61 protein-coding genes and 1 tRNA gene (2 of these 62 cut by a window edge) are annotated in these 53,141 nt (G+C 71.3%); 19 read left to right on the top strand and 43 right to left on the bottom strand.

The window, feature by feature from the left end; genetic code table 11:
• Nucleotides 1-282: the 3' end of a metalloprotease TldD gene (gene tldD, locus ACSBPG_RS21515; RefSeq protein ID WP_435539266.1), read on the top strand. Its footprint begins 1,152 nt before the window's first position; the window shows 282 of its 1,434 coding nt (coding positions 1,153-1,434); its start codon lies beyond the left edge, outside the window; it ends in the stop codon at nt 280-282.
• Nucleotides 283-289: 7 nt separating this feature from the next.
• Here tldD and ACSBPG_RS21510 read toward each other — a convergent pair whose 3' ends face one another.
• On the bottom strand, nt 290-967 hold the full coding sequence (locus tag ACSBPG_RS21510) for an MlaA family lipoprotein (RefSeq protein WP_435539265.1): 678 nt from the start codon (nt 965-967) through the stop codon (nt 290-292).
• A 276-nt stretch (nt 968-1,243) separates the two neighbouring features.
• On the opposite strand from ACSBPG_RS21510, the gene ACSBPG_RS21505 reads away from it, so the two are divergent.
• On the top strand, nt 1,244-1,507 hold the full coding sequence (locus ACSBPG_RS21505; protein WP_435539264.1) for a rubredoxin: 264 nt from the start codon (nt 1,244-1,246) through the stop codon (nt 1,505-1,507).
• 99 nt (nt 1,508-1,606) lie between these two features.
• Nucleotides 1,607-2,131 carry a glycine cleavage system protein R gene (locus ACSBPG_RS21500; protein WP_435539263.1) on the top strand — a complete coding sequence of 175 codons (525 nt, stop codon included), beginning with the start codon at nt 1,607-1,609 and terminating at the stop codon, nt 2,129-2,131.
• A gap of 13 nt (nt 2,132-2,144) precedes the next feature.
• On the opposite strand, the gene ACSBPG_RS21495 is transcribed toward ACSBPG_RS21500, so the two are convergent.
• From ACSBPG_RS21495 to ACSBPG_RS21485, 3 genes are all read right to left on the bottom strand, one after another.
• Nucleotides 2,145-2,372 carry a hypothetical protein gene (locus tag ACSBPG_RS21495; protein WP_435539262.1) on the bottom strand — a complete coding sequence of 76 codons (228 nt, stop codon included), beginning with the start codon at nt 2,370-2,372 and terminating at the stop codon, nt 2,145-2,147.
• Between the two features lie 23 nt (nt 2,373-2,395).
• Nucleotides 2,396-2,569 (bottom strand): hypothetical protein, encoded by a 174-nt coding sequence (locus ACSBPG_RS21490; protein ID WP_435539261.1) that lies wholly within the window; start codon nt 2,567-2,569, stop codon nt 2,396-2,398.
• 87 nt (nt 2,570-2,656) lie between these two features.
• Nucleotides 2,657-2,866 (bottom strand): cold-shock protein, encoded by a 210-nt coding sequence (locus tag ACSBPG_RS21485; protein ID WP_435539260.1) that lies wholly within the window; start codon nt 2,864-2,866, stop codon nt 2,657-2,659.
• Between the two features lie 282 nt (nt 2,867-3,148).
• Between ACSBPG_RS21485 and ACSBPG_RS21480 the strand changes: the two genes are divergently transcribed.
• Both ACSBPG_RS21480 and ACSBPG_RS21475 read left to right on the top strand, forming a co-directional pair.
• Nucleotides 3,149-3,598: an Lrp/AsnC family transcriptional regulator gene (locus tag ACSBPG_RS21480; RefSeq protein ID WP_435539259.1), complete on the top strand. Its 450-nt coding sequence runs from the start codon at nt 3,149-3,151 to the stop codon at nt 3,596-3,598.
• A 2-nt stretch (nt 3,599-3,600) separates the two neighbouring features.
• On the top strand, nt 3,601-4,230 hold the full coding sequence (locus ACSBPG_RS21475) for a LysE/ArgO family amino acid transporter (protein ID WP_435539258.1): 630 nt from the start codon (nt 3,601-3,603) through the stop codon (nt 4,228-4,230).
• Nucleotides 4,231-4,242: 12 nt separating this feature from the next.
• Here the strand turns inward: ACSBPG_RS21475 and ACSBPG_RS21470 are convergent, their stop codons facing one another.
• Nucleotides 4,243-4,374, bottom strand: a complete 132-nt coding sequence (locus tag ACSBPG_RS21470) for a hypothetical protein (protein WP_435539257.1) — start codon at nt 4,372-4,374, stop codon at nt 4,243-4,245.
• A 283-nt stretch (nt 4,375-4,657) separates the two neighbouring features.
• Here ACSBPG_RS21470 and rssA point away from each other — a divergent pair, with 283 nt between their 5' ends.
• Nucleotides 4,658-5,587 carry a patatin-like phospholipase RssA gene (rssA, locus tag ACSBPG_RS21465; RefSeq protein ID WP_435539256.1) on the top strand — a complete coding sequence of 310 codons (930 nt, stop codon included), beginning with the start codon at nt 4,658-4,660 and terminating at the stop codon, nt 5,585-5,587.
• An 18-nt stretch (nt 5,588-5,605) separates the two neighbouring features.
• Here the strand turns inward: rssA and ACSBPG_RS21460 are convergent, their stop codons facing one another.
• Both ACSBPG_RS21460 and ACSBPG_RS21455 read right to left on the bottom strand, forming a co-directional pair.
• On the bottom strand, nt 5,606-6,538 hold the full coding sequence (locus ACSBPG_RS21460) for an SAM-dependent methyltransferase (protein WP_435539255.1): 933 nt from the start codon (nt 6,536-6,538) through the stop codon (nt 5,606-5,608).
• Nucleotides 6,539-6,577: 39 nt separating this feature from the next.
• On the bottom strand, nt 6,578-8,188 hold the full coding sequence (locus tag ACSBPG_RS21455; RefSeq protein WP_435539254.1) for an alpha-amylase family glycosyl hydrolase: 1,611 nt from the start codon (nt 8,186-8,188) through the stop codon (nt 6,578-6,580).
• Between the two features lie 160 nt (nt 8,189-8,348).
• On the opposite strand from ACSBPG_RS21455, the gene ACSBPG_RS21450 reads away from it, so the two are divergent.
• Nucleotides 8,349-8,615 (top strand): (2Fe-2S)-binding protein, encoded by a 267-nt coding sequence (locus tag ACSBPG_RS21450; protein ID WP_435539253.1) that lies wholly within the window; start codon nt 8,349-8,351, stop codon nt 8,613-8,615.
• A 31-nt stretch (nt 8,616-8,646) separates the two neighbouring features.
• Here the strand turns inward: ACSBPG_RS21450 and ACSBPG_RS21445 are convergent, their stop codons facing one another.
• Complete coding sequence (locus ACSBPG_RS21445) at nt 8,647-9,168, bottom strand: MarR family winged helix-turn-helix transcriptional regulator (RefSeq protein WP_435539252.1); 522 nt, start codon at nt 9,166-9,168, stop codon at nt 8,647-8,649.
• A gap of 141 nt (nt 9,169-9,309) precedes the next feature.
• Here ACSBPG_RS21445 and ACSBPG_RS21440 point away from each other — a divergent pair, with 141 nt between their 5' ends.
• Entirely contained in the window at nt 9,310-10,620 is a 1,311-nt protein-coding gene (locus ACSBPG_RS21440) for a tetratricopeptide repeat protein (RefSeq protein WP_435539251.1), read from the top strand.
• A 32-nt stretch (nt 10,621-10,652) separates the two neighbouring features.
• Here ACSBPG_RS21440 and ACSBPG_RS21435 read toward each other — a convergent pair whose 3' ends face one another.
• The 12 genes from ACSBPG_RS21435 to ACSBPG_RS21380 form a co-directional block, all read right to left on the bottom strand.
• The gene (locus ACSBPG_RS21435) at nt 10,653-13,613 is read right to left on the bottom strand and encodes a PAS domain S-box protein (RefSeq protein ID WP_435539250.1); all 2,961 of its coding nucleotides are present in this window, start codon (nt 13,611-13,613) and stop codon (nt 10,653-10,655) included.
• 67 nt (nt 13,614-13,680) lie between these two features.
• A complete protein-coding gene (locus ACSBPG_RS21430) occupies nt 13,681-13,953 on the bottom strand; it encodes a hypothetical protein (RefSeq protein ID WP_435539249.1) in 273 nt (90 codons plus the stop codon).
• A gap of 128 nt (nt 13,954-14,081) precedes the next feature.
• A complete protein-coding gene (locus ACSBPG_RS21425) occupies nt 14,082-14,393 on the bottom strand; it encodes a hypothetical protein (protein WP_435539248.1) in 312 nt (103 codons plus the stop codon).
• A 295-nt stretch (nt 14,394-14,688) separates the two neighbouring features.
• A complete protein-coding gene (locus ACSBPG_RS21420; RefSeq protein ID WP_435539247.1) occupies nt 14,689-16,107 on the bottom strand; it encodes a sensor histidine kinase in 1,419 nt (472 codons plus the stop codon).
• Entirely contained in the window at nt 16,104-16,847 is a 744-nt protein-coding gene (locus tag ACSBPG_RS21415; RefSeq protein ID WP_435539246.1) for a response regulator, read from the bottom strand. The genes ACSBPG_RS21420 and ACSBPG_RS21415 overlap by 4 nt, the downstream gene beginning before the upstream one ends.
• 319 nt (nt 16,848-17,166) lie before the next feature.
• Entirely contained in the window at nt 17,167-18,441 is a 1,275-nt protein-coding gene (locus ACSBPG_RS21410; protein WP_435539245.1) for an FCSD flavin-binding domain-containing protein, read from the bottom strand.
• Between the two features lie 12 nt (nt 18,442-18,453).
• The gene (soxA, locus tag ACSBPG_RS21405; protein ID WP_435539244.1) at nt 18,454-19,215 is read right to left on the bottom strand and encodes a sulfur oxidation c-type cytochrome SoxA; all 762 of its coding nucleotides are present in this window, start codon (nt 19,213-19,215) and stop codon (nt 18,454-18,456) included.
• Nucleotides 19,212-19,541 carry a thiosulfate oxidation carrier complex protein SoxZ gene (gene soxZ, locus ACSBPG_RS21400; RefSeq protein WP_435539243.1) on the bottom strand — a complete coding sequence of 110 codons (330 nt, stop codon included), beginning with the start codon at nt 19,539-19,541 and terminating at the stop codon, nt 19,212-19,214. Before soxZ ends, soxA begins: the two co-directional genes overlap by 4 nt.
• Before the next feature lie 9 nt (nt 19,542-19,550).
• Nucleotides 19,551-20,000 carry a thiosulfate oxidation carrier protein SoxY gene (locus ACSBPG_RS21395; RefSeq protein ID WP_435539242.1) on the bottom strand — a complete coding sequence of 150 codons (450 nt, stop codon included), beginning with the start codon at nt 19,998-20,000 and terminating at the stop codon, nt 19,551-19,553.
• Entirely contained in the window at nt 20,000-20,437 is a 438-nt protein-coding gene (soxX, locus tag ACSBPG_RS21390; RefSeq protein WP_435539241.1) for a sulfur oxidation c-type cytochrome SoxX, read from the bottom strand. The genes ACSBPG_RS21395 and soxX overlap by 1 nt, the downstream gene beginning before the upstream one ends.
• Before the next feature lie 17 nt (nt 20,438-20,454).
• Nucleotides 20,455-22,626, bottom strand: a complete 2,172-nt coding sequence (locus ACSBPG_RS21385) for a molybdopterin cofactor-binding domain-containing protein (RefSeq protein ID WP_435539240.1) — start codon at nt 22,624-22,626, stop codon at nt 20,455-20,457.
• Nucleotides 22,627-22,640: 14 nt separating this feature from the next.
• On the bottom strand, nt 22,641-23,096 hold the full coding sequence (locus ACSBPG_RS21380; RefSeq protein WP_435539239.1) for a (2Fe-2S)-binding protein: 456 nt from the start codon (nt 23,094-23,096) through the stop codon (nt 22,641-22,643).
• A 366-nt stretch (nt 23,097-23,462) separates the two neighbouring features.
• Here ACSBPG_RS21380 and ACSBPG_RS21375 point away from each other — a divergent pair, with 366 nt between their 5' ends.
• The 3 genes from ACSBPG_RS21375 (at nt 23,463) to ACSBPG_RS21365 (ending at nt 24,312) form a co-directional block, all read left to right on the top strand.
• On the top strand, nt 23,463-23,669 hold the full coding sequence (locus ACSBPG_RS21375; protein WP_435539238.1) for a hypothetical protein: 207 nt from the start codon (nt 23,463-23,465) through the stop codon (nt 23,667-23,669).
• Nucleotides 23,669-24,061, top strand: coding sequence for a c-type cytochrome (locus ACSBPG_RS21370; protein ID WP_435539237.1), 393 nt, complete (start codon nt 23,669-23,671; stop codon nt 24,059-24,061). The genes ACSBPG_RS21375 and ACSBPG_RS21370 overlap by 1 nt, the downstream gene beginning before the upstream one ends.
• A gap of 128 nt (nt 24,062-24,189) precedes the next feature.
• Nucleotides 24,190-24,312: a hypothetical protein gene (locus ACSBPG_RS21365; RefSeq protein ID WP_435539236.1), complete on the top strand. Its 123-nt coding sequence runs from the start codon at nt 24,190-24,192 to the stop codon at nt 24,310-24,312.
• Nucleotides 24,313-24,327: 15 nt separating this feature from the next.
• On the opposite strand, the gene ACSBPG_RS21360 is transcribed toward ACSBPG_RS21365, so the two are convergent.
• The 12 genes from ACSBPG_RS21360 to ACSBPG_RS21305 form a co-directional block, all read right to left on the bottom strand.
• A complete protein-coding gene (locus ACSBPG_RS21360) occupies nt 24,328-26,181 on the bottom strand; it encodes an AI-2E family transporter (RefSeq protein WP_435539235.1) in 1,854 nt (617 codons plus the stop codon).
• Nucleotides 26,182-26,284: 103 nt separating this feature from the next.
• Nucleotides 26,285-26,434: a hypothetical protein gene (locus tag ACSBPG_RS21355; protein WP_435539234.1), complete on the bottom strand. Its 150-nt coding sequence runs from the start codon at nt 26,432-26,434 to the stop codon at nt 26,285-26,287.
• Nucleotides 26,435-26,544: 110 nt separating this feature from the next.
• A complete protein-coding gene (locus tag ACSBPG_RS21350; protein ID WP_435539233.1) occupies nt 26,545-28,737 on the bottom strand; it encodes an amylo-alpha-1,6-glucosidase in 2,193 nt (730 codons plus the stop codon).
• Nucleotides 28,738-28,767: 30 nt separating this feature from the next.
• Complete coding sequence (locus ACSBPG_RS21345) at nt 28,768-29,820, bottom strand: glycosyltransferase family 4 protein (protein WP_435539232.1); 1,053 nt, start codon at nt 29,818-29,820, stop codon at nt 28,768-28,770.
• A gap of 1,197 nt (nt 29,821-31,017) precedes the next feature.
• A tRNA-Pro gene (locus ACSBPG_RS21340) sits at nt 31,018-31,094 on the bottom strand.
• 74 nt (nt 31,095-31,168) lie between these two features.
• Nucleotides 31,169-31,627 carry a MerR family transcriptional regulator gene (locus tag ACSBPG_RS21335; RefSeq protein WP_435539231.1) on the bottom strand — a complete coding sequence of 153 codons (459 nt, stop codon included), beginning with the start codon at nt 31,625-31,627 and terminating at the stop codon, nt 31,169-31,171.
• A 23-nt stretch (nt 31,628-31,650) separates the two neighbouring features.
• Complete coding sequence (locus tag ACSBPG_RS21330; protein ID WP_435539230.1) at nt 31,651-31,983, bottom strand: integration host factor subunit alpha; 333 nt, start codon at nt 31,981-31,983, stop codon at nt 31,651-31,653.
• Nucleotides 31,984-32,084: 101 nt separating this feature from the next.
• Complete coding sequence (locus ACSBPG_RS21325) at nt 32,085-33,059, bottom strand: beta-ketoacyl-ACP synthase III (RefSeq protein ID WP_435539229.1); 975 nt, start codon at nt 33,057-33,059, stop codon at nt 32,085-32,087.
• 5 nt (nt 33,060-33,064) lie between these two features.
• Nucleotides 33,065-34,117, bottom strand: coding sequence for a phosphate acyltransferase PlsX (gene plsX / locus ACSBPG_RS21320; RefSeq protein WP_435539228.1), 1,053 nt, complete (start codon nt 34,115-34,117; stop codon nt 33,065-33,067).
• Between the two features lie 82 nt (nt 34,118-34,199).
• Nucleotides 34,200-34,382: a 50S ribosomal protein L32 gene (gene rpmF, locus ACSBPG_RS21315; RefSeq protein WP_435539227.1), complete on the bottom strand. Its 183-nt coding sequence runs from the start codon at nt 34,380-34,382 to the stop codon at nt 34,200-34,202.
• 110 nt (nt 34,383-34,492) lie between these two features.
• On the bottom strand, nt 34,493-35,071 hold the full coding sequence (locus tag ACSBPG_RS21310; protein WP_435539226.1) for a YceD family protein: 579 nt from the start codon (nt 35,069-35,071) through the stop codon (nt 34,493-34,495).
• 96 nt (nt 35,072-35,167) lie between these two features.
• Entirely contained in the window at nt 35,168-35,722 is a 555-nt protein-coding gene (locus tag ACSBPG_RS21305) for a ubiquinol-cytochrome C chaperone family protein (protein WP_435539225.1), read from the bottom strand.
• Nucleotides 35,723-35,900: 178 nt separating this feature from the next.
• Here ACSBPG_RS21305 and ACSBPG_RS21300 point away from each other — a divergent pair, with 178 nt between their 5' ends.
• Nucleotides 35,901-36,365: an outer membrane protein assembly factor BamE gene (locus ACSBPG_RS21300; RefSeq protein WP_435539224.1), complete on the top strand. Its 465-nt coding sequence runs from the start codon at nt 35,901-35,903 to the stop codon at nt 36,363-36,365.
• Between the two features lie 78 nt (nt 36,366-36,443).
• Here ACSBPG_RS21300 and ACSBPG_RS21295 read toward each other — a convergent pair whose 3' ends face one another.
• A complete protein-coding gene (locus ACSBPG_RS21295) occupies nt 36,444-37,175 on the bottom strand; it encodes a GntR family transcriptional regulator (protein WP_435539223.1) in 732 nt (243 codons plus the stop codon).
• A gap of 506 nt (nt 37,176-37,681) precedes the next feature.
• Between ACSBPG_RS21295 and ACSBPG_RS21290 the strand changes: the two genes are divergently transcribed.
• The 5 genes from ACSBPG_RS21290 (at nt 37,682) to ACSBPG_RS21270 (ending at nt 42,516) form a co-directional block, all read left to right on the top strand.
• Nucleotides 37,682-38,446, top strand: a complete 765-nt coding sequence (locus ACSBPG_RS21290; RefSeq protein ID WP_435539222.1) for an ATP-binding cassette domain-containing protein — start codon at nt 37,682-37,684, stop codon at nt 38,444-38,446.
• Nucleotides 38,443-39,552: an ABC transporter permease gene (locus tag ACSBPG_RS21285; RefSeq protein WP_435539221.1), complete on the top strand. Its 1,110-nt coding sequence runs from the start codon at nt 38,443-38,445 to the stop codon at nt 39,550-39,552. The genes ACSBPG_RS21290 and ACSBPG_RS21285 overlap by 4 nt, the downstream gene beginning before the upstream one ends.
• A gap of 35 nt (nt 39,553-39,587) precedes the next feature.
• Nucleotides 39,588-40,559 carry a substrate-binding domain-containing protein gene (locus tag ACSBPG_RS21280; RefSeq protein WP_435539220.1) on the top strand — a complete coding sequence of 324 codons (972 nt, stop codon included), beginning with the start codon at nt 39,588-39,590 and terminating at the stop codon, nt 40,557-40,559.
• A gap of 70 nt (nt 40,560-40,629) precedes the next feature.
• Nucleotides 40,630-41,643, top strand: coding sequence for an SIS domain-containing protein (locus tag ACSBPG_RS21275; RefSeq protein ID WP_435539219.1), 1,014 nt, complete (start codon nt 40,630-40,632; stop codon nt 41,641-41,643).
• Between the two features lie 42 nt (nt 41,644-41,685).
• Nucleotides 41,686-42,516: a PfkB family carbohydrate kinase gene (locus ACSBPG_RS21270; protein WP_435539218.1), complete on the top strand. Its 831-nt coding sequence runs from the start codon at nt 41,686-41,688 to the stop codon at nt 42,514-42,516.
• A gap of 94 nt (nt 42,517-42,610) precedes the next feature.
• On the opposite strand, the gene ACSBPG_RS21265 is transcribed toward ACSBPG_RS21270, so the two are convergent.
• The 8 genes from ACSBPG_RS21265 to ACSBPG_RS21230 form a co-directional block, all read right to left on the bottom strand.
• A complete protein-coding gene (locus ACSBPG_RS21265; RefSeq protein WP_435539217.1) occupies nt 42,611-44,722 on the bottom strand; it encodes a sodium-translocating pyrophosphatase in 2,112 nt (703 codons plus the stop codon).
• Nucleotides 44,723-45,040: 318 nt separating this feature from the next.
• Entirely contained in the window at nt 45,041-45,496 is a 456-nt protein-coding gene (locus ACSBPG_RS21260) for a hypothetical protein (RefSeq protein WP_435539216.1), read from the bottom strand.
• 99 nt (nt 45,497-45,595) lie between these two features.
• Nucleotides 45,596-46,612: a thiamine-phosphate kinase gene (thiL, locus tag ACSBPG_RS21255; protein ID WP_435539215.1), complete on the bottom strand. Its 1,017-nt coding sequence runs from the start codon at nt 46,610-46,612 to the stop codon at nt 45,596-45,598.
• On the bottom strand, nt 46,590-47,159 hold the full coding sequence (gene nusB, locus ACSBPG_RS21250) for a transcription antitermination factor NusB (RefSeq protein ID WP_435539214.1): 570 nt from the start codon (nt 47,157-47,159) through the stop codon (nt 46,590-46,592). The genes thiL and nusB overlap by 23 nt, the downstream gene beginning before the upstream one ends.
• Before the next feature lie 51 nt (nt 47,160-47,210).
• Nucleotides 47,211-47,675 (bottom strand): 6,7-dimethyl-8-ribityllumazine synthase, encoded by a 465-nt coding sequence (ribH, locus tag ACSBPG_RS21245; protein ID WP_435539213.1) that lies wholly within the window; start codon nt 47,673-47,675, stop codon nt 47,211-47,213.
• 6 nt (nt 47,676-47,681) lie between these two features.
• Nucleotides 47,682-48,818 carry a 3,4-dihydroxy-2-butanone-4-phosphate synthase gene (ribB, locus tag ACSBPG_RS21240; RefSeq protein ID WP_435539212.1) on the bottom strand — a complete coding sequence of 379 codons (1,137 nt, stop codon included), beginning with the start codon at nt 48,816-48,818 and terminating at the stop codon, nt 47,682-47,684.
• Nucleotides 48,815-49,402 carry a riboflavin synthase gene (locus tag ACSBPG_RS21235; RefSeq protein WP_435539211.1) on the bottom strand — a complete coding sequence of 196 codons (588 nt, stop codon included), beginning with the start codon at nt 49,400-49,402 and terminating at the stop codon, nt 48,815-48,817. Before ACSBPG_RS21235 ends, ribB begins: the two co-directional genes overlap by 4 nt.
• 100 nt (nt 49,403-49,502) lie before the next feature.
• Complete coding sequence (locus tag ACSBPG_RS21230; protein ID WP_435539210.1) at nt 49,503-50,462, bottom strand: esterase-like activity of phytase family protein; 960 nt, start codon at nt 50,460-50,462, stop codon at nt 49,503-49,505.
• A gap of 347 nt (nt 50,463-50,809) precedes the next feature.
• On the opposite strand from ACSBPG_RS21230, the gene ACSBPG_RS21225 reads away from it, so the two are divergent.
• Nucleotides 50,810-51,505, top strand: coding sequence for a sensor histidine kinase (locus ACSBPG_RS21225; RefSeq protein WP_435539209.1), 696 nt, complete (start codon nt 50,810-50,812; stop codon nt 51,503-51,505).
• Between the two features lie 7 nt (nt 51,506-51,512).
• Nucleotides 51,513-52,076, top strand: coding sequence for a hypothetical protein (locus tag ACSBPG_RS21220; protein ID WP_435539208.1), 564 nt, complete (start codon nt 51,513-51,515; stop codon nt 52,074-52,076).
• A gap of 186 nt (nt 52,077-52,262) precedes the next feature.
• Here the strand turns inward: ACSBPG_RS21220 and ACSBPG_RS21215 are convergent, their stop codons facing one another.
• Together ACSBPG_RS21215 and ACSBPG_RS21210 are read right to left on the bottom strand one after the other, a co-directional pair.
• Nucleotides 52,263-52,649, bottom strand: coding sequence for a DUF6285 domain-containing protein (locus ACSBPG_RS21215; RefSeq protein WP_435539207.1), 387 nt, complete (start codon nt 52,647-52,649; stop codon nt 52,263-52,265).
• Nucleotides 52,646-53,141, bottom strand: partial view of a phosphotransferase family protein gene (locus ACSBPG_RS21210; RefSeq protein ID WP_435539206.1) — the end only. 536 nt of this gene lie beyond the right edge of the window; only the last 496 of its 1,032 coding nucleotides appear in the window; the start codon falls outside the window, past its right edge; its stop codon occupies nt 52,646-52,648. The genes ACSBPG_RS21215 and ACSBPG_RS21210 overlap by 4 nt, the downstream gene beginning before the upstream one ends.

The following is a 53,141-nucleotide window of genomic DNA, read 5'->3' as shown; positions in this document are numbered from 1 at the left end:
AACTTCGGCGGCGGCCAGGTGGACATCACCTCGGGCAAGTTCGTCTTCTCGGCGTCCGAGGCCTACCTGATCGAGGACGGCAAGCTGGGCCCGGCGGTGAAGGGGGCGACCCTGATCGGCAACGGTCCCGACTCGCTCACCCGCGTCGCCATGATCGGCAACGACAGCCGGCTCGACCCCGGCATCGGCACCTGTGGCAAGGACGGCCAGGGCGTGCCGGTCGGCGTCGGCCAGCCGACGTTGCGCCTCGACGGGCTGACGGTGGGCGGCACCGCCGCCTGAGCGGGGGCTACGGGCCGGCCGCCGCCTCGACGGCGCAGCCGGCCCGCTCCAGATGGGCGAGGAAGCCGCGGCGCTCGACGTCGCCCCAGTCGGGCCGCGCTTCCGACGAGGCCAGGCTCTCCAGGGCCGCCGCCGAGGCGACGAGGTCGAGGCCGACGCTGGCGAGCGCCAGTTCCAGCGACACGAAGCTCAGCGCGTAGGTGGACCCCACCATGAGCGCCGCCGCCGAGGCGGCGATCGTCGCCGTCGACGGGCCGACCCCCGGGACCACCAGATAGGGCCCGGCCGGCGCGCCGAGCGCGCACACCCCTTCCGAGAAATAGCGTTTGCGGCGCTCGACGCCCATGGCGTCGGCGACGTCGAAGGCGCCGAGCAGCCCGACCGTGGAGTTGACGGAAAAGCGCAGGAGCGCGCGACCGGCGTTCCCGGCGTCGCCCCCCAGCCCCCAGCTCAGGGCGCTGACCGGCTCCGTCAGGTTGCCGTGGACATTGGCGGCCACCGTGCGGGCGACCGGCGGCAGGCTGCGCACCGCCCCCAGGGTCGGCGCGACCACGGCGGTGCCGAGGAACTGGTTGAACTCGTCGGCCCACACGTTGAAGCCGCGCAGCGGGTCCGCCGCCAGCGCCGTGCCCGGCGCCAGCCACAGCAGCATCCCCACCCACGCACCGGCCATCCGCCGTCCCATGCCGACCTCCCGTCGCCGCCCCGCGATGGTGCCCCCCTTTCCCGCTCAGGACAAGCGCCGCGTTCCACGTCGGCCGGCCGCAAAGTGAAGTTCCCGTGAATATTCAATGACGCCACCCTCAGGTGAAAGCGACATCAAGACGCATCATGACGTCACACGCCGGGACGGCCAGCAACACTACAATGAAATCACCTGGACAACATCGCCATGGGGTGCACGATGCTGACGTCGTTCAAGGGAAATCAGGATCGGACTGTGGCCCTGCCGGGGCGGCGTATGGTTCTGCGCCTCGCGCTGGGCCTCGCCGCCTTCGGCGTGCTGACGCCGCTGGCCCGCGCCGCCGCCGTGGCCGCCGATCCGCGACTCGCCGAAATCTGGCGCTGCCGGTCCGGCGACTGTCCCGGCTACCAGTACGACCCCTTGGCCGGCGACCCGGACAGTGGCGTCGCGCCGGGCACGGCCTTCCAGGACCTGCCGGAGGATTGGTACTGCCCGCGCTGCGGCGCCGCCAAGCCCGAGTTCAGCCGTCTCGGCGGGTAGGTCCGGGTCCGCCCCGGCCACGGGCATCCGTTCGGAGGGGTTGGCCGGGACCGCCGCGGGGCGTAGGCTCGCGCGGCAACGGGACGATGGGAGGGGACGGTGGCGGTTCTGGCGCTGGTTTCGACAGTCGGGTCCGACCGGGTCGGCTTGGTCTCGGCGATCACCGGGGCTTTGTTCGACGAGGGCGTCAATCTGCGCGACGCCACCTTCGCGGTGATGGGGCACGGGGCCGAGTTCTCGGCGGTGTGCGAATTGCCGGAGACGGCGGACCTCGGCGCGCTCGAAGCGGTCCTGACGGGGTTGCCGGAACTGGCGGGCGCCCAGGTGCGGGTGGCGCCGTTCGCGTTCGACCCGACGCCGGGACCGCTCGGCCGCATCACCCACCGGGTCGAGGTCAGCGGCGGCGACCAGCCCGGCCTGATCGCCCGCATGTCGGAGATCTTCACGCAGTTCGACGCCAACATCGTGCGCCTGGAAGCGCAGACGCTGCCGGAACCGCAGGGGGAGCGCTACGTCATCCGCTTCGCCGTGTCGATTCCCGAGGAGCGCCGTTCCCCCTGTCTGGCGGCGGTGAGCAACACCGCCGAGAGCCTCGGCCTCACCTGCCGGGCCGAGGCCCTGTAGGGCACGGCCCCGGTCACTGGCCGGGGGAACGGGCGATCGACTTGATCGGTCCCCGCGGGTTGCCGGACATGGCGGCGATCTTGCGGTCCTGCTCCTCGATGATGGCGCGGGCCGGCTCGTCGCCGTCGAGACCGCCCACCTCCGATGCCGGGACCCGCCGGTTGGAGGTGCGCGCGCCGTCCTCGTAGAGGACGTCGAACAGGATGAAGGCGGGTGCGGTGGTCGGTTTCTTGCGTGCCATGACTGGCTCCACTGGTTCGTTCGTCACTCGGCGTCGGGCAGGGTCTCGGCGTCGCCGGGTTCACCAGTGCCGTCGTCTTGGCCCGCCTTGCGCTTGGCGGCCTCTTCCTCGCGGCGGAGCTGCTTTTCCTTCTTCTTCTGCTCCTTGGCGCGCGTCCGCTCGGCGCGCTGCTGGTTGTAGTTGGGTTTGAAAGCCATCGGCGATCTCCAGGATGCGGCGTGCGGGCAAAGGAAAAAAGGGCATCGGTTGCCCGATGCCCTTTGTTCGATCCGGTGATCGGCCGATCAGACGGACTTCAGGTTCTCCGCCGAGGTCTTGCCGCGACGAGGATCGCGAACCTCCTCGTAGGAAACCTTCTGGCCCTCGTTGAGGCCGCTCAGCCCGGCACGCTCGACGGCCGAGATGTGCACGAAGATGTCCGGGCCGCCGCTTTCCGGCTGGATGAAGCCATAGCCCTTGGTGCTGTTGAACCATTTCACGGTGCCGACGGGCATCGTAACCCTCCATAGTGCGGGTGGCGCCGATCCATATGAACCGGTGCGATGACTGTGTCCAGGAGTAGCGTCGATCTGGGCACCCGAAGAGGGAGCAGGCCGGCAATCCGAATCACAAGTTCCCCCTGAACATGGGACCCGTCCCGCGCATTGCAAGGCGCCGCCCCCCCGGCGGCCGCAAAGATTTTTTGCCGCAGGGCACGGTCGCAGGGCACGGGCACGCGCGACACGCTCCCGCACAAACCGCTTTCATCGGTCGAGATTTCAGGATAAATTCTCGTCATGGACGACATAGACAGGATGATCATAGCGCACATTCAGGCCGAGGGCCGCGCTTCGTACGCCGAGATCGGGGCGGTGGCCGGCCTCTCGGTGTCGGCGGTCAACGAGCGGCTGAAGAAGCTGCAGGCGGCCGGCATCGTCACCGGCTGGGGAGCGCGGGTGGCGCCGCGCCCGCTGGGGCTGGACGTGCTCGCCTTCGTGCAGGTCCTCCTGGACCGTCCGGAGCGCGACGCGCCGTTCCGGGAGGCCATGCTGGCGGCGCCGGCGGTGCAGGAATGCCATCACGTGACGGGGGAATGGTCCTACCTGCTCAAGGTGCGCGTGAGGGACACGGCGGCGCTGGAGCGTTTCCTCGGCGACACGCTCAAGGTCCTGCCCGGCGTGGTGCGCTCCCACACCGTGATCGCCCTGTCGTCGCCCAAGGAGACGTCCGTCCTGCCGGTGGAGTGACGATGATGGAAAGTGCCGCGTTGCTGGTGAAGGGCCTGCTCATCGGCCTGTCGATCGCCGCCCCGGTCGGGCCGATCGGCCTGCTGTGCATCCGCCGCACCCTGGCCGAGGGGCCGCGCCTCGGCCTGGCGACGGGGCTTGGCGCCGCCAGCGCCGATGCCGTCTACGGCGCCGTCGCCGGCTTCGGCCTGGCGGCGGTGTCGGACTGGCTGCTGGGCTGGGAAGCGGGGCTGCGGCTGTTCGGCGGCGCCGTCCTGCTGTGGCTGGGGGTCGCCACCATGCGGGCCCGCCCGCCGGCCGTGGTGACCGCGGCGCCGCCGGCGGTGCGCGGCCTGGTCGGCGCCTACGCCACGACGTTCCTGCTGACGCTCGCCAACCCGGCGACCATCGTCAGCTTCGTCGCGGTGTTCGGGGCTCTCGGCCTGGCGGGAGGCGCCGGCGGCGTCCACCTCGCGGCGGCCCTCGTGCTCGGCGTCTTCCTGGGGTCGGCGCTGTGGTGGCTCGGCCTCAGTTCCGGTGTCGGCGCCGTGCGCCACCACGTGACGCCCACGGCCCTGCTGTGGATCAACCGGGCTTCCGGCGCGGTTCTGGCCGCGTTCGGGCTGGCCGCGCTGGCGAGCCTCGCCGGCTGATCCGCGCCGCGCCTACAGAAGCGCGAAGGTCACGGGGCCGCTCAGGGCCGCCGAGGCGGCGAACAGCAGGACGATCGCCGTCGCCCGCTCCACCCGCGACCAGCGCTTCCAGTCCCTCTTCAAGCTCTTCAGTTCCCGGGGCATGCCGGTCTCCGTCATCCAACGAAGTCAACGCCTGCGATCACTCTGGGCGCCCGCCGATTTCTGCTCGGTTAACGAGCCTGGGACATTGTCGGGCCTACCTCTTTTTCGTGATACTACGCTTGCGTCGACGGCCGGCGGGTGATCTGAATCAGGCGTTCGGCGCGTCGCCGCGGACATGCACCCGCCGCCACCCGGTCGGCGTACCGCCGCGCCCTCCCTTCCGAAGGGCTGCGACCCCGCCCAGATAGAAGAGAACGATGGACACGAAGGCCGGAGCGCTCCCTTGACGGCACTGAAGATCGGCTTGGCGCTGGGCAGCGGCGCCGCGCGCGGCTGGGCTCACATCGGCGTCCTCAAGGCGCTGGGCGAGCTGGGGATCGAGCCCGACGTCGTCTGCGGCACCTCGATCGGCGCCTGCGTCGGTGCCGCCTACCTCACCGACCAGCTCGACGAGCTGCAGGGCTGGGCGCAGAGCATGGGCCTGCTCGGCATCCTCGGCATCATCGACGTGACCTTCCGCAAGGGCGGGCTGGTCGCCGCCGAACGGGTCTACGAGCGCTTCCGCAACAAGAAAACCGACGTGCGGATCGAGTCCCTGTCGAAGCCGTTCGCCGCGACCGCCTGCGACCTGGCGACCGGGCGCGAGATCTGGCTGCGCGAGGGCCCGCTGCTCGACGCGGTGTGCGCCTCCGCCGCCATGCCCGGCCTGTTCCCGGCGGTGCGCTCCGACCAGCACTGGCTGGTCGACGGGGCGCTGGTCAATCCCGTTCCGGTGTCGCTGTGCCGGGCCATCGGCGCCGACGTGGTGATCGCCGTGAACCTCAACAGCGAGCTGTCCTCCCTGCCCCGCCCGGTGACGGTCGCCGAAGTGCCGGTGGCGGAGGAGGCCACCCGCAGCCTGTTGCCGCCCTCCATCGCCGCCTGGCTCGGCCGCAACTCCGCGGACCGCACGCGGTTCCTGGCGACCCAGCTCGCCGGGACGCCGACGGCGGCGCCCAACGTCATGGCGATCCTCGCCGGCTCCATCGACATCATGCAGGACCGCATCACCCGCTCCCGCCTCGCCGGGGAGCCGCCGGACGTGCTGATCACCCCCCGGCTCGGCCACATCGGCATCCTGGAGTTCGACCGGGCGGAGGAGGTGGTGGAGATCGGCTACCGCGCCGCCTCGGTCATGCGTCCGGCCATCGAGATCGCCCTCAAGCGCGCCTGAGCCCCGCCGGCGCCGCGGTCAGGGAGCCGGGGCCGGCCACATCCAGGTCAGCTCGTGCTTGTTGTGGTGGAGGTGGACGAGCCGCCCGCCGGGGATCGCGGCGAAGGCCCGGGCCGTCTCGTGGTCGGTCGCCCCCTGGAACTTGAGGGTGCAGACGAAGCGCCGCGCCAGGCCGCTCGCCATCCAGCCCTCCACCAGGCGCAGCAGGCGCTGCGGGTAGCAGATGACGTCGCAGGCCAGCCAGTCCACCGGGCCGACGTCCTGCGGCCGCAGGCCGAAGGCGCTTTCCCGGCGCACGGTGACGCGCGGCAGCGCCGCCACCGCCGGGTCGAGCGGCGCCTTGTCGACGCTGATCACCGTCGCCCCCAGCTCGTGCATCACCCAGGTCCAGCCCCCCGGGCAGGCGCCGAGGTCGAGGCAGCGGTCGCCGGGGCCGGGGTGCTCGCCCATCCGGGTGAGCGCCTCCCACAGCTTGAGATAGGCGCGGTTGGGCGGGGCGGTGCGGTTCTCGACGAACGCCACCTCGCCGTGGCGGAACGGGCTGGAACAACGGGCGGCGGCGACCAGGGTGCGTTCGTCGAGCAGGGTCCAGGACCCCAGCGGCGCGCTCGGCGCCGGTGCCGGGAAGGCCAGCGGCCGGGCCGAGACGTGGGGCAGATTCTCCTGGATCAGCGCGGCGCGGCGGTGGTGGCGCAGCGGCCAGAGCGCCCAGTTCCGCTGGATGCCGCGCAGCGCCCGGGCCGCCTCCTTGATCGAGGCGAAGCGGAGGCGCACCGGGTCGTGCCAGACGTTCTGCGCCCACGCCGCCGGGCGCGCCGGACCCTCGGCGAACACCAGCCGCCCGTCGACGGCGGCGACGTCGCCCAGCTCGGCGACGAGGTCGTCGAGGAGTCCCTCCGGGGCGAGGTAGACGGTCTGGCCCAGGGGCTCAATGGCGGGCGGCTCGGTCATGATCGCGGCATCCGGGTTCCGGGGAGCGGCCCTTGTAGCCTACTCCGCCCCTTCGGCAAACAGCGCGCCCCACGGCGGCAGGCGGACGGCGTCCCGCTCCAGGGTTCCCGGCAGCCCGTGGCCGGCGAGCGGCCGCCAGCGTCCGGCATCGCCCAGCGCCGCCTCGGCGGGTGCGGCCGACAGGTTGAAGAGGCACAGCAGGGTCCGGCCGTCGTGGCCGCGCTCGAAGGCCAGCACCGGCTCGGCGGTGTCCCGGAAGCGGATGGCGCCCAGCCGCAGGGCCGGCCGTTCCCTGCGCCAGGCCAGGAAGGAGCGGGTGAAGGCCAGCACGCTGGCGGGGTCGCCGGCCTGCACGTCGACGGCGCGGCACCGGTGCTCGTCGGGGATCGGCAGCCACGGCTCGGCGCTGGAGAACCCGGCATGGAGGCCGTCGCGCCGCCACGGCATCGGCGTCCGGCAGCCGTCGCGGCCGACCTCCTCCGGCCACAGGGCGATGCCGTAGGGATCGCGCAGCCGCTCGTACGGCACCGCCGCCTGCGGCAGCCCCAGCTCCTCGCCCTGGTACAGGAAGACCGTGCCGCGCAGGCTGGCGAGCAGGGCGACGAACAGCTTCGCCGCGGCCGGCGGCGCCTCCGGACCGCCCCAGCGGCTGGCGACGCGCGGCACGTCGTGGTTGGAGAAGGCCCAGGACGGCCAGCCCTGCCCGGGCTGCCGCCCGAACGCCTCCACCGCGTCGCGCACCGTCCGCGCACCGGCCAGCGGCCCCAGCAGGGCGAAGTTGTAGGCGGTGTGCAGCAGGTCGGGGGCGGCGACGTATTCGGCGGCCCGCGCCACGCTGTCGTCGTCATGCACCTCGGCCACCGCCATGCGGCCGGGATAGCGGTCGAGCAGCCGGCGCAGATGCCGCAGGACCTCCAGGTTCTCCGGCTGCGACTTGTCGTACCGGTGGACCTGCCGGCCGTAGGGGCTGCCGGGCGGCACGCCGTCGGGCCAGCGGGCGCCGGGCGGCCGGGCCGGGTTGTCGCGCAGCCGCGGATCGTGGAGGTAGTAGTTGGCGACATCGAGCCGGAAGCCGTCGACGCCGCGGTCGAGCCAGAAGGCGCACTCGCCCAGCACGGCGTCCCGGACCGCCGGATTGTGCAGGTTGAGGTCGGGCTGGCTGGCGAGGAAGTTGTGCAGATAGTACTGGCGCCGCCGGCCGTCCCACGTCCAGGCCGGGCCGCCGAAGACCGACAGCCAGTTGTTGGGCGGCGTGCCGTCGGGCTTGGCGTCGGCCCAGACGTACCAATCCGCCGTGCCGCCGCCCGCGCGGCTTTCGCGGAACCAGGCGTGGCGGTCGGAGGTGTGGCTCAGCACCATGTCGAGGATCACCTTCAGCCCCAGCCCGTGGGCCCGGTCGAGCAGCCGGTCGAAGGAGCCGAGGGTGCCGAACAGCGGGTCGACGGCGCGGTAGTCGGCCACGTCGTAACCGAAGTCCTTCATGGGGGACCGGAAGAAGGGGGACAGCCACACCCCGTCGACGCCCAGCGCCGCCACATGGTCGAGCCGCCCGGCGATGCCGTCGAGGTCGCCGACCCCGTCGCCGTCGGCGTCGCCGAAGCTGCGTGGGTAGATCTGGTAGATGACCGCGCCGCGCCACCATTCGTCCATGCCGCCCTCCCCTGCCCCGCCACTTTTACCCGACCGCCCGGTGCGACGCACGGCCGACTGTGACAAAGGCGGCCTGCCTCTTCCGAGTCGCCGCCAGGCGATTGACAATCATTCTCAGATCGCTTAGCTGTTGGGCATAGCGACGTTGGGGATACGCGATATGTACGTGTGCGTCTGCCACGCCTTCACCGACAAGCAGGTCAAGAAGGCCCTCAACGAGGGCGCACGCAACACCGCCGGCGTCTACAAGTCCCTGGGGCACAAGGTTCAGTGCGGCAAGTGCGTCCCCTACGTGCGCGGCATGGTCGAGGAGCATCGCCAAGCCACCTTCGGCCTCTGCAGCGGCGGGGGTGACTGCGGCGGTTGCGACCACGACCACCCGGCCAACGAGGAGGCGGCGGTCGCCTACGGCATCGCGGCGGAGTGACGGGCGGTCACTCCTCAGAAGGGCTCCGGCCTCAGAAGGGCTCCGGCTCGTCGGACCGGATGAGGTCCGTCCAGCGCCGTTCCAGGCGGCGCAGCGTGCGGTGGGTGGTCTCGAGATCGCCGACGTCGGCTTCGCCGTCGATCAGCGTCCCGGCATGCGATCCCGACATGTCCCGCAGACGCTCCGTCAGCTCCACCCCTTTCGCCGACAGCTTCAGGCGGGCGGACCGGCGGTCGCGCGGTGACGCCGACCGGTCGACGTAGCCCCGGTCGACCAGCTGCTTCAGATTGTACGAGGCGTTCGACCCGAGATAGTATCCGCGCTCGATCAGGTCGCGGACGCTGATGTCGCCCGTCGAGATGTTGAGCAGCATCATGACCTGCACCGGGCTGATGTCCTCCACGCCGGCGCGCGCCAATTCGATGCGAAGAACGTCGAGAAAACGCCGGTGCATCCGTTCGATGATGCGGGTGATCTCATGATACAATTGGCTCGCGCTGGCTTTTTCCTTACGGGTACCGTCGTCGAGCGAAGATTGAAGCGCTGTCGTCATTATCCTTGTTTGCTTCCATACCGCCTGTAACGGAGCGGATGGAAGATTAATAGGTGAAATGTTTAAGATATCTTAACCCTGTCCCACGGAAAGTCACGACAGCACACCGTCGCCCCGGATCGAACTGGAACATACGTGGTCTTGAACACACCGCCCCTTCGCAGCGGGGACCGGGCGCGCGGCCGCATCGGCCCCGCCACGGCGCTGCTGTGCGCGCTCGTCGCCGGGCCGGCGCTGTCCGGCTGCCAGACCACGGGCGGCGGCGAGGCCTCGGGCGGGGCCACCTACGATTCGCTGATGCGGCTGGGTGACACGACCCGCGAGCAGGGCGACCTGTTCACCGCCGCCACGCTGTACCGCCGCGCCCACGCCGCGAACCGCGAGCGGGCCGGCGCCCTGGTCGCGCTGGGCGGGGTGCTGACCGACACGGGCAAGCCGCGCGAGGCGCTCGACGCGTGGCGCGGTGCGCTGGCGATCGCTCCCGACGACGTCGAGGCGCTGCGCGGCTACGGCCGCTCGCTGCTCGCGCTGGACCAGCCGGCGGAAGCGGCGCGCCAGTACGCGGCGGTGCTGGAGACGCGCCCCGACGACCTCCGCGCCCTCAACGGGCTGGCGGTGGCCAAGGACATGATGGGCGACCACGCCGGCGCGCAGGAGCAGTTCCGCCGCGCGCTCGCCGTCGCGCCCGACGACCGGACGAGCCTCAACAACCACGGGTTCTCGCTGATCCTCGGGCGCGACTACGCCGGGGCCATCGCGGTGCTCGAACCGCTGGCCCTCGCCCCGTCCGCCAGCACCCTGTTCCGGCAGAACCTGGCCCTCGCCTACGGGCTGGCCGGGCGCGAGGCCGACGCCGAACGTCTCGCCCGCCTCGACCTCGACGAGGCGTCGGTGCAACGGAACCTGGCCTATTACCGCCAAGCCCGCGCCATCGCCGCGGCGGACCCCGGGACGGCGATGGCCCCGCTCGTCGCCGCCGTGCCGGCCCGGCCGACGCCGATGGCGGAGAGCGCCGCGCCGCCCGCCCCCGTCGCCCCCGTCGCGGCCCCTCTCCCTGCGGCCCCTCTCCCCGCGGCCGCCGTGGCGCCGCCGCCGGTTGCCGCCGTGGCGCCGCAACGCGACGCCGGCGTGACGGCCCCCGGCCCCCGTCCCGCTCCGGCGACGCCGTCCCACGGCGGCACCCGGGCGCGGGTGCAGGTCGCCGCGCACGGCACCGAGGCGGCGGCCCTGCGCCACTGGGGCCTGCTCACGGCCGAATTCCCCGACCTGTTCGACGGGCTTGCGCCGATCGTCGTCCCCGACGGCCGGCCCGACCGCACCGAGCCGCTGTTCCATCTGCGGATCGCCTTCGCCGACCCGGACGCCGCCGCCCGCTTCTGCGAGGCGATGCTCCAGCAGCGCAAGGAGTGCACGGTGCTGCACGGCCGCGGCCGCACCGCCCCGGCCGGCTGACGTCGATCGGCCGGCGTCGGCCGGTCGAGGCGCTACTCCGCCGCCCCCATCTGCTCGTCGAGCGCAGCCACCAGCTGGCGCGGCGTCACCGGCTTGTAGACCACCCGCAGCCCGTAGCGCGCCGCGTCCTCCTGGCATTCCGGCCCGGTCTCGCCGGTCAGGATCACCCCGGGGATGTCGGCGCCGGCCATCTCGCGCACCCGCAGGATCACCTCGGTGCCGACCCGGCCGTGGCGCAGGCGGTAGTCGGAGATCACGATGTCCGGCCGCCGGCCGTCGGCCTTGAGGCGCTCCAGCGCCATGTCGGGCGTGCCGGCGACCAGCACGTCGTAACCCCATTCCACCAGGATCGCCCGCAGCCCCATCAGGACGATGGCGTCGTCGTCGACCAGCACGGCGAACCGCCCCCTGGCGGCCGGCGACGGCGCCGGAGCCTCGGGCGGCCGCTCCGCCGCCACCCCCAGCGGCACGGTGACCCGGAATTCCGACCCGCGCCCCACCTCCGAGCGCACGCGCACCGGGTGGTCGAGCAGGCGCGCCAGCCGTTGCACGATGGCCAGCCCGAGACCGAGCCCCTGGCCGCGGTCGCGCTCCGGATTGCCGACCTGATGGAACTCCTCGAAGATGCGCTCCAGATGGTCGGGCGGGATGCCGATGCCGGTGTCGTGGACGACGACGGTGACGACGCCGTCGCCGGCCTCGCAGCGGACCGAGACCTCGCCCTGGGGCGTGTAGCGCAAGGCGTTCTCGACCAGATTGCGGAGCATCCGGGACAGCAGGGTGCGGTCGCTGCGCACGGCGGCCCGGCAGGGCCCGACGCTCCAGCCCAGCCCTTTGCCCTGGGCGACCGGGGCGTAGGCGGCTTCGAGATGGTCGAGAATCTCGCCGATGGCGAATTCCTCGACGGTCGGCTCCACCACCCCGGCATCGAGGCGCGAGACGTCGAGCAGGCTGTCCAGCAGCTCTTTCAGAGCGTCGAGCCCCCGCTCGACGTGGCGCAGCACGTCACGGCCGCGCGCATCCACATGGGGCGTCAGTGCGGCGATGAAGAAGAACAGCGACTGCAACGGCTGGCGCAGGTCGTGGCTGGCGGCGGCCAGGAACTTGGTCTTGGCGAGATTCGCGCGCTCAGCCTCCTCCTTGGCGAGGCTGACCGCCTCCTCCATCGCCCGACGCTCGGTGATGTCCTCGACGACGGAGATGCGGTAGGCCTCCTCGGAGCCGGTGATCCGGGCAAGGGACGAGGACACCCGCACCCAGAGATAGCGCCCGTCGCTGTGCCGGTAGCGCTTCTCGATGGCGTAGCTCGGCAGCACGCTGCCGAGAAGCCGGTCGAGCAGCGCCTCCTCGGCGGGCAGGTCGGCGGGATGGGTCAGGCTGCGGAAATTGACGCCGACCAGGTCGTCGCGCGGCATGCCGAGCATCGCGCACAGGCGCTCGTTGGCATCGAGCAGCCGGCCGTCCAGGGCGACCCGTTCGATGCCGACGGCGGCCTGCTCGAAGACGGCGCGGAACCGCTCCTCGCTGCGACGGCGCGCCGCCTCGGCATCGCGCAGTTCGGTGATCTCCACCACGACCGCGCCGACGGCGCTGATCGTGCCGTCGTCGACGACGGGATACAGGCTGGTCAGCCAGTGCCGCAGCACGCCGGGCACCGCCGGCGTCCGCGACACCACCTCCAGGTTCTGGACGGAGCCGCCGCCGGCGAAGATGCGGTCGAGGATCGGGTCCAGGGTGGCCGCGCCATCCGGCATCACCTCGGACACGGTGCGGCCGACGTGGTCCGCGGCGGCCAGCCCGTTGAAGGTCGCCAGCGCCTCGTTGACGCGGATGTAGCGCCGATCCCGGTCGAAGAAGGCGAAGCCGACCGGGGCGTGCTCGAGAAGCGCGTTGAGCTGGGCCAGCACGCCGGCGCGCGCCCGGTTCGCCTCGTCGCGCAGTTGCGCCTGGTGCTGCAGGTCGGCGGCCATGGCATCGAAGGCGCGCGCCAGCCGGCCGACGTCGGATCGCGTGTCGGACAGCCCGCTGCGTGCCGACAGATCGCCGGACCGCCAGCGTTCGGAGGCGCCGATCAGCGCGGCAATCGGCCGGCGCAGGAAGCGCTCCCCACCCCACCAGACGCCGATCAGGGTCAGGACGACCACCACCACGATCGCCGCCAGGGCGCGCAGCATGGCGTTGCGCAGCGGCTGCACCGCCATCTCCTTGTCGAGCCCCACGGCGATGAACAGGCCCTCCAGCCCGTCCTTCGACCCGTTGTAGCCGACCACCCGCTGCACCCCGTCGAAGCCGGCGATCTCGACGGTGCCCGGCGTCGTCGCCCGCAGGAAGGGTCGATAGCGTTCGGGGACGCTGTCGCCGACGAAGCCGGGAATCTCCGGAACGCGGGCGAGCACGACGCCGGCGCGGTCGGCGATGGTGACGGAGGTGCCCGGCGGCAGCGGCTTGGCGGCGAGATAACGGTTCAGCCAGTCCAGCTCGATCACGCCGGTGACCACGCCGGCGACCCGACCCGCGTCGTCGACGTAGGGAATGGCGAACGGCAGAGCCGACGCTCCCGACGTCTGCTGCCAGATGTGCTCGCCGGTGCCGAAGCCGCCCCCCGCCAACGCGTGGCGGACGTGCACGCCACGGGAAATGTCGATCCCCACCGCCCCGCGGTCGGTGGCACAGCGCACCCGGCCGTCGCGGCCGGCAACGCGGATGTGCTGATAGGCGGGAAAATCGGGCCGCAGCCGGTCGAGAAGGGCTTGGCACCGGGCGTCGTCGCCGTCACGCACCGCGTCGGTCAGGGCGAGCGTCACCAGCACCTGGCGGATGCCCTCGACCAGACGGACGTGCTCGCCCTCCACCAGACGCACCAGGTGCTCGGCGTCGCGGTGTATCTCCGCCTCGCGCAGGGCCTGCAGGCGCAGTTCGTTGTCGATCTCGATCGCCGCCGCCGGCACCAGGGCCAGACAGACCAACAGGATCAGACGGTGCAGCAGACTCATCGGCACGAGCCCGTGGAGTGACCGGACGGCCATGCCGCCGAAGCGGGCGCAACTCGCCGGCGTAGGGTCACCGGCGCCGGCCCACGCGGTCCGGGTTCGTGCGCAAGGCGCCGGCGGCGATGCGCCGGTCGGCGATCTCCGCGTCGTCGACGTCGGCGACCCCGGCAAGCTTGAGGGCCTGCAGCACGACGCTGCGGACCGTCGTCCCCTCCTCCTCCGCACGGCGGCGCACCGCACGTTTCACACTGCGCGGCACCATGGCGGCGAGTTGCACATCCGGCTCGCGCAGGCCGGCGGCGGTCTGGACCGCCGGATCGGCGGAGGGAACTCGGACGGGCATGGTTCGATCGGACCCCGAGGGTTTCGTACCTTCGAACCCTCGCAGATCCTCAATTAATTATTAGTTAACCATAAACAGGGCCGTTTCGCCCGCCGCTGCGGATGCCCACCCGACGGCGGGCCGCAGCGTCAGGGAAGGTCCTTGAGCGCCCGCCCCGTCAGTTCCCGCGCCGCCTCGGCATCGCAGCGGCTGGCGCGGAAGGCGCTCCAGGCGCAGACGACCAGGCCGGCGCCGATCGTCAGCGCCGCGGCGCGGCTGTCGTCGGGGCGGAAGGATTCGGTCGCCCCGACGAAGGCGACGATCGATGACACGGACGCGACGATGCCGGCGGTGAGATTGGCGAGGGAGTGGCGGACGCACCGCATCCCCGCTTCCGCGTCCATCCCACGGCGCGACGTGTCGCGCTTGAGCCGGGCGGAGTGTTCGACGTCGCCGGACATGCGGTTCTCCCATCGCTCGGGTCTGGGGGAAAGAGGTCGCTCCCAGGAAAAACCATCGTGCCGCCGCAGCGGTTCCGCCCGGCACGGCGATCGGAAGAGGGAGGGGAGGCGCTGTCGGGGCGCCCCCTTCGTTCGGGGTGCGCCGGCGCCTCCGGGCCGGCGTGGCGCAAACGACGCCGACCGCACAACCCGATGCACCGGCCGCAGCGGGCACGGGCCGCACGCGTCTGCCGCTGTGGTGGTGAAGCGGTGGCCGGCGGAGACGGCGGTCCGGCCGCGGGCGCCGGCCCGAATCTCAGACCGGGCGGCCCCAGTTCACCATCGGCCGCCCATGCGTGCGCCTCGCCACGCGGTCATGCAGGGCCGGCACGGCCGGCAGGACGAGAACGGCGCACAGCCCGCCGCCCGGCTGGTTTTCCAGGTGGATGTCGCCACCGTGCCCGCGGGCGATGGAGCGGGCGATCGAGAGGCCCAGGCCGACGCCGCCGGTGCACCGGTTCCGCGATGCCTCCAGCCGCACGAAGGGCTCGAACACCCGCTCAAGCTCGTCCGGCGCGATCCCCGGTCCCCGGTCCTCGACCAGGACGCGGACCTCGTTGCCCTCCGGCAGGACGGAGACCTTGGCCGAGGCGCCGTAGGCGATGGCGTTGTCCACGAGGTTGCGGACCACCCGCCGCATCGCCGTGGGACGGCACACGACCGGCAGCTTCGGCGCCCCTTGGAACGTCACCGGAGCGCCGAGATCGGCCATGTCCTCGCACACGCTCTCGACCAGCGAGGCGAGGTCCACCGTCCGCGCGTCCTCGCCGCCCTCCTCGCGGGCGAAGGACAGCATGGCTTCCGCCGTGAGGCGGAGTTCCTTCACGTTCTCCAGCATGCGCTGCTTGGTCTCGCCCTCCTCCAGCAGCTCGACCCTCAGGCGCAGGTTGGTGATGGGGGTCCGCAGGTCGTGGCTGACCGCCGCCAGCATGCGCGTGCGGTCATCGACGAACCGCCGCAGCCGCGCCCCCATGGCGTTGAAGGCGGCGGCCGCGCGACGGACCTCGGTCGGCCCCTTCGTCTCGTCCAGCTCGACGGCTTCCCCGCGCCCGAGCCGTTCGGCCGCCACGCTGATCGAGTTGAGCGGGCGGGAAATGCGGCGGGATATGAAGAAGGCGACCAGCGCCACCATGCCGATCGACGTCAGCACGGAAACGTACATGGCGCTGTTGGACATCGGCGGCGGTTGCGTCCGGTAGGTGGCGGCGTTCAGCCAGCGGCCGTCGGGGAAGAGGGCCGAGACCATGAACTTCAGCTCCTCCGATCCGTCGGGCGCCACCAGGGCGGTGCTGCCGGGCCGTTTGATGAGCACCCGCACGTCGCGGACCGCATCCCCCACCATCGCCTTCAGCCGGTCGCGCGCGGCCAGGGCTTCCGGCGTCGGCGGGACGTGGGCCGCGAGTTCCTCGGTGTCCCAGGAGAAGCGGAACTCGCGGCTGCTGACCGCCTCCAGCACGTCGTCGTGCCACGAGCCGGGGGCGACCGAGATCAGCCGGATGGCAGCGGCCGTCTTGGCGATCGTGTCGTCCACGCGCATCTGCTGCATGGCGAGGGCGCGCTCGTCCATGTAGGCGAGCCAGCTTCCCAGCTTGGCGACGACGACGGCCGCCGCCAGCAGCAGGACCATCTGCATGAAGAGGGTCCGCGGCACGGCGCGGTTCAGCAGACCGGTCACGGCAGGTCACTCACGCCGGCGGCAAAGCAGTAGCCGCCGCCCCAGACGGTCTTGATCAGAGCCGGGTTGCGCGGATCGGCCTCGACCTTGCGGCGGAGGCGGCTGACCTGATTGTCGATGCTGCGGTCGAAGGCGTCGGCGGCACGGCCCTTGGTCAGGTCGAGGAGCTGGTCGCGCGACAGGACGATGCCGGGGTGGCGCACGAAGGCCTCCAGCAGCAGGTACTCCGACGTGCTGAGGGAGACCGCCACCCCGTCGGCGCCGACCAGCTCGCGCCGCCCCAGGTCGAGCACCCAGCCGTCGAACGACAGGCGCGGGCTCTCGCCGCGCCGGCGGGCGGGACCCACCGGCAGGCTGCGGCTGCGGCGCAGCACCGCCTTGATCCGCGCCAGCAGCTCGCGCGGCTCGAAGGGCTTCACCACGTAGTCGTCGGCCCCCATCTCCAGCCCGATCACCCGGTCGGTGCATTCGCCGAGCGCGGTCAGGAAGATGACGGGAATGTCGGTGGTCTCCCGCAGGTGCCGGCACAGGCTGAGGCCGTCCTCTCCCGGCATCATGATGTCGAGCACGACGAGGTCCGGCGCGGCGGCGCGCAGCACGCGCCGGGCGGCGGCCGCGTCCTCCCCGGCGGTGACGCGCAGCCCGTGGCGCTCCAGGTAACGGGTCAGCGTCTCGCGGATGTCGCGGTGGTCGTCGACCAGCAGGAGGTGGGCGGGGGAATCGTCGGTCGTCAGCGGCATGGGGCATCGTCCGAACTGGGAGCGCCGGTCTGCCGGGAACCGTGACACGGGGGACCGGACATCCAAAGCGGGAAAGTGTAGAAAAGTATGTCGGTCCCCCGGCTTTGCGACAGGCCGACACATTCCGCCGATCCGCCTGACAAACTCTGGCGACATTTGGGCCCCACAAATCGTTCCGTCGGTTGAAGCCCCTCGGCCGACGCCCGGCCGGCGGCTCCGCCCCACCTCGTCCCGCCGCCCGGCCGGGCACCCCACGGCGGGCCGGACGCACCGCCCGGGCACGGCGCCCGCGCCGGCCCCGGCGGGGGACGGCGCGCTTTCAGCCGAAGATCCGCGTCGTCAGCCCGGCGTACCATCCCGCGGAGTCCACGTAGTTCTGGCGGCGCGTCACGGCCGTGTCGTCGAGGGTCGAGATGTCCCGCGCGACCTCCTCGATCCGGTCCGGGGTCGGCCGGTAGCGGCCGCCCACGAACACGCTGTCCTCGGTGCCGATGAGGCTCCAGCAGCGGTTGCGGTAGGCGACCGCCACGTCGGGCCCGTCCAGCAGTTCCCGGACGATGACGTCCGCCACCACCTGCGCCTGGCTGTCGGCCGAGAAGGCGGATTTCGGCATGTCGCCGGCGATCGCCGCGTCGCCCAGGACGAACACCGTCGGGTCGACCCGCGACGCCATGGTGAACGGGTCGATGGGGCAGTAGCCGATGTCCGACGTCAGGCCGGCGTCGATGGCGATCCGGCCGGCGGTCTGGCGCGGGATGACGTTCACGAGATCGGCGTCGCGGTAGGTCTCGAACCCGGTCTCGACGCTCATGGTCGCCGGGTCGACGGCGGTGATGCCGGCGTGGATGGCCGGCGGCATCCACTCGATCATGCCGGGATAGTGCTTCTCCCATCCCTGCTGGAAGAGCGGCTGCTTGGAGAAGGAATCCTTGGCGTCCAGCACGACGATGCGCGCCCGGCTGCGGCCGGTCGAGGACAGCGCGTGCGCCATCATCGACACCCGCTCGTAGGGGCCGGGCGGGCAGCGGTACGGCGGTGCCGGCGCGATGACGACGATGAGGCCGCCGTCGGGCACGGCGTCGATGCGGCGCTTCAGCAGCTCCGTCTGCCGTCCGCCCTTCCAGGCGTGCGGCATCCGCTCCTCGGCGTCGCGCGACCAGCCCGGCACCGATCCGTAGTCGAGGTCGATGCCGGGCGACAGCACGAGCCGGTCATAGTCGAGCGCCGCGCCGCCGGCCAGCGTGACGCGGCGGCGCTCCCGGTCCACCACGGTCGCGGCGTCGGCGGCCACGGTGACGCCGGGCCGCTTCGCGATCCCCTCGTAGCCGTGCTGCAGGACGTCGATCGTCTGGAAACCGCCGAGGTACAGGTTGGAGTAGAAGCAGCTCGTGTAGGTGGTCTGGGGCTCGACCAGGGTGATGTCGAGGGAGTCCCCGGCGCGGTCGGTCAGGCGCCGCAGCACGGATGCGCCCCCCGCTCCGCCGCCGACGATCACCACCTTCGGCCGCGCCCCGCCGATCGCCGGCTTCGCGAAGCCGCTCGCCGCGGCGGACAACCCCGCGGCAGCGGCGAGGAAATGCCTTCGTGTCAGCATGGCGGTCTCCCGTTATCGGCGGATGGCCGGCGTTTCGATGGCGACGCCCTCGGCGCGCCCGGCGAGGTACAGCTCCAGGTTCACGTACTCGGGCGAGCCGTAGGCGAACCGCACGGCGCGGACGCCGAAGGAGCAGGACCGCAGGCGGCGCTGGAGCGAGCCGAGCGACTGCCACTCCAGGCGGTAGGCGGGATAGCCGTTGCCGAGCCCGTGGCTGATCGTGTCGCCGCGCAGCGACCGCCCGGCGTTGTCGTCGTGGCACTGCGCGCAGGAGAGGTTGAGCTGGCCCTGGCGGCGGTGGAAGAGCGCCCGCCCCGCCGCGTGGAACGGCGCCGCCGCGCCGCCGGTCTCGACCGCCATCGGCAGGCCGAGCGACTGCCGGGCGACGAACGCCGTCAGGCCGAGCAAGGCGTCGGACTCGTAGGCGAGCGGCTCGGCTCCCTGGTGCCGCGTCCGGCACCGGTTGATCCGGCCTTCGAGGTTCAGCAGGTCGCCGCTGCCGGCGTCGACCGCCGGATAGCGGGTCGCCACGCCGCGCATGCTCTCCCCGGCCACGCCATGGCACGACGCGCACGCCTTGCCGGCCGGTCCTTGCGCGGCATCCCACAGCCGCGCCCCCTCGTCGACCCACAGCATGCCGGGATTGACGGTGTCGTCCGCCTGCATGGCCCTGAGGTCGTCGCTGAGCAAGGCGGTGCCCGACGGCAACGGCTCGGCCGATGCCAGCGTGGGCAGGAGCAGCGCCACCAGGACGGAGCCGCGGCGGCACCTCATGCCGTCACCACCAGGCTCTTGCGGACCGTGACGACGTCGCCGCGGTCGTCCTCCCAGGTGAACACCAGGTCGCCGCTGCGGGTGGCGACCGTGGTGAAGGCGATGAAGGGATTGGCGGCGACGCCCTGGGTCAGGTCCATGCGGAAGACCTCCTCGCCGTCGTAGGCGACGGCGAAGCGCCGCACGATGTGCCGGGCGATCGGCTGCCCCCGGGAGTCCACGCGGTAGCCGGTCTCCATGGGGTGGCGGATCAGCGCCTTGATCTCCAGGACCTCGCCCGGCCTGGCCTCGGCGGGCATCGACACGCGGGCGGCTGGCAGTGCCATGGGCTCCTCCTATCCGCCGTCGATGCAGGCGGCGATCGTGACGATGACCGTCTTGCGGTCGCGCCGGAAGCGGCCGTCGCTCATCTCGGCAAGCGCCGTGACCTCCTGCGACGCGGCGAGCCGGATGTTCGTCGACACCTTGGCGATTCCGGACCGCGGGCCGAGGTGGAAGGTCAGGAGATGGGCGATCGGGTTCTGCTCCGACAGGATGTGGATGGCGCGGACGTGGTCGTCCGCCGTCATCGGGCAGTCGACGGCGACGGTCGTGTAGACCGACAGTCCGTTCTCGGCCACCGCCGGGATGGTCAAGGTCATCCCCCCGTCGGAAATCGCGGCGCCCTTGGTCAGAGCCGCCATCGCCTCGTCGCGCAGCGCCGGCGTCGCCCATCCGCCGCGGGGCAGCAAGGCCAGCCCGCCGGCCAGACCGACGCCCGCCATGATCTCTCTGCGCGTCGGCATCATCGATCCGTCAAGGTTTGGAGATAGGCCACGACGTCCTCGATCTCCTGTTCGTCGAGGGCCGGCCGGCCCCGGTACTCCGGGGCCACGTCGGTCAGCCGCTCGACCCGGTAATAGGGCGGCATGATGGTGTCCGGGTTGATCCGGCTCTGGTCGATCAGCCGCAGGCGGATCTGCCCGCCGTCCAGCCGCGACGCGACGCCGGCCAAGGCCGGTCCGAGCTCGCCCTGGAAGGGTTCGCCCGCCGCCGGAACCGCGTGGCAGATCAGGCAGTTCCCGCGCCGCCGGTCGAGCACGACCGCCCGCCCGCGCCGCGGATCGCCGGCCAGCCCGGCCAGCGGCGCCGGCACGGCGTCGCCGCGGACGACGAACGGCACCAGCTCGCCGCCCCAGGCGGCCCGGGCGCCCGCCGCGGCGAGCGCCCAAAGCGCCAGCATGACCGGACCGTTCGGACTCACGCCGAGGCCAGATCGTGCTTCGCCAGCGGCAGCTCGCGGATGCGCTTGCCGGTGGCCGCGAAGATGGCGTTCAGCACCGCCGGTGCCGCCACCGCGATGGTCGGCTCGCCGACCCCGCCCCAGAAGCCGCCGGACGGCATGACGATGGTCTCCACCTCGGGCATCTCGTCGATCCGCATGACCTGGTAGGTGTCGAAGTTCTGCTGCTCGATGCGGCCGGCGGCCACGGTGCACTCGCCGTACAGCATCGCCGAGAGGCCGTAGACGAACGAGCCCTCGACCTGCGCCTCGATCTGCTGCGGGTTCACCACGTGCCCGCTGTCGGTGGCCGCGACGATCCGGTGGACCTTCACCCGGCCGCCGGTCACCGACACCTCGGCGCAGGCCGCGATGTGGCTGCCGAAGGCGGTGCACTGCGCCAGGCCCCGGAACACGCCCGCCGACGCCGGCGTGCCCCAGCCGGCCCGTTCCGCGACGGCCCGCAGCACCGCCGCGTTCTTCGGATGGTCGGCCATCAGCGCCAGCCGGAACTCCAGCGGATCCCGGCCCGCGGCGTGCGCCACCTCGTCGAGGAAGCACTCGGTGTAGATGGTGTTGTGGTTGGCGTTCACGCCGCGCCAGAAGCCCGGCGGCACGTGCGGGTTGCGCATGGCGTGGTCGATCAGCAGGTTCGCCACGCTGTAGGCGAACCCGTGCTCGCCCCCCGGGGCGAAGCACTGGAAGGCGACGGGATCGGCGCCGCCGTTCAGGCGCTGCGGCATGAGCCCGGCCAGGATCGACTGCCCGGCGAGGCGCACCCGCAGGGCCGTCAGGTTGCCCTGCGCATCGAGCCCGGCGGTCAGCTTGCACCGGGTGATCGGGTGGTAGGAGCCGTGCGCCATGTCCTCCTCGCGGGTCCACAGCAGCTTGACCGGCGTGCCCGGCATCTCCCGGGCGATCAGCACGGCCTGGCGGACGTAGTCGTGGACGGCGCCGCGCCGGCCGAAGCCACCGCCGAGGTGGAGCTTGTGGACGTCGCATTGCTGCGGCGGCAGCCCGGCGGCGTCGGCCGCGGCGGCCAGCGCCGCCTCGCCGTTCTGGGTCGGGCACCAGACCTCGCAGCGGTCCTCCGTCCACCGCGCCGTCGCGTTCATGGGCTCCATGGTGGCGTGGTGCTGGTAGGGGTAGGCGTAGGTCGCCTCGACCGTCCGCGCCGCGGCCGCCAGCGCCGCCTCCGCGTCGCCGTTGCGGTTGCCGACGAAGGCCTGTTCCGCCGTCAACCCCTCGCGCACAAAGGCGTCGATGGAGTCGCTGGTGACGGCCGCGTGCTCGCCCTCGTCCCAGGCGATCGGCAGGGCGTCGAGCGCGGTCTTGGCCTGCCACCAGCGCTCGGCGACCACGGCGATCGCGTTGTCGTCGACCGCAACCACCGTCTTCACGCCCGGCATCGACAGGACCGCGGCCGCGTCGAACGACCGGATCTTCCCACCGAACACCGGGCACTGCCGGATCGTCGCGTTCAGCATTCCCGGCAGCTTCAAGTCGGCGCCGTAGATCTGCTTGCCCGTAACCTTGTCGGCCGTGTCCAGGCGCTTCAGCGGCTTGCCGGCGATCGTCCAGTCCTTCGGGTCCTTGAGCGGCACGTCGGTCGGCACCGCGAGCCGGGAGGCCGCCTCGGCCACCGCCCCGTAGGTGGTGGTGCGGCCCGAAGGCGCGTGCGTGATCACGCCCTTGCTGACCCGGCACTCGCCGGCCGGAACACCCCAGTCCTTGGCGGCCGCCGCGACCAGCATCAGGCGGGCCGCCGCCCCGCCCTGGCGGACGTACTCGTGGGACTCGCGGATGCCGCGGCTGCCGCCGGTGGAAAAGCTCTGCCAGACGCGCCCGCGCTCCAGGTTGGTGGCCGGCGTCGGGTACTCGGTGGTGACGTTCGCCCAGTCGCACTCCAACTCCTCGGCGACCAGCTGGGCAAGGCCGGTGAGGGTGCCCTGCCCCATCTCCGAACGGGCGATGCGGATGATCACCCGCTCGTCGGGCTTCACCACCACCCACGCGTTGATCTCGTCGGGATAGCCGACCTGCGCCCGGGCCGCGATCCCCAGGAAGGGGATCGGAAAGCCCAGCGTGAACCCGGCGGCGCCGGCGCCGACGATGAAGCCGCGGCGCGTCACGTCCAATGTCGTGGTCATGGCGTCCGGCCCCCTCACGCCTTCTGGTCCGCCGCCCGGTGGATGCCGGCGCGCACGCGCCGGTAGGTCCCGCAGCGGCAGATGTTGGTGATCTCGCCGTCGATGTCGGCGTCGGTCGGTTGCGGGCTGCGCGCCAGCAGGGCCGCCGCCGCCATGATCATGCCGGCCTGGCAGTAGCCGCATTGCGGCACGTCGAGCTCGACCCAGGCCTTCTGCACGGGGTGCGAGCCGTCGGCCGACAGGCCTTCGATCGTCACGATCCGGTCGGTCTCGGCGACCGCGTCCAGCGGCAGGACGCAGGACCGTTGCGCCACCCCGTTCACGTGGACGGTGCAGGCGCCGCACTGGGCGACGCCGCAGCCGTACTTGGTGCCCGTCAGGTCGAGGTGCTCGCGAAGCACCCAGAGCAACGGCGTCGTCCCGTCGGCGTCGACCTCGACGGCCTTTCCGTTGACGTTGATCCTGGCCATGAATCCCACCTCCGCTGCGAGAAGAGCTGACGAGGCCGTTCTAGGGGAGAGGTGTCTTGAAACTTTGTCCCGCGAACGGAACTTTGTCGCAGACCGTGCCGGGCCGGGCGCCTGACACAGTTTGATACATCATGCCGGGCGAGGCGGCGGCGGCCCCGCCCGGCGGTCTCCCGGGCCACCCGCTCCCGCCGGTGTTTTTTGCATCAGACTTTGTCGGCCCGTCGATTTGCGACAGCTTGCGACGAACACCCCCGGATGCGGGCAAAGATCCGCGACACCCTCCTGCTAAGACGCACCCCGCCGCCGGAGCCGCGCGCAAGCGCCGGTCACGCCGGCGGCAGCCGTCATTGGCCAGGAGGACGAGAAATGCTGAACGAGTTCGTGGATTACCGCTGGCGCGATCACGTGCCGTCCCCCGGACCGGCCGATCTCGCGATCGTCGCCGTCACCGGCCTCGCGCTCCTGCTCCCCGCCGTATGCGACTGGCCGACGCCCGCCGGCGCCCAGGGTGGAACGCATGCCGCCGTGCACGGGACCCCGGGGACGTCCCCATGCACGGGGAGCGCCGTCTGATGAGGCCGAACATGCCCGCGACGGCGCTGCTGCTCGTGGTCGCCGCCGTGGCGGACGCCCGCTCCGCATCGGCGCAGGATGCCGCGACCGAAGGGGCCCGGGAGTTCCGCGCGCGGTGCGGGACCTGCCACAGCACGGACGTCGGCCGCAACCGCATCGGCCCGACCTTGTCCGGCGTGTTCGGCCGTGCGGCCGGTTCCGTCGAAGGGGCGCGCTACTCGGCCGCGCTGGAGGAGTCGGCGATCGTTTGGGACGAGCGGACGCTGGACGACTACCTCGCCGATCCCCGGCGGACGGTGCCCGGAACGAGCATGACGGTGGCGGTCCCCGATCAACGGCGGCGCGCGCTGCTGATCGCGTATCTGCGCCGGCTCTCCGGCCAGCCCGGGTGACTCCGGCCTCGGCCGTCCGCCGCCGCCGTCCGTCAGACCGCCCAGGCCGCGCATACGAAAATGCCCCGAAGTTCGTGAACTTCGGGGCATTCCGCCACCGGCCCGGGATATGGTCGGAGCGTCAGGATTTGAACCTGACGCTGGTGCAACTGCTGGCCGGGCAGATCGGCGGGGAGGCCGTCATCGCGTCCGGCACCGGCACCACCGTGACGGTGGTCATCCCTCCAGGTTCACCCTCGGCCCGGCAGTAGGGCGCGGTCCCCGGTTCACGCCGCCCTGTCCGCCTCGAAGCCCAGGCGTTCCAGATGCGCGATGGCGCCGGCCAGATTGCTGATCGCGCCATCGGCCGCGGTCTCGGCAATGGCGTGGTCGCTCGCCCGCGCTTCCGGATGCGCGCTCCACAGTCCGAGGACGATCGGAACGCGCGGGCCGAAGTGGCGGCGCAGGCGGCGTGCCAGACGGCGGGCGTGCGGCAGGGCGGACGGGTTCAGGTAGGACAGCACCACCGCCCGCACCCCGTCCCGCGGCACCTCGGCGATGGCACGCGGTCCCACCGCCTCGCAGGGCAAGGTGGTGGATTCTGTCCCGTGCCGGCGGAGGAGGTCGCTCAGCAAGGCGGCCGCCATTTCGTCCAGATCGTTGCGCGCGCCGATGGAGAGGACCAGGCCGGCGACGGCCGGGCCGGGGTCCGGCGCGTCCACGTCGGCCAACTCGTCCAGCATGCCGGCGACCCCGCGGGCGACGGCGGCGCGGCCCTCGGCGTCGAGGTGGCCGCGCTGACGATCCTGTTCGGCCAGGGACAGGGCGGCGAGCAGGACCTCGTCGTACAGCTCGATCATCGAACGTTCGGCGAGAAGCTCCTCGCAGATCTCGACGGCCTCCTCGGGGTCGCGGGCCAACAGGCGCTGATAGATCTTCGCCTCGTCGGGGAGCACGGGGTGGTCGCCGAACATCACCTCCAGGAACCGGAGGTGCGGGACGTAGCGGCCGATGACGACGAGGCAGACGGTGAGCGGCGTGGCGAGCAGAAGGCCCACCGGACCCCAGAGCATGGTCCAGAACAGCGCCACCACGATGATGGCGACCGACGACAGGCCCGTGGCCGTGCCATAGAGCCACGGCTCGACCACGTTGTTGCTGAACAGCTCGACCGCGAGGAACAGCGCGACCGTCAGCAGCGGCAGCGTCCATCCGGGATCGACGGCGAAGGACAGCAAGATGGGAAAGCTGGCCGCGATCACCGGGCCGACGAACGGGATGAAGCGCAGCACGGTCGCCAGCACGCCCCACAGGATCGGATTCGGCACGCCGAGAAGGGCCAGACCGGCCCCGATGGGAATGCCGTAGGTCACGTTCACCGCCACCTGCATCAGCAGGTAGCGGCTGACCCGCTTGCCCGCATCGCTCATCGCCGCGGTCGTGCGCGACAGATCGCCGGACCCGACGAGGCGGATCAGGCGGTCGCGCAGGTCTTCGCGCTGCAGCAGCATGAAGATGGTGAAGACCAGGACCATGCCCACCATCGCCAGCGGCGCCAGCACCGGACCCAGGACGCGCTGCAGCACCTCCAGGGGCTCGGCGTCCGGCGGCGCCACCCGGACCGGGACCGGTTCGGGTGACGCCCGGCCGTCCGGGCCGGGGGCCGGCGCCTCCGCCTGATCGGCCACGCGGTCGAGTTCCTCCCTGAGGCCGCGCACCATCTCCGACGCCTGTCCCAGCATCCCGCCGCCGGCCCCCGCCTGATCGCCCAGAGCCTGGATCTTGGCGCGGATGTTGCGCTCGTATGTCGGCAGGTTCTCGGCCAGGTCGGCGATCTGGCTGCCGACCACGCTGCCGAACGCCGTCACCAGGGCGAAGACCAGCACCACGACCATGACGACGGCGGGGATGCGCGGAATGCGCCAGCGTTCCAGACGGGAGACGATGGGGCTGAGCACGAAGCTGAGCAGGACCGCCAGAGCGAATGGCACCAGCAGGTCACGCCCGAGATAGAGGATGGCGACGACCGCCGCCACGGTGAGGAGCGTCGTCTGCGGCGCGGCAGGCGGAGCCGCGGGGGAGACGGGGATCGGCCGCGCCCGGAGCGTGGAGGCGGCGTCCTCGGGTTTGGAGGCAGGCATGGGCCGCTTCCGCTGCTTCAGGCCCTGGTCTGAACACGCGGACCGCCGGAGCGGTTCCACCGGAACGGCATCCCGGCAGAGGCGTCCCGTCGGCCGCCGGCGGTCAGTGATGCCGCCGGGCGAGATAGGCGGCCCCGTACCACGAGGCGACGACGACGGCCACGGTCCCGTAGATCCACCCTGGGTTACCTCCCGGCGAAACGGACGCGGGAACGACCGCGGCAAAGCTTGCCATGATGATGATCGCATCCATGGCGCCACTTCCCTTCATGTCGGATTCCGCGCGCCCTTCCGGGAACCCCGGATTCCGTGACCGGCCAACACGGCAGCACCGCCGCGGCCGCCGCCGCTTGGCGAACGTCTTCAGAGCACGGTTTCGACGCCGAGATCCCCTTCGCGGCCGATCACCGTTACGGCAACGCTGTCACGGTAGCGGGTGAGCCTGAGATCGACCCGGGAGCCGCACAACGCCAATCCCCTGAGATCGACCCGGTCGAGGAAGGCGGGCAGGGATGGCCGCCAAAAGCGGATTGCCCTGTTCTCCGGATCGAACCGCAGGCCCAGGCTCGCCCCCAGGAGCCCCAGCGGCGTGGCCGCCGCCCAGGCCTGCGGGGCGCAGGCGACGGGATAGAAGGTGGGCCCACGGCCCGGACGGCGGGGAAAGCCGCAGAACAGCTCCGGAAGACGGCGGAGATCGATGAAGGCCGCGGCGGCGAACAGCCCCTCGAAGATCCGCATCGTCCGATCGAAAAAGCCGTAGCGCTCGAACCCCATCGCGATCAGGGCATTGTCGTGTGGCCAGATCGAGCCGTTGTGATAGCTCATGGGATTGTAGCGCGCTTCGTTCGACGCAAGGGTGCGGATGCCCCAGCCGGAGAAGGACTGCGGGCTCATCAGGCTGTCGGCGACACGCGCCGCGCGTTCGGGCGAGGCGATGCCGGCGAACAGGGCATGCCCGGCGTTCGAGCTGCGGATCCGGCAGGGCCGCTTCTCGCCGTCGAGCGCGATCGCATAGGTTCCCAGGTCTTCGCACCAGAACGCCGCCTCGAAGCGAACGCGAAGCTCTTCGGCGGACCGTTCGAACCGGTCGCCCAACGCGTCTTCGCCGGCGCGGCGGGCCAGGGCCGCCCCCGCACGCTTGGCCGCATACACGTAGGCCTGGACTTCGCAGAGCGCTATCGGGCCCTGGGCCATGCTGCCGTTGGCATGGGAGACGGAATCGTGGCTGTCCTTCCAACCCTGGTTGGCGAGCCCTTCGTCGGTCCGGCGGCCATATTCGACGAACCCGTCCCCGTCGCGGTCGCCGTAGCGGTCGATCCAGGCGAGCGCCGCCTTGACGTTCGGCCAGATCGACCGGATCGCCTCGAAGTCGCCGGTCCGTTCCAGATAGGCACCCGCCAGCATCACGAAGAGCGGCGTCGAATCGGCGCTGCCGTAATAGCGCCGGAAGGGCACTTCACCCAGCGCGGCCATCTCGCCGCCCCGAGCCTCGTGGAGAATCTTGCCGGGCTCGGCGTCGGCTTCCGGTATCTCCTCCGTCGCCTGGGTGGCGGCGAGGAAATGCAGGACCCCCTTCGCCACTTCCGGATCGGACCAGAGCATCTGAAGCGCGGTGAGCAGGCCGTCGCGCCCGAAGGGGGCGTTGAACCAGGGAATGCCGGCGTAAGGATAGGGGCCGCCGGGCTTGTCGGTCATCAGCATGTAGAGATCCGCGGACGACCGCTCCAGGGTCTCGTCGAAGACCGAATTGGAGGTTGAAACCCCGGCCGCACGCGACCTGGAGGCGCCCAGGGCCCGCCGGGCCTGTCGCAGCCCCCGCATGAAGCCCAGCGCGGGCGAGAGGTCGGTGACGCGATCGTCCAGGGCGATGTCGACGAAGAAGGACACCTGCTCGTGGGGCTTCAGCAGCACCTCCCAGGCGGCTGAATCCGCCGTCAGCGCCGATGGCGTCGGTTCGAAGCCGAGGCGTGTCGTGCGCACGACCTGGTCGAGACCGGCGTAGCGGAGCGTGACCCGATCCGGGCCGACGTCCGGGACGCCCATCTCCCCACGCCTTGGCCGGCTTGATCCGCGGACCTCGAACAGGTCGGCGAAGTCGCAGGCGAAGCGTATCCCGATGCGAACACGCTGCTCGGCAAGGCCATGGTTGCGGACGGAGATCCGCTCACGGCAGGTCTGCCGCCACAGGAACGTGGCCCGGCGGATGTGGATCGTATCCTTTTCCATCAGGAGTTGGTCGCTGTCGAAGAGATCCGGATTGGTCAGATCGCACGTCAGCAGCGCGTTGTCCGAACGGACGGTCGAACTCAGGAGCATCGGCCGCTGTCCGTTGATGGACAGGTCGAGGTGCGACAGATAGCGGGTGTCGCGATGGAAGAGCCCTTCCGGGGTCGAGGGGCCGGCGAGCACGTCGCCGTTGTGGTCGAAGACGGCAAAGGTGTCGCCGTGCTTCAGCATGCGCGGCCGGCGCTCCTGAAGCGAAGAGGTCGCCGCGATATAGAACTGCGGCACCCCCGTGGCACCCGGCTGAGTCGGCCGTTCGACGGCGTTGAGCATGGGCCTGTGTCCTTGTCTGGAATTCCGGAATCAGGCGGCGCGGCGCGGCGCGGCACGGCCGAGCGTCAGTCGCTCATAAATGGCGAGATAGTCGGACGCCATGCGCGCAGCGGTGAAGCGCGCGTCGAACCGGCGTCGCACGTCGGACCGGTCGAGTTCCGGCAAGCGGCGGACGGCTTCGACGGCTTGGTCGACGTTGTCGACGATGAAGCCGCTGATTCCGTGGTCGATGACCTCGGGGACCGAGCCGCAACGGAAGGCGATGGTGGGCGTTCCGCAGGCCATCGCCTCGATCATGACGAGACCGAAGGGTTCCGGCCAATCGATCGGAAACAGAAGCGCATCCGCCTTGCCGAGGAAATCGAGCCTTTGGGCCTCGTCGACTTCACCGATGAACTGGACCTGACGCCCGTCGATCAGGGGTTCGATCTTCCCGGCGAAATAGGCTTGGTCCACCTTGTCCACTTTCGCGGCGATGCGCAGGGGCATGCCGGCACGACGGGCGATCTCGATGGCGCGGTCCGGGCGCTTTTCCGGCGAGATCCGGCCGAGAAAGGCGAGATACCCTTCTCCCGCGCCTCCCGGCGTCGGATAGCCGGCCGCCGGCAGGCCGTGATACACGGTCCCGACCCAGTTCACCGGCGGCATCGGGGCGCGTTGCGCCATCGAGATGGACACCAGGGGGACGTCCGAGAACTCGCGGTAGAAGGGCTGCAGATCGGGCAGGTCGAGCCGCCCGTGCAGGGTCGTCACGGCTCGCGACCCGAGTTCGCGAAGAAGCGGCATCTGCACGCAGTCGATGTGGAAGTGGAGAACGTCGAACTCGTCGGCCCGCTGCCGGACCTTCTCGAGCATCAGGGACATGTGGGGGACGATGTCCAGGATCGCCGGGTCGAGGCGCAGGGCCTCGCCGGAACAGGCGACGAGGCTTGCGGCGGTGACGGAATCTCCGCTCGCGAACAGGGTGACGGCGTGGCCTTCTCCGACCAGCGCCTCGGTCAGATAGGAGACGATGCGTTCGGTCCCGCCGTACAGCCGCGGGGGAACCCGTTCCATCAAGGGTGCGATCTGGGCAATTCTCACGGTCGGCCTCCTGGTGGTGGCTGCCGCCCCGATCGGCCAGCCGGAATTCAAATGGGTGATGTCTTTGCGAACGATCGTCGTTCGCCGGCAACCCGGTGGCGTTGCCGGCGGCCTCCCCAATCGGCCCGCCGAATTAGCGTTTATTATCGGGATTATTTAGGTGACTGCGCGCGTCGGCGAAGCCATCAAACAGACGCTTCAACTCAGAACCATTAATTTAGGACGAAAGATGCAACTTCAACCGCATCATTCCGATGTTTATTTTACTCGTTGAGCGGCGGATTGTTGGATGAATGCCGGTCGTGGTCGAGCAGCTCAGCCATTCGGCTTTCGCCCTCACGGATCCGGGCTTACGGCTTTCCCGCACCCGGCTCTTCCCGAAGGCGACCCGCATCGTGCCGGACGTCGCGTCCATGGGCGTGCGATCCGAGGTGATGGCAGGAAAGTGCGCCGTCAGAGCCACGGTCAGACAGGAGACGATGCGTTCGGTCCCGCCATACAGCCGGGGGGGCCGTTCCATCATTGACGCCGCTGTCACTGTCAAAGACTTGGCGCTGCAATGGCTTCAGGCGTCGTCGTGCAGACGTCTTCTGCCGCCGATTACAAGGCGGAATCCGGCCGATGAACATACCGTGAGGCAACGCCCCGCCGATTGTGCCCCAGAAGGCCGGCAATGGTGGCGTCCGAATAGCCGCGCTCCTACACCACGCTCTGGGACACCGCCGGACAGCAGCAGGATGTGGGATGCGGCACTTGCTCCGGCTTTCCTGAACGGCGTGGAAGATAACGAGGCGGCCATCCTCCAGGATGTGCACCTCGCTGGCGGTGAACTGCACCTCGACGCTGTAGCGCCGGGCGCCGCCGGGCCCGGGGTAGAGTTCGACCGAGTCCCGCGTCGATTCGATGGGCCGAGGCCACAGGCCTGCCCCGTCGGACTGCGGCGGAGATCGTCACCGGAACGACGAGATGCGCAGTGGCACGGCTCGGCGGGCCTTGGCCCGTAGCGCTCGGTCCGGCGCTATGCGCCGGAGCCGCTGGCAACGCGCCGTCACGAGCCGCACCATGATTGCTGGATGATTGCTGGAACCGAAAGCCACGCCCGCAAAGCCACCTGGATCGCGGAAGGAAGCGCCACTCCCGTCATGCAAAAGGCCCCGAAGTCCAAAGACTTCGGGGCCTTTCCACCGGTCCGGGATATGGTCGGAGCGACAGGATTTGAACCTGCGACCCCCAGACCCCCAGTCTGATGCGCTACCAGGCTGCGCTACGCTCCGTCAGCCCGGAACCGGTGTGGGCGGCATATATAGCCACCGGACGGGCACGACGCAACCCTTCCGTTTCGCTCCGCTCACGTTTCCGTCGCCGGTCCCAGCAGGGCACGCAGGGCCTTCAATTCGGCCACCACGTCCTCGATGGTCTGGCGCACCTCGTCGGACAGGCCGGGCGCGTCGGCGGCCTCGTGCTCCGCCTCGCCGGGAATCGCCGCATCGGCCGCGTCGTCGACCTCGTCCGGCGGCGGGGCGGGAACGAGCCCGACGGCCGGCAGGGTGCCGCGGTGCTCGCGCAGCAGGCGCTGCACCCCCTTGATGGTGTAGCCTTCCTGGTACAGCAGGCTCTGGATGCGCCGCAGCAGCTCGACGTCCTCGGGGCGGTAGTAGCGACGGCCGCCGCCCCGTTTCAGCGGCCGGATCTGCGGGAATCGGGTCTCCCAGAAGCGCAGGACGTGCTGCGGCACGTCGAGCTCCTCCGACACTTCGCTGATGGTGCGGAACGCGGTCGCCGATTTCGCGGGTGCGTGGGGTCTCATCCGGCGCGCGGCTCCTCGCCGGTTCAGGACGCCGCCTTGACGGCACCGGCCTCGTGCTCGGCGAGGCCCTGGTTGATGCGGTCCTTCAGCACGTGGCTGGCGCGGAACACCAGGACACGCCGCGGCAGGATCGGCACCTCCTCCCCCGTCTTCGGATTGCGGCCCACCCGCTGGCCCTTCTGGCGGACCTGGAAGCTGCCGAACGACGAGATCTTGACCATCTCGCCGCGGGCGAGCGCGTCGGCCACCTCGTTCAGCACATGCTCCACCAGGTCGGCCGATTCGTTGCGCGACAGGCCGACCTCGTGGTACACGGCCTCGCTCAACTGGGCGCGCGTGACGGTGTGCTCGGACATCGCTCTGCCCCTCCCCGGACGTTCGAGGAAACGGTAGAGCGACGCGGGAACCCCGTCAATTCAAAAGCTTGGCTCAAGTCGCGAGGATGGCCGCGCGGATTCTACCAGCGCGCCAGGGCCGCTCCCCAGGTGAGGCCGCCGCCGATCGCCTCCATGAGGATGAGGTCGCCGCGCTTGATCCGGCCGTCGTCCACCGCCTCGGCCAGGGCCAGCGGGATCGACGCCGCCGAGGTGTTGCCGTGGCGGTCGACGGTCAGGACGACCTTCTCCGGCGGCAGCTTCAGCTTGCGGGCGATGCCGTCGATGATGCGGCGGTTGGCCTGATGGGGCACCAGCCAGTCGACCGCCGAGGGCTCCAGCCCGTTGGCGACCAGCGCCTCCTCCACCACCTCCGACAGCTTGGTGACGGCGTGGCGGAACACCTCCTGCCCGTGCATGCGCACGCAGCCGGCGGTGCCGGTGGTCGACGGGCCGCCGTCGACGTAGAGCAGGTCGTAGTAGCGCCCGTCGGAATGCAGGTGGGTCGACAGGATGCCGCGGTCCGCCGCGGTTCCGGTGCCCTCCCCCACCTCCAGCACCACCGCGCCGGCACCGTCGCCGAACAGCACGCAGGTGGTGCGGTCGTTCCAGTCGAGGATGCGCGAGAAGGTCTCGGCGCCGATCACCAGCGCGCGGTTCGCCTGGCCGGTGCGCAGGAACGTGTCGGCCACCGACAGGGCGTAGATGAAGCCGGCGCACACCGCCTGCACGTCCAGCGCGAAGCCGCGGGTCATGCCGAGCCCGGCCTGCACCTTGGTGGCGGTGGAGGGGAAGGTGTTGTCGGGGGTCGTGGTGGCGAGCACCACGCAATCGATGTCGCCGCCGCTCAGGCCGGCGCGGTCGAGCGCCGCGCGCGCCGCGGCGATCGCCAGATCCGACGTCAGCTCGCCGTCGGCGGCGATGTGACGGGAGCGGATGCCGGTGCGCTGGACGATCCACTCGTCCGAGGTGTCGACCCGCCGGGTGAGTTCCTCGTTGGTGACGACGTTGGCCGGCAGGTAGGAGCCGCAACCAACGATCCGCGAACGTTTGACCATGGATTTCAGACCGCCGCCGCCTTGGTGCCGGGAAGCGACGGGGCGTTGGCGAGACGCTGCATCTCTTCCATGATCTTGTCGTTGAACCGGTTCGCCGCCAGGTTCAGGGCCACGCCGACCGCATTGGCGAAGCCCACGGCGTCGGTGCCGCCGTGACTCTTCACGCAGACGCCGCGCAGGCCGAGGAACATCGCCCCGTTGTAGCGGCGCGGATCGGTGCGGTGCTTCAGCTTCCTGAAGGCCGAGCGCGCCAGCAGATAGCCGAGCCGGGCGGTGAGGGAGGCCTGGAAGGTGCGCCGCAGGAACTCGGTGTAGAGCTTCGCCGTCCCTTCCGCCGTCTTCAGCGCCACGTTGCCGGTGAAGCCGTCGGTGACGATCACGTCGGTCGTTCCGGCCGCGATGTCGGTGCCCTCGACGAAGCCGTGGAAGCGGCCGGGCAACGGCATCGCCCGCAGCCGCAAGGCGGCGCCGCGCACCGTGTCGTTGCCCTTGACGTCCTCTGAGCCGATGTTCAGCACGCCGACGCTCGGCTCCGCCAGCCCGAGCACGGTGCGGGCGAAGACCGATCCCATCAGGGCGAACTGCACCAGATTGTCGGCCGAGCACTCGGTGTTGGCGCCGAGGTCGAGCATCACGCTCTCGCCGCGCTGGGTCGGGAAGAACGAGGCGATCGCCGGCCGGTCGATGCCGGGCAGCGTCTTCAGCACGAACTTCGCCATCGCCATCAGCGCGCCGGTGTTGCCGGCCGAGACGACGCAGGCCGCCCGCCCCTGCGCCACCGCATCGATGGCGAGGCGCATGCTGGACTGGCGTCCGGCGCGCAACGCCGTCGACGGCTTGGCGTCGCCGGCCACCGCCTCGGTGGTGTGCACCACCTCGCTGACCGCCTTGAGGGCCGGGCGCTTGGCCAGCAGCGGCTCGATCCGCGCGGCGTCGCCGACCAGCAGGTAGTGCACGTCGGGGTGACGCTCGCGGGCGATCTCCGCTCCGGCGACCACCATGTCGGGCGCGTGATCGCCACCCATGGCGTCAAGGGCGATGGTCAGGCGCTGGCTCACCTCGGACGGACTCCCTGCTGCGAACGAAGGGCGCACCGGCGGACCGGCGGCGTCGGGCCGCCGTGGTGACCGGCCGGCGGCATCAAGCCGCCGTGGTCTTCACCACTTCACGCTGGTCGTAGTGACCGCACGAGCCGCAGACGTGATGGGGGCGCTTCAGCTCGCCGCAGTTCTGGCACTCGGCGTAGCTGTTGGTCGACAGGGCGTGGTGCGAGCGCCGCATGTTGCGCCGGGACTTGGAGGTCTTCTTCTTGGGAACGGCCATGACGGTATACTCTCATATCATTGGAAAAGGCGGCCCGAAAAGGGGCCGCCTGACGCGAGCCGCATTCAATACGGCAAACCCGCGCCAAGGGCAAGCATGTTCCGACCCGCTCAATGGGGGCGTTTCAGGCGCTCCAGCACCGCGAACGGGTTGGGTTTGGCGTCCGCCGGAGCCTCCTCCTCCCCGGCGTCGGGCAGCGCCACGCCGGGCGCGCGCGGATAGGGATCGAGCGCCAGCGACAGGTGCTGCGCGACCAGCTCGCCGATGTCGATGCGCCCGCGGTCCATCGCCTCCGGCACGTCCTCGTCGAGGGCGGCGGCGTCGAAGTCGATCTCCACCTCGTCGCCGTCCTCGGGCACCAGCGACTCCGGAGCGAACAGCGCCTCGAAGCGCTCGGCCACCGCGTTGCGCACCGGCTCCAGGGTGACGACGCAGGTCTGCACCACGTCGGCCCGCAGCTCGCCGGTCACGCGGACCATGTCGCCGCCGGTCCGGCGCAGCCGGACGGTGGCCTCGAGGCGGTCGATCGCCTCCAGCTCGAAGCGCGCCGCCAACGCCCGCCGCTCCGCCTCGGTGGCGGCGATCTCCTCGACGACCTCGTCGCGCGGCATGCGGTCGGCGACGACAAGCCGCGAGAACTCCGGCGCCGGAGCGCCGTGGGAAGTGCCGTGCGTCGTACCTTGCTCCATGTCCGGTCCCATCTCGGTCCGTTTCTCCACCGCGCCCCACTAAACCACATCGCCCGCCACGCTTGCCAACAGGCGCGTCGCCCGGCGGTTCGCCGGCTACCCCGAATGCGCCGGCGCGGCCGGAGGCGCGAAGCGGATGGCGCCGTCCAGCAGCGCCTCGACCGGCTGCCCCGCCAGCACCCCGACCTGCATCCGGATGTAGGCGGCGAGCGCCGCGAGCGCGGCGGGATCGACGTCGTGCACGGTGCCGTAGAGATTGTTGTCCAGCGCCACCTCCAGCGCCCTCGCGTCGGCCGCCGCGAGCGCCCGGTCGTAGGCGGCGATGCGGCCGGTGATGGCGCGGATCATGGCGGTGACCCGGCGGCCGATGCCGCTGTCGCCGACCCCCAGCTCGCGCAAGGTGCGGTCGAAATCGACCACCATGATGTCGTAGAGCTGGCGGGCGCGGGCGTCGGCCGCCGCCCCCTGCCCCTTCAGCCGGTGCATGGCGAGGAACACGTGCAGCGCCACCAGGTCGAAGCGCCCGTCGATGGTGTCGGGCACGCCGAGGTCGCGGTAGAAGGTCTCGCACCGCGCCTGGGCGACGATGGCGGCGTAGAAGTCGCTGCCGGCATCCAGGTCGCGACGGCGGCGGAACAGGCGGTCGAACACGGCTCGGGAACCCTCGGCTGCGGCGGCACGGTGGCGCCGGGCTGTGGCAAAACGAATCGGCGCCGCGCCGACGTTGACAGTCGCAAGCGCCCAGTGCGATTGTCCCTCCCATTTGGGACGAAGGGGGTACGCCGTCAAGCGTCGCCTGCGCCCGTGCCTGGAAAACGAGCTGAGCGCCATGACGAAACCGATCCACACGCTGTTTGCGGTCGCGCTTGCCGGCCTCGCCGCGACCGCCTGTGCGCCGACCGTGGCCACCCGCGGCAACCTGACCGACACCGAGCAGGTCGCCGCCATCAAGGAAGGGCAAAGCCGCCGGGAGGACGTGGCGGCGTTGCTGGGCACCCCGACCCAGATCGGCACCTTCGACCCGAACGTCTGGTACTACATCGGCCAGCGCACGGAGAAGACGGCGTTCTTCCAGCCCGAGGTGGTGGAGCGCAAGGTGCTCATCGTCGCCTTCGATCCGGGCGGCGTCGTCAGCGAGGTGAAGCAGCTCGACGCCAGCGCCGGCCAGGACATCGAGGTCGTCTCGCGCACGACGCCGACCCACGGCCGCGAGCTGGGCTTCCTGGAGCAGATGCTCGGCAACTTCGGCCGCTTCGGCGCCAAGGAACAGCAGAAGGGCCCGGGCGGCCTCTGAGCCGCCGCCGCCCCGCCGGCGCACCGGCGCCGGCGGGGCCGGCCCGCCCGCGTCAGCCCCGCGCCGGCAGCGCACGGATCAGCGGCGCACGAAGTTGAAGCTGAACGCGCTGCCGCGGTGATAGTCCAGCGCGTAGATCACCGGCCGTCCCAGGGCGGAGAAGGCCACTTCGGTGATCAGCAGGGCCGGCCCGAAATCGTGCAGATCGTTGCGCTCCGCCACCTCGGCGGGGAGCATGACCGACGACACGGTGGCCCGCGACATGCACGGCCCGTGGCCGTACCCCTCGAGCAGGGCCACCAGCGATCCCCCCCAGTCGACGTCGTACAGGCGATCGGGGACGAGCCCCCGGGGAACGAAGTCGACGCAGTACAGGATGACGTCGTTGCGGTGCATGCGCAACCGCTCCAGGCGGATCACCCGGTCCTGCGGAGCGAGCTGCAGGGCCTTGGCGACCGCGGCCGGCGGCGCCTCCTCGGCGATCGACAGCACCTTGTTGGCCGGCTGGTAGCCGTAGCGCTCGACCATCCGGGTGATGCTCTCGAAGCAGGTGATGGGGCGCTCCACCCGCACCGCCGCCATGGCCGAGACGAAGCGCCCCTTGCCGTGGACGGCGTAGATGATGCCCTCCTGTTCCAGCAGCTTCAGCGCCTCCCGCAGCGCCGGGCGCGAGACCCCGAAGGACGCCGCGAACTGGCCCTCCGTCGGCAGGCGGTCGCCGGGCCTGAGGCCCTGATGCCTGATCTGCTCGCCGATCCGTTCGTGCAGCTGGGCGACGACGGACGGTTCGGTGTTCCGGGCGCGCGGCATCATCCCTTCCCCTCGTTCCTCGCCGGCCGATGCGACCCGAACCCCCGGTCGGCGACCAGACCTAGCATACCGGCGGCGGAACGGTCCATGGCCCGGCCCGCCGCCGCACGGACCGGGCGTTCGCCGTCGCCCGGCCGCGCGCACGTTGTCAGACAACATCCCGACGATACACCCTCCCCACCGGAGTCCGCCCTGTGTTTCCGACGACGCAGGGTCGCCCGCGCCGGAACGTCCGACCGCCGCCGGTCACGCGTGCACGCCCGGCCCGGCATCCGTTTCAGGAACAATTTACCGTTTTATACCAGCAAGATGCCTTGATGATACCGGGAACGAGCGGTCATCCTCGTCGCGCCGGCCTCGGCGAGACGGCATAGCCACATTGACAATTCACCTTGACGGCCGTTCGGATACGTTGTCAGATCTCTGCACGGTCGGAGGACCGGCCGACGCCGTCGGCACGGTCCGAAGCGGGTGTCGCTGGACGCATCGGTCGGGAGTCCCGGGCCATGACCACGCCGATCCTCGAAGCACGGCAGATCCACAAGAGCTTCGGCCAGGTGCGCGCCCTGCAGGGGGCCGACATCAGCATCCATGCCGGAGAGGTGGTCGCGCTGATCGGCGACAACGGGGCCGGCAAGTCGACCCTGGCGAAGATCCTGTCGGGGGTGCTGACCGCGGACAGCGGCACGATCCTGGTCGACGGCACGCCGACCCAGATCCGCTCGCCCCTCGACGCCCGCCGGCACGGCATCGAGACCGTCTACCAGGACCTGTCGCTGGCCCTCGACCTCACCGCCATCCAGAACGTCTTCCTGGGGCGGGAGATTCCGGCACCCGGCCTGTTCGGCCGCCTCGGCTTCATGAACCGGGCGGCGATGCTGAAGGCCGGCGCCGAGGCCTTCGCCAGCCTGGGCGTGCGCGTGCCCGAATTCACCGCGCCGGTGGCCAACTTCTCCGGCGGCGAGCGCCAGGGCGTCGCCGTGGCGCGCGCGGTGATGTGGGCCAAGCGCCTGATCTTCATGGACGAGCCGACGGCCGCCCTGGGCGTCAAGCAGACCCGCAACGTGCTCAACCTGATCCGCCGCGTCCGCGACCAGGGCATCTCCGTCTGCCTCATCAGCCACAGCATGCCGGACGTCCTGGCCGTCTCCGACCGCATCGTCGTGCTGCGGCGCGGCCGCTGCGTCGTCACCTACGACGCCAGGACCGTGACCATCGACGAGCTGGTGGGCGCCATGACCGGCTCCCTGGAACTGGAGGGCGCGCGATGAGCGAAGACCTCTCGATCACGCGGCGGCCGGCGACGGACCGCGCCCCCGGACCGGCGACCGGCCGGCCGGCGGACGGCGGAACCGGGAATGGCGGGACCGGGGACGGCGGGACCGGGGACGGCGGGACCGGCCGGCGGCCCGGTCTGGCCCGCCGGCTCCAGGCCCGGCCGGAGATCATGATCCTCGCCGCCCTGCTGGCCACCGTGGCGGTGTTCGTCGCCCTGCGCCCGGACGCCTTCCTCAGCGCCATCAACCTGCGCAACATGGCGGTCGAAGCCTCGGTCACCCTGATCCTGGCGCTCGGCATGACCTACGTCATCATCACCGCCGGCATCGACCTGTCGGTCGGTGCCGTCCTGGTGTTCTCCAGCGTCATGGCCCTGCTGACGATGCGCCAGCTCGGGCCGGACGGCATCTGGAGCCCGCTCGCCGGCCTGCTGGTCGCCCTCGCCTTCGGCGGCCTGTGGGGCTGGCTGAACGGCGTTCTGGTCGCCTGGACCAAGCTCAACCCGCTGATCGTGACGCTGGCGACCATGGGCATCGCGATGGGCGCCGCGCGCCTGCTGGTCGGCGGCATGGACATGACCGGCGTCCCCTTCAGCATCGTCGAGACCATCGGGATCGGCCGCATCCACGGCGTGCCGACCATCGTGCTGATCGCTCTCGTGGTGGTGACGGTCGGCGGCATCGTGCTGCACTTCACCCGTTTCGGCCTCTACACCTACGCCGTCGGCTCGAACCAGCAGGGGGCCCGCCGCGCCGGCCTGAAGGTCGACCGCCACCTGATCCTGGTCTACGTGATCTCCGGCGTCTGCGCCGGCCTGGCCGGCTACCTGTCGCTGGCCCGCTTCGCCTCGACCACCATCTCCGGACACACCACCGACAACCTGAAGGCCATCACCGCCGTCGTGCTCGGCGGCGCCAGCCTGTTCGGCGGCTCCGGAAGCATCTACGGCACGATCATCGGCGTGTTCATCCCCGTCGTCCTGACCGCCGGCCTGGTGATCGTCGGCCTGCCCAGCTTCTGGCAGGAGGTGGCGGTCGGCATCGTGCTGCTGCTGGCCGTGCTGTCCGATCAGTTGCGACGGCGCTCCGGCCCCCGTTGACGTCCACGCGGTTCACCCGGAAGAGGGGGTGTGTCATGAGTCACGTTCGTCGCCACGTTTCCGCCGCCCTGGCCGCCCTGACCCTGGGCGCCGCGGCCACCCTGTCCGCCGCCCTGGCGGAGGAGCCGACCATCGCCCTGGCGCTGGGCCAGCGCAACAGCGGCTTCCATCAGGCCATCGCCTGCGGCGCCCGCGCCGCCGCCGTGGACTTCAAGGCCAGGATCAACGTCCAGGCGGCCCCCCACTACAGCGCCGCCGACCAGATCCCGCTGCTGTACGCCGTGCTGGCCACCAAGCCCGACGCCATCGTCCTCGACCCGACCAACACCACGGCGCTGGTGGCGCCGATCCGCGAGGTGGTGAGGGAGGGCGTGAAGGTGATCGCCGTCGACACCACCATCGACGAGCCCGGCCTGCTGTCGGCCGTCATCGGCACCGACAACCTCGCGGTGGGGCGCGAGGCCGCCAAGGCGCTCGTCCGGATGCTCGGCGACCGCACGGGCAAGGTGGCGCAGATCAACAGCATCCCCGGCATCTCCACGGTCGACGACCGCATCCGCGGCTTCGAGGAGGAGATCCGCAAGCATCCGAACCTGACCTACATCGGCAACCAGTTCGTCGGCGACGAGGACGTGCCCAAGGCGCAGTCGGCCTTCGTCTCGCTGATGAGCGCCAACCCCGACCTCGTCGGCGTCGCCGCCCAGTCCAACAACCCGGCCATCGGCATGGCCGGCGGCATCCGCGTCACCGGCGTCGCCGACCAGGTGGTGGCGGTCGGCGTCGACGCCGACGACCCGGAGATCGAGGCGCTGCGCGAGGGGCTGATCGACGCGCTGGTGATCCAGCAGCCCTACGAGATGGGCTATCTCGGCGTGCGCGAGGCCCTCAACGCCGTCGCCGGCCGGCCGGTCACCACGCCGATCGGCACCGGCACGGTGACGGCGACCAAGGACACCATCGATCGGCCGGAGGTCGCCAAGTACCTCTACGTCGGCAACTGCATGTGACCTTCCCGGTCCGGGGCGGCGGTGCCGACGCGCCCTGCCCCGGACGTTCCCCCGACCAAGAGTTCCGACCATGTTGAATTTCGACGTCCGGCGCTACCTGGAGATCCAGGGCGGCGCCCTGTCCCTGGCCGACGGTCTGCACCGGACCCTCGGCGCCTGCGTGGCCAAGGGGATGGAGAACCTGTTCTTCGTCGGCTCGGGCGGCGCCGGCATCCTGATGCACCCCGCCGCCTTCCTGCTGCAGCACGCCTCGCGCCTGCCGGTGTTCACCGAGATGCCGGCCGAGCTGCGGGCCAACGGCTCGCCCCACCTCGGGGCCGGCTCGCTGGTGGTCATGCCCTCGCTGTCCGGCACGACGACGGAGTCGGTCGACGCGCTCGGCTTCTGCCGGGACCGCGGGGCGACGGTGATCACCCTGGTCGGCCACGCCGACACGCCGCTGGGCCGGGACGCCGACCACGCCTTCGTCAACTTCGCCGAGGACGACACCTCGTGCGAATCCTTCTACCTGCAGTCCCTGCTGCTCGCCCTGTCGGCGATGGCCCACCGCGGGGAATGCCCGGACCGCGACCGCATCGTCGGCGAGTTCGCCACCCTGCCGGCCAAGCTGGTCGAGCTGAAGCGGGCCTTCGAGGCGCGGGCGGAGTCCTTCGCCGAGGCGATCCGCGACGAGCCCTACCACATCATCGTCGGCGCCGGCGGGACCTGGCCGCAGGCCTGGTACTACGGCATGTGCATCCTCGAGGAGATGCAGTGGATCCGCACCCGCCCGGTGCACGCCGCGGACTTCTTCCACGGCACCCTGGAGCTGGTGGAGACGGGCGTCAGCGTCATCCTGTTCAAGGGCGAGGACGCGTCGCGGCCGCTGGTCGAGCGGGTCGAGCGCTTCGCCGCGTCCTACACCGACAAGCTGGCGGTCTTCGACACCGCGGCCTTCGCCCTGCCCGGCGTCTCGGCGGACGTGCGGGCGCTGCTCTCCCCGGTCCTGCTGGCCGCGGCGTTCGAACGGGTCAGCGCCCATCTCGAGGTGAAGCGGAACCATCCCCTGACCACCCGCCGCTACTACAAGCGGGTCGCCTACTGAGCCGCGGCGGGCCGGCGGCCGGGGAAACGGAGGGAGGGCGCCATGGCCGCCTTCGACGTCGCCACCGTCGGCGACAACTGCATCGACCGCTACCTGCCGCCGGTCGGCCTGTCGACGGTCGGCGGCAACGCGGTCAACGTGGCCGTCCACCTGAGCCGGCTGGGCCGCCGCGTGGCCTATTTCGGCGCCGTCGGCGACGACGGCGACGGCCGCCGCACGCTCGACGCGCTGCGGGCCAACGGCGTCGACGTCGGCCACGTCCAGGTGGTGGCGGGGGGCCGGACGGCCTATTCCGAGATCACCGTCCGGCCCGGCGGCGACCGCGTCATCTCCTTCGAGGAGTTCGGGGTCTGCGCCGGCTACCGCGTCCCGCCCGCCGACCTCGCGGTGCTGCGCACGCTGCGGCACGTCCATCTCGGCTGGCTCGACGACGGCGGCGCCGCCAAGCGCGCCCTGCTCGGCACCGGCCTGTCGCTGTCCCAGGATCTCGGCGTCCACGCCCGCGCCGAGACGCTCGATCCCCGGGGCCTGGCGGTCGCCTTCGCGTCGACCGCGGCCGACCCCGGGGCCGCCGAGGCCCGCCTCGCCGACCTGCTGGCCGGCGGCGCCGGGCTGGCGGTGGTGACCATGGGCGGCCTCGGCAGCATGGCGTCGCGCGGCCACGGCATCGCCCGCGCCGGCATCGCGCCGGCCGCCGTGACCGACACGCTGGGGGCCGGCGACACCTTCATCGCCGCCTTCCTGGATGCGCTCCTGCGGGGGTGCCGTCTGGAGGACTGCCTGACGGCGGCCCGCGACGCCGCGGCCGGCACCTGCGGCCATTACGGCGGCTTTCCGCAGACGCCGCTGCCGCTGGCCGGCGGACCGGCGTGACGGCTCCGCACCCGCCGGAACGACGAAGGCCGGGCTCCCGCCCGGCCTTCGCCTCGGCATCCCCACGGCCCGGCGGCCACGGGGAGCACTCCCGCTAGCTGAGCTGGGCGATGATCGCCAGCAGCAGCAGCGCCACGATGTTGGTGATCTTGATCATCGGGTTGACCGCCGGGCCGGCGGTGTCCTTGTAGGGGTCGCCGACGGTGTCGCCGGTGACCGCCGCCTTGTGGGCGTCGGACCCCTTGCCGCCGTGGTTGCCCTCCTCGATGAACTTCTTGGCGTTGTCCCAGGCGCCGCCGCCCGAGGTCATGGAAATGGCGACGAAGACGCCGGTGACGATGGTGCCGAGCAGCATGGCCCCCAGCGCCGAGAAGGCATCGGCCTGGCTGGCCACCGCGGTGATGACGAGGTAGAGCGCCACCGGGGCCAGCACCGGCAGCAGCGACGGGACGATCATCTCCTTGATCGCCGCCTTGGTCAGCATGTCGACGGCGCGGCCGTAGTCGGGCTTGGCGGTGCCTTCCATGATGCCGGGGATCTCGCGGAACTGCCGGCGCACCTCGACCACCACCGAGCCGGCGGCGCGGCCGACCGCGGTCATGCCGAGCGCCCCGAACAGGTAGGGCAGAAGACCGCCGAACAGCAGGCCGATCACCACATAGGGGCTGTCGAGCTGGAAGGCGACGGTGACGTCGGGGAAGTAGTGCTTGAGGTCCTGGACGTAGGCGGCGAACAGCACCAGGGCGGCGAGGCCGGCCGAGCCGATGGCGTAGCCCTTGGTCACCGCCTTGGTGGTGTTGCCGACCGCGTCGAGGGCGTCGGTGGTGACGCGGATGTCCTTGGGCATGTCCGCCATTTCGGCGATGCCGCCGGCGTTGTCGGTGACCGGTCCGTAGGCGTCGAGCGCCACCACCATGCCGGCCAGCGCCAGCATGGTCGTCGCGGCGATGCCGATGCCGAAGACGTGGGCCTGGCTGTAGGCGATGATGATGCCGGCGCAGATCACCACCACCGGCAGGGCCGTCGCCTCCATGGACACCGCGAGGCCCTGGATCACGTTGGTGCCGTGGCCGGTCTCCGAGGCGCGGGCGACGCTGCGCACCGGGCGGTAGGCGGTCGAGGTGTAGTACTCGGTGATCCACACCAGCAGGCCGGTCACCGCCAGCCCCACCAGCGAGCAGATGAACAGGTTGGCGCCGGTGATGCTCACCGTCGTCGTGCCGCTCATCATCGGGATCGGCGAGCCGAAGCCGAACATCACCAGGGTGACCAGGAAGATCAGCGCGCAGGAGATCACCGCCGAGCCGATGAACCCCTTGTAGAGCGCCGCCATGATGTTGTTGTTGCTGCCCAGCTTGACGAAGAAGGTGCCGGCCACCGAGGCGATGATGCAGGCCGCGCCGATCACCAGCGGATAGAGCAGCAGCGTGCGGACGACGTCACCGGCAAAAAAAATCGCCGCCAGCAGCATGGTGGCGACGATCGTGACGGCGTAGGTCTCGAAGAGGTCGGCGGCCATTCCGGCACAGTCGCCGACGTTGTCGCCGACATTGTCGGCGATCACCGCCGGGTTGCGTGGGTCGTCCTCGGGGATGCCCGCCTCGACCTTGCCGACGAGGTCGGCGCCGACGTCGGCGCCCTTGGTGAAGATGCCGCCGCCCAGGCGGGCGAAGATGGAGATCAGCGAGGCGCCGAAGCTGAGCGCCACCAGCGCTTCCAGCACGTGACGCAGCTCGGCCGGGTCGCCGAGGTTGAAGACGATGGAGAGGACGGCGAAATAGCCGCCGACGCCGAGCAGGCCGAGGCCGACCACCAGCATGCCGGTGATGGCGCCGGACTTGAAGGCGATGTCGAGCGCCTTGGCGAGGCCCTCGGTCGCCGCCTGGGCGGTGCGGACGTTGGCGCGCACCGACACGTTCATGCCGATGTAGCCGGCCACGCCGGACAGCACGGAGCCGATCAGGAAGCCGACGGCGACGGCCAGCCCGAGAATGGCGCCGAGAATGATGAGGATGACCACCCCGGCGATGGCGATGGTGGTGTATTGGCGGTTCAGATAGGCGCGGGCCCCTTCCTGCACCGCCCCGGCGATCGCCTGCATGCGCTCCGAACCGGCGGGAGCGGCCATGACCTGCTTGCCGGCGTACGCGCCGTAAGCCAGCGCCAGAATGCCGCAGGCGATGACAAATATGAACGCTACTGTCATCCGTTCCCCCAAGAAATATTGTATCGGCCACAGTGTCCACGTCCGCCGCGTAAGACGAGGCGGTGATCAGGCCGATTTTTTCGCCAAAGAGCATGCTACGCCGCCGATGGCTTTGCAACAGCGGGAACGTCGGCCGGCGCACGGCGAAATGGTCGCACAAGGCCTCAGAGCGAATGCTGAAAGCATTCTAAAATAGCCCGTTCGACATAGACCCGAGACGGCGCACCGCCACCATTGCGGCGTTTTTGCCGATCGCCGCCGTGGTCGCGAGTCGCGACGTTGCGCCGCAGCAGAAGGAGAGCCCTGGCGGGGCGGATACTACAGATTGCGTTGAGTCACGACCTGGATCAGCACATCGTGCGCGACCTCGGCGCCGAGCGCCTTGGTCGCCGCTTCCATCAGCTTGGCCTTCAGGGCGCCGATCTGGACGATCTCGCCCTTCAGGACCGAACCGTCGTCGATCGCCTCGTAGAGGATGGTGATGAAGGCGTCCTCCAGGCGCGGCACGTTGGCCTGGGCGACCGGCTGCTTCTCGGCGAACACCTCGACCGTGACGGCGACGGTGATGAACTGGCGCACGCGGTTCTCGCCGATCACCGGCACCACCACCGGCTTCATGCGCACGTAGGCGGTGGCCGGCGGCGGCGGGGGCGGGGGCGGGGCCTCCGCCTCGGCCTGCCGGCCGACGACGTACATCTGATAGAGCGTCCAGCCGCCGTAGGCGGCCCCGCCCAGCAGCGCCAGGCCAAACACCAGAACCAGGATGGCCTTCATCGCCCCGCCCCGAGTCGCGTCACCGTCGCCGCCCACCATGACGGGCGTTGCCTACGATCGGGTTAAGCGGCCGGCGCCGGGAGGGCGGTGCCCCTGCGATCAGAAATGGACCCAGCCGCGCCGGGCAAGGTCGAACGGCGCTCCGGCGGCGTCCAGCACCGTCACCGTGCCGGCCGGCCCCTCGCACAGGCGGCCGATCTCGGTGATGGCGACGCCGGAGGCGGCGGCGAGGTCGGCCAGCGCGGCGCGGCGCTCCGCCGGCGCGGTGAACAGAACCTCGTAGTCGTCGCCGCCGGTCAGCACCCGGGCCAGGCGGTCGCGGTCGCTCCCGACGACGGCGCGCGCCGCCGGCGACAGCGGCACGCGCGCCGCCTCCAGGACCGCGGCGCAGCCCGACTCCTCGGCGAGGTGCCCGAGGTCGGCGACCAGCCCGTCCGACACGTCGATGGCGGTGTCCGCGACCCCGCGCAGTCCCGTGCCGACGGACAGGCGCGGCTCCGGCCGGCGCAGGCGCCCCAGCAGGTGGGCGCGCGCGCCGGCGTCCTCCACCGCCAGCTCGCCCAGGGCGACGGCCAGGCCGAGCGCGGCGTCGCCGATGGTGCCGGTGACGAAGACGGGGTCGCCGCGCCGTCGCGTGGCGCGGGGAAGCGCCTGCCCCGCCGGCACCAGCCCGAAGGCGGTCAGCGCCAGGGTGATCGGCCCGTGCGTCGACACCGAGTCGCCGCCGGCCAGGGCGATGCCGTAGCGCCGCTGGTCCTCCCCGAGCGCCGCCGCGAAGGCGGCCAGCCACGCCTCCGGCAGGTCGCGCGGCAGCGCCACCGCCAGGGTGTAGGCCAGCGGCTCGGCGGCCATGGCGGCGAGGTCCGACAGGTTGACCCGCATCAGCTTGGCGGCGACGTCGGCCGGCGGATCGTCGGGCAGGAAATGCACCCCGGCCACCATGGCGTCCATGGTGACCACCAGCTCCTGCCCCTCGGGCACGGCGAACACGGCGGCGTCGTCGGCCAGCCCGCGGGCCCCCGGGAAGCCCGCCGCCAGCGGCTTGAAGTAGCGGGCGATCCGGCCGAACTCGCCGCTCCCGGCGGGTCGCCCCTCAGCGCTCGCCGGCGGCGTCACGGGCCGGGTCCGGCTGCTGCAGCTCGTCGGGCCGCACGACGCGGGCGACGTGGTCGAGCACGCCGTTGACCATGCCGGGCTCGCGGCCGGCGAAGAAGGCATGCGCCACGTCGACGTACTCGCTGATGAGGATGCGCGGGTGGACGTCGCGGTGGGCGAACAGTTCGTAAGCGCCGGCGCGGAAGATGGCGCGCAGCAGCAGCTCGACGCGTTCCAGCGGGAACTTCGGCGACAGGGCCGCGCTCACCATGCCGTCGACCTCCTCGCGGCGGTAGGCGGCGCCGCGGACGATGTCGGCGAACAGCTGGGGGTCGGCGGCGACGAAGCGGTCACCGTCGATCTCCTGGCCCAGCCGGTGCTTGACGAACTCGCCGATCACCGGCTCCACCTCGGCGCCGGTCAGGTCGACCTGGTAGAGCGCCTGCACCGCCGACAGCCGCGCCGCCTTGCGCCGTGCCTTGGCCGAGCCGCCCCCGGTCTTCCTCGCCCCGGACTTCCTGTTGCCACGCCGCTCCTTGGCGCGGTCGGCCGCGTCTTCGTTGCTCATGATGTCTTGGAACTGCCTGAAAAAAAACGTGTGGATTGCGGGGTCGGCGCCTCACCGCGGATAGAGGCGGAATTGGCGCTTCAGCTCGATCATGTCAAGGCAGGCGCGGGCCGCCAAGGCTCCGCGGTTGCGCCCGCCGGTGGCGGCGCGCAGCCACGCCTGCTCGCGGTTCTCCACGGTCAGGATGCCGTTGCCCACCGCCAGGGTGTGCCGCAGGGCGACGTCGTGCAGGCCGCGCATGGCCTCGGCACAGATCAGGTCGTACTGGGTCGTCTCGCCGCGGATGACGCAGCCCAGCGCGACATAGCCGTCGTAGCGCCGGCGCGCGGTGTAGACGTCCATGGACCGCACCGCGATCTGCACCGCCGCCGGGATCTCCAGGGCGCCGGGCACCGGCACGCGCTGGTAGGTCGCCCCGCTCTTGTTCAACTCGGCGACGGCGCCGCGCACCAACTCGTCGGCGATGTCCTCGTGGAAGCGGGACTCGACCACCATGATGTGCGGCCCGTCGCTCATGGGCGCTCACTCGGACTCCGCGCCGCCGCCGGTCGGCACCGGGCGGTGACCGACCACGGTGAGGCCGTAGCCCTCCAGGCCGATGATCGCCTTGGGCCGGTTGCTCAGCAGGGTCATCGAGCGCACCCCAAGGTCGAGCAGGATCTGCGCGCCGACACCGTAGTCGCGCAGCTCGCCGCCGCCGCTGCTCTGCCCCTCCAGCCGCGCCCGCGCCAGCACCGAGAGGCCGTTCGGCTGCGGCTCGCGCAGCAGCACGACGACGCCGCGGCCCTCGCGGGCGATCAGCTCCATGCAGGCCTGCAGCTCGCCGTCGCGCCCGGCCGAACGGTCGCCCAGCACGTCGTCGAGGACCGACAGCGCGTGCATGCGCACCAGCACCGGCTCGTCGCCGGAGATGTCGCCGCGGACCAGCGCGATGTGCTCGGCGTACGCCACCTTGTTGACGTAGACGTACATCTGGAAGCAGCCGCCGAACCGGCTGTCGAGGGTGCCGGCGAGGCGCTGCTCGACGATCGTCTCGGTGCGCCGGCGGTGGGCGATGAGGTCGGCGATGGTGCCGACCTTGAGGCCGTGGAACTGGGCGAACTTCACCAGGTCGGGCAGGCGGGCCATGCTGCCGTCGTCGTTCATGATCTCGCAGATCACGCCGGCCGGCGGCAGCCCGACCATGCGGGCGATGTCGACCGCCGCCTCGGTGTGGCCGGCGCGCACCAGCACGCCGCCGTCCCGGGCCAGCAGGGGGAAGACGTGGCCCGGCGTCACCAGGTCCTCCGGGCCGCTCGACTCGTCGATGGCGACCTGCACCGTGCGGGCGCGGTCGGCGGCGGAGATGCCGGTGGTCACCCCCTCGCGCGCCTCGATGGAGACGGTGAAGGCGGTGTGGTGGCGCGAGGCGTTCTGCTGCGCCATCAGCGGCAGCCGCAGCTTCTCGATGCGCTGGCGGTCGAGCGCCAGGCAGATCAGCCCGCGCCCGTGCTTGGCCATGAAGTTGATCACCTCCGGCGTCGCCATCTGCGCCGGGATGACGAGGTCGCCTTCGTTCTCGCGGTCCTCGTCGTCGACGAGGATGAACATCCGGCCGTGGCGCGCCTCGTCGAGAATCTCTTCGGCCGAGGAGAGATAGGAATGGTATTCGGACGTCATTCTTGGCCCACCAGCCGGGCGACGTAGCGCGCCAGCATGTCGATTTCCATGTTGACCCGGTCGCCCGGCTTCAGGCGGCCGAAGGTCGTGGCGCTCTGGGTGTGGGGGATGATGTTGACCCCGAAGCGGGCCCCCTCCACCTCGTTGACGGTGAGCGACACGCCGTCCAGCGCCACCGAGCCCTTGGGCGCGACGTACCGCGCGAGATCGGCCGGCGCCTCGAAGGTGTAGCGCAGCGACTCGCCGTCGGGCCGCACCGCGACCACGGTGGCGACGCCGTCGACGTGCCCCGACACGATGTGGCCGCCCAGCTCGTCGCCGACCTTCAGGGCGCGTTCGAGATTGACCGGCGTGTCCGGCTCCCAGCCCCCCAGGGTCGTCCTGGACAGCGTCTCGGCCGAGGCCTGGACGGCGAACCAGCCGGGCCCCTTGTCGACGACGGTGAGACAGACGCCGCTGTTGGCGATGGACGCGCCGATGGGGACCGTGTCCATGGCGAAGGCGGTCTCGATGGTGAAGCGCGTGTCGCCCTGCCTCTCCACAGCGCGCACGCGGCCGACGTCGGTGACGATTCCGGTAAACATGGCGCGGACTGTAGCAGGTTTTCCGCCGGGCGGAAGCGATCAGCGCACCCCGTCCCGTGCTTTGCCGCCGGGCCGCAAGCGCCCGCGCCGGGCGCCGGGGTCACATGGCCTCGGCGGGCAGCGCGAACTGGACGATCAGGGTGCGCTGGAGCGGGCTGAAATTGTCGTCGGAGACGAGATACACCTCGGTCTCCCCGGCCGCGCCGGGGGCGGCGGCGATGCCCTCGAAGTTGTCGACCAGCAGCGGCAGGGACAGGTGCGCCAGCTCCTCGCCGTCCAGGACGCGGCCGCGGTCCCAGGCGCCGGCCGGCACCCGCACCACCCTGGACTGCCAGCCGCCGAGCCACGAGACGGAGCGCTCCAGCACCAGCAGGTCGCCGGCCGGCGTCACCGCCGCCCCGGTCGTCCGGAAGCCGGGGGCGGCACGGTAGGTCAGCGCCGTCCAGTCGGTGCGGGCGCGGATCGGCGGCGCGGCGATCCAGGCGCGCCGCGCGGTCGTTCCGTCGTCGGCCCCCTCCTCCAGCACCAGGAGCCGGCCGTCGGGCAGGCGCGCCATCGCCTCGATGCCGCCGTTGCGCGGCGCCTCCTCGAGCCCCGGCGGTGCCGGCAGGCGCACCGGCTTCGCCCCGGCGCGGTCGATGCCGGGGGGATAGCGCAGGATGCGGTGGGCGCGCTCGAACGACACCAGCCAGCCGCCATCGTCCAGATGCTGGATGTCCTCGGCATCGGCCGGTCCGCCGGGACGGGGAAGCCGGCGGACCTCCAGCCCGGCCACCCCGGTCAGCCGGCCGGCGGCATCGTGCCGGAGCCGGCCGAAGACGACCTTGCCGCGGTCGCTGACCGCGGCGAAGCGGTCGCCGCCGAGCAGGGCGAGGCCGGACAGGCCGCCCACGCCGGCCGCGTTCACCTCGACGGCGCCGCGAAAGAGCAGGCGGCCGACGGCGGCCCGCTGCGGGTCCCCGGGGTCCAGCGGCATCGCCCGGCTGTTTCCGGCGGCGGTGCCGTCGGCCGCACCACCGGCGACGGCCGAGCATCCGGCGACCAGGAAGAGCGCCAGCACGAGCCTGCGCATTCGGGGGAGGCGAAATCGGTGGTGGTGTCGCATGCGGCCAATGAAGCACGCCGAACCCACCCGCGGAACCGGATCTTTGGAGGGCCGGCGAACGGCCGGCCGTTGCCCAAGCGCACCACCGCTGCGGATTTCCACGGATCGGACGGCCCACCGACGGACACACCCGATCGGTCCGGAACTTCTGGATTTTCTGTCCGTTCGGTAGGGTTATGGCCTGGGCGCTACCCCCTTTGAGCCGCCGCGGGTCCGGCCGCGAGTGCATAGATTAGCGGATGTTGCCCGGCGGTCGCCGTGCGTGCGGCTGCACTGGATCCAGCGAGTACAGGTTGACGTCGATGCCTTTGAGGTCTCTCCCGGTCGCCTCCCCTCCGGACAAGTCCGCCGGCAGCCCCGGTGCGCCCGACGCTCCGGAGAACCCGCTGGAGGCGCGCGTCAAAGCCCTGGAAGCGGAGATGCGGGAGCTGCAGCACCGCGCCAAGAACAGCCTCCAGCTCGTCATCAGCCTGCTCAAGCTCCAGGCCGGCCGCATCCGCGACCCCGACGCCCGCATCGCCTACGAGCAGACGCTGGTCCGCATCGAGGCGCTGGCGATCCTCTACCGCCAGCTCCACGAGTCCGGCAGCGGCACCCACGTCGACCTCGGCCGCTACGTCCAGGCCCTGTGCGAGACGGTGAAGGCCGGCACCCCCGGCGGCCTCGCCAACGTGCCGATCACCGTCAACGCCGAGCCCATGCAGATCGGCCTCTACGAGGCGATGCCGCTGGGCCTGATCATCGCCGAACTGGTGTCCAACAGCCTGCACCACGCCTTTCCCGACCAGGGTTGGATCGAGGTGCGCCTGAGCCACGCCGACGCGGGGCGGGGCCGGCTCGAGATCGAGGACAACGGCCGCCCGATGCCGGCCGGCTTCGACACCACCGCCGACGACGGGCTGATGCTGGCCGAAGCGTTGGCCGCCCAGCTCGGCGACACGCTGTCCACCGACACCGACGCCGCCGGAACCACCGCGGCGGTGCGCTTCCCGCTGTAGGACCGGCGTGGCCGAGCCGCCCGAACCCGACGACGCGGTCCGCCTCACTCCGGAAGAACTCGCCTTCCTGCTGGGCGGCGGTCGCCGCCTGTCGGAGCGGGCGCTGGAATCGCTGCGCCGGCGCAACGCCCGCGCCAACGCCCGCCGCACCGAGCGGCGTCGCAGCGACCCGGCCTACGCCGAAGCGTTGCGCACCGCCGAGCGGACCCGCCAGCGGCGCAAGCGCGCCGCCGACCGGGCCGGCCGGCCGGCGGCGGCACCGGAGCCGGCGGTTCCCCTGCCCGCCTTCACGCCGCTGGAGGCGGCGCGCCGTCTGGAACGCCACCTCGACGCCGTGCGCGACGCCCGGACCGCCCAGCTGCGCGGCCGGCCGGAGCGGGTGCAGCGCTGCGTCGACGGTTTCACCGTCTACCGCCATCTCGCCGCCGCCGGCGTCCGGCCGTCCCGCGGCGCCATCGCCGCCGCGTTCCGCGCCATGTTCGGCGTGTCGCTGACGCCGTCGCAGGTGCAGAATCTGCGCGACCGCGTCGAGGGCTTCGCCCGGCCAGGCGGTCCCTGGCACCTGGGGTAGGGCCGCTCCGATGCGATTTTGTCGAAATTTGCGACAATTGCGGGTTTGCCCAAAGGAACCGCAGACTGTACATTCGTCGACGAAGCCTTGCAGCTTGCGTTCCAAGGCATCGCTCTGCACACCACTTCAGCCGATTGCCGATTATCTTTACGGATATCTGGCAATCGGTTTTGTTTTTCCGGCCGGTCACGCGTCCAGCAGCTTTGGATTGGTGATCGCCAGCCGTGCCCGGAGCGTCGCCTCCAGGCAGTCCATCAGGTTGGCGACGTCCGTGTCGTAGACGCCGGCGGCGATGTCCGCGCACAGGCGGCGCTGCAGCGCGTCCACCCGCTCCTGCAGCGCGCTGCCCGACAGCGTCTGGTCGGCGTCGTCGCCGACCAGCGACGCCATCGCCGCCAGCATGGCGTGCCCGGCGGAGTCGAGGCCGTCCAGCTCGCGCCGCGCGATGGCGAGCGCGTTGGCGATCATCAGGGCGGCGTAGCGCCGCTCGGCCGGCACCGTCGGCAGCACCTCCGTCCGGAAGGCGTCGAGCGCGGCGGCGAGCAGTTCGCCGGCGTCGGGCGAGTTCTTCATCCGGACATCCCCTCCTCGATGGCCCGCAGGTGGATCAGCAGGTCGCGCTCGATCTCCGGCACCATGCGGCCGGTCAGCGCCAGCTCCAACGACGGCTCGACGCCGGAGGTGTGGCGGCGCCCCTGCAGGATGGCGATGGCGGCCCAGCGCAGGTAGGCCGCCGCCTCCCAGTAGGCGACGCGCGCCGGATCGACGGAGCGCCCGGCCGTCTCCTCGTAGCCGGCGTAGAAGTCGGCGCGGTCGGCCAGGCCGCCGGCCTCGCGCTCCAGGCGTCCGAAGCGCCAGGACCGGGCGCAGAACCAGCCGAGATCCTCCATCGGGTCGCTCCAGCCGGCGAACTCCCAGTCGAGGATGGCGATCAGCCGGCCGTCCTCCACCAGATAGTTGCCGGTGCGGTAGTCGCGGTGGCACAGCACCACCTCGCCCGCCGCCGGGGCGTGCAGCTGCAGCCAGCGCAGGCCCCAGGCCAGCACGGGGTCGCGGTCGGCCTCG

Source organism: Azospirillum sp. ST 5-10, from assembly GCF_051225715.1.
In the GTDB taxonomy this organism is placed as follows: Bacteria; Pseudomonadota; Alphaproteobacteria; order Azospirillales; family Azospirillaceae; genus Azospirillum.
This window is presented reverse-complemented; position numbering and strand designations above follow the sequence as displayed.

What these genes read in the sequence shown, in the direction of transcription:
- ACSBPG_RS21510 (WP_435539265.1), bottom strand. Translation starts at nt 967, where the DNA reads ATGGGACGGCGGATGGCCGGTGCGTGGGTGGGGATGCTGCTGTGGCTG.
- ACSBPG_RS21505 (WP_435539264.1), top strand. Translation starts at nt 1,244, where the DNA reads ATGGTTCTGCGCCTCGCGCTGGGCCTCGCCGCCTTCGGCGTGCTGACG.
- ACSBPG_RS21495 (WP_435539262.1), bottom strand. Translation starts at nt 2,372, where the DNA reads ATGGCACGCAAGAAACCGACCACCGCACCCGCCTTCATCCTGTTCGAC.
- ACSBPG_RS21490 (WP_435539261.1), bottom strand. Translation starts at nt 2,569, where the DNA reads ATGGCTTTCAAACCCAACTACAACCAGCAGCGCGCCGAGCGGACGCGC.
- ACSBPG_RS21485 (WP_435539260.1), bottom strand. Translation starts at nt 2,866, where the DNA reads ATGCCCGTCGGCACCGTGAAATGGTTCAACAGCACCAAGGGCTATGGC.
- ACSBPG_RS21480 (WP_435539259.1), top strand. Translation starts at nt 3,149, where the DNA reads ATGGACGACATAGACAGGATGATCATAGCGCACATTCAGGCCGAGGGC.
- ACSBPG_RS21475 (WP_435539258.1), top strand. Translation starts at nt 3,601, where the DNA reads ATGATGGAAAGTGCCGCGTTGCTGGTGAAGGGCCTGCTCATCGGCCTG.
- ACSBPG_RS21470 (WP_435539257.1), bottom strand. Translation starts at nt 4,374, where the DNA reads ATGCCCCGGGAACTGAAGAGCTTGAAGAGGGACTGGAAGCGCTGGTCG.
- ACSBPG_RS21460 (WP_435539255.1), bottom strand. Translation starts at nt 6,538, where the DNA reads ATGACCGAGCCGCCCGCCATTGAGCCCCTGGGCCAGACCGTCTACCTC.
- ACSBPG_RS21455 (WP_435539254.1), bottom strand. Translation starts at nt 8,188, where the DNA reads ATGGACGAATGGTGGCGCGGCGCGGTCATCTACCAGATCTACCCACGC.
- ACSBPG_RS21450 (WP_435539253.1), top strand. Translation starts at nt 8,349, where the DNA reads ATGTACGTGTGCGTCTGCCACGCCTTCACCGACAAGCAGGTCAAGAAG.
- ACSBPG_RS21445 (WP_435539252.1), bottom strand. Translation starts at nt 9,168, where the DNA reads ATGACGACAGCGCTTCAATCTTCGCTCGACGACGGTACCCGTAAGGAA.
- ACSBPG_RS21435 (WP_435539250.1), bottom strand. Translation starts at nt 13,613, where the DNA reads ATGAGTCTGCTGCACCGTCTGATCCTGTTGGTCTGTCTGGCCCTGGTG.
- ACSBPG_RS21430 (WP_435539249.1), bottom strand. Translation starts at nt 13,953, where the DNA reads ATGCCCGTCCGAGTTCCCTCCGCCGATCCGGCGGTCCAGACCGCCGCC.
- ACSBPG_RS21425 (WP_435539248.1), bottom strand. Translation starts at nt 14,393, where the DNA reads ATGTCCGGCGACGTCGAACACTCCGCCCGGCTCAAGCGCGACACGTCG.
- ACSBPG_RS21415 (WP_435539246.1), bottom strand. Translation starts at nt 16,847, where the DNA reads ATGCCGCTGACGACCGACGATTCCCCCGCCCACCTCCTGCTGGTCGAC.
- ACSBPG_RS21410 (WP_435539245.1), bottom strand. Translation starts at nt 18,441, where the DNA reads ATGCTGACACGAAGGCATTTCCTCGCCGCTGCCGCGGGGTTGTCCGCC.
- soxA (WP_435539244.1), bottom strand. Translation starts at nt 19,215, where the DNA reads ATGAGGTGCCGCCGCGGCTCCGTCCTGGTGGCGCTGCTCCTGCCCACG.
- soxZ (WP_435539243.1), bottom strand. Translation starts at nt 19,541, where the DNA reads ATGGCACTGCCAGCCGCCCGCGTGTCGATGCCCGCCGAGGCCAGGCCG.
- ACSBPG_RS21395 (WP_435539242.1), bottom strand. Translation starts at nt 20,000, where the DNA reads ATGCCGACGCGCAGAGAGATCATGGCGGGCGTCGGTCTGGCCGGCGGG.
- soxX (WP_435539241.1), bottom strand. Translation starts at nt 20,437, where the DNA reads ATGCTGGCGCTTTGGGCGCTCGCCGCGGCGGGCGCCCGGGCCGCCTGG.
- ACSBPG_RS21385 (WP_435539240.1), bottom strand. Translation starts at nt 22,626, where the DNA reads ATGACCACGACATTGGACGTGACGCGCCGCGGCTTCATCGTCGGCGCC.
- ACSBPG_RS21380 (WP_435539239.1), bottom strand. Translation starts at nt 23,096, where the DNA reads ATGGCCAGGATCAACGTCAACGGAAAGGCCGTCGAGGTCGACGCCGAC.
- ACSBPG_RS21375 (WP_435539238.1), top strand. Translation starts at nt 23,463, where the DNA reads ATGCTGAACGAGTTCGTGGATTACCGCTGGCGCGATCACGTGCCGTCC.
- ACSBPG_RS21370 (WP_435539237.1), top strand. Translation starts at nt 23,669, where the DNA reads ATGAGGCCGAACATGCCCGCGACGGCGCTGCTGCTCGTGGTCGCCGCC.
- ACSBPG_RS21360 (WP_435539235.1), bottom strand. Translation starts at nt 26,181, where the DNA reads ATGCCTGCCTCCAAACCCGAGGACGCCGCCTCCACGCTCCGGGCGCGG.
- ACSBPG_RS21355 (WP_435539234.1), bottom strand. Translation starts at nt 26,434, where the DNA reads ATGGATGCGATCATCATCATGGCAAGCTTTGCCGCGGTCGTTCCCGCG.
- ACSBPG_RS21350 (WP_435539233.1), bottom strand. Translation starts at nt 28,737, where the DNA reads ATGCTCAACGCCGTCGAACGGCCGACTCAGCCGGGTGCCACGGGGGTG.
- ACSBPG_RS21335 (WP_435539231.1), bottom strand. Translation starts at nt 31,627, where the DNA reads ATGAGACCCCACGCACCCGCGAAATCGGCGACCGCGTTCCGCACCATC.
- ACSBPG_RS21330 (WP_435539230.1), bottom strand. Translation starts at nt 31,983, where the DNA reads ATGTCCGAGCACACCGTCACGCGCGCCCAGTTGAGCGAGGCCGTGTAC.
- ACSBPG_RS21325 (WP_435539229.1), bottom strand. Translation starts at nt 33,059, where the DNA reads ATGGTCAAACGTTCGCGGATCGTTGGTTGCGGCTCCTACCTGCCGGCC.
- rpmF (WP_435539227.1), bottom strand. Translation starts at nt 34,382, where the DNA reads ATGGCCGTTCCCAAGAAGAAGACCTCCAAGTCCCGGCGCAACATGCGG.
- ACSBPG_RS21310 (WP_435539226.1), bottom strand. Translation starts at nt 35,071, where the DNA reads ATGGAGCAAGGTACGACGCACGGCACTTCCCACGGCGCTCCGGCGCCG.
- ACSBPG_RS21300 (WP_435539224.1), top strand. Translation starts at nt 35,901, where the DNA reads ATGACGAAACCGATCCACACGCTGTTTGCGGTCGCGCTTGCCGGCCTC.
- ACSBPG_RS21295 (WP_435539223.1), bottom strand. Translation starts at nt 37,175, where the DNA reads ATGCCGCGCGCCCGGAACACCGAACCGTCCGTCGTCGCCCAGCTGCAC.
- ACSBPG_RS21290 (WP_435539222.1), top strand. Translation starts at nt 37,682, where the DNA reads ATGACCACGCCGATCCTCGAAGCACGGCAGATCCACAAGAGCTTCGGC.
- ACSBPG_RS21285 (WP_435539221.1), top strand. Translation starts at nt 38,443, where the DNA reads ATGAGCGAAGACCTCTCGATCACGCGGCGGCCGGCGACGGACCGCGCC.
- ACSBPG_RS21280 (WP_435539220.1), top strand. Translation starts at nt 39,588, where the DNA reads ATGAGTCACGTTCGTCGCCACGTTTCCGCCGCCCTGGCCGCCCTGACC.
- ACSBPG_RS21275 (WP_435539219.1), top strand. Translation starts at nt 40,630, where the DNA reads ATGTTGAATTTCGACGTCCGGCGCTACCTGGAGATCCAGGGCGGCGCC.
- ACSBPG_RS21270 (WP_435539218.1), top strand. Translation starts at nt 41,686, where the DNA reads ATGGCCGCCTTCGACGTCGCCACCGTCGGCGACAACTGCATCGACCGC.
- ACSBPG_RS21265 (WP_435539217.1), bottom strand. Translation starts at nt 44,722, where the DNA reads ATGACAGTAGCGTTCATATTTGTCATCGCCTGCGGCATTCTGGCGCTG.
- ACSBPG_RS21260 (WP_435539216.1), bottom strand. Translation starts at nt 45,496, where the DNA reads ATGAAGGCCATCCTGGTTCTGGTGTTTGGCCTGGCGCTGCTGGGCGGG.
- nusB (WP_435539214.1), bottom strand. Translation starts at nt 47,159, where the DNA reads ATGAGCAACGAAGACGCGGCCGACCGCGCCAAGGAGCGGCGTGGCAAC.
- ribH (WP_435539213.1), bottom strand. Translation starts at nt 47,675, where the DNA reads ATGAGCGACGGGCCGCACATCATGGTGGTCGAGTCCCGCTTCCACGAG.
- ribB (WP_435539212.1), bottom strand. Translation starts at nt 48,818, where the DNA reads ATGACGTCCGAATACCATTCCTATCTCTCCTCGGCCGAAGAGATTCTC.
- ACSBPG_RS21235 (WP_435539211.1), bottom strand. Translation starts at nt 49,402, where the DNA reads ATGTTTACCGGAATCGTCACCGACGTCGGCCGCGTGCGCGCTGTGGAG.
- ACSBPG_RS21225 (WP_435539209.1), top strand. Translation starts at nt 50,810, where the DNA reads ATGCCTTTGAGGTCTCTCCCGGTCGCCTCCCCTCCGGACAAGTCCGCC.
- ACSBPG_RS21215 (WP_435539207.1), bottom strand. Translation starts at nt 52,649, where the DNA reads ATGAAGAACTCGCCCGACGCCGGCGAACTGCTCGCCGCCGCGCTCGAC.